A 57,671-nucleotide genomic window follows, 5' to 3' on the forward strand; every position below is an offset into this window, starting at 1 on the left:
ACCAATTCTATGATTAATACTGGATCTGCTGCAAGTATTTTATACCAGCAAGGTGTTAAATACGCGAATGGTGAATTTATCCAAATTCATCCAACAGCAATTCCTGGTGATGATAAGCTTCGTTTAATGAGTGAGTCAGCACGTGGAGAAGGTGGGCGTATTTGGACATATAAAGATGGTGAACCATGGTATTTCTTAGAGGAGAAGTATCCTGCCTATGGTAACCTAGTTCCACGTGATATTGCAACGCGTGAAATCTTTGATGTTTGCGTAAACCAAAAATTAGGTATTAATGGTGAGAATATGGTTTACCTTGATTTATCTCATAAAGATCCAAAAGAATTAGATATCAAACTTGGTGGAATTATTGAAATTTATGAGAAATTCGTTGGTGAAGATCCTCGTAAAGTACCGATGAAAATTTTCCCAGCGGTCCACTATTCTATGGGTGGTATGTGGGTCGATATAAATCAAATGACGAATATCCCTGGTATCTTTGCAGCTGGAGAATGTGATTATTCTCAGCACGGTGCAAACCGACTAGGTGCTAACTCTTTATTATCTGCCGTATTTGGTGGTTCAGTTGCAGGTCCTAAAGCAATTGAATATATCGAAGGACTTGAGAAACATTCAGAAGATTTATCCTCAGAATTATTCGATACAAAAGTAAGAGAAGAAGAAGAGAAATTTAAGGAACTATTGAGCATGGATGGGGAAGAAAATGCTTATCAACTTCACCAAGAGCTAGGCGAATGGATGACGGATAATGTTACCGTGGTACGAGAAAATGCTAAACTATTAAAAACTGACGAGAAAATCCAAGAATTAATTCAACGTTTTGAAAATATCAATATCAATGATACGTCAAAATGGAGTAACCAAGGAGTTATGTTTACTCGTCAACTTAAAAACATGCTTCAATTAGCTCGTGTTATTACACTTGGTGCTTATAATCGTAATGAAAGTCGTGGAGCGCATTTCAAACCAGAATTCCCAGAACGTAATGATGAGGAATTCTTAAAAACTACCATTGCTAAATTTGATGAGAAAAATCAAAAACCAATCTTAAGTTATGAAGAGGTTGATATTTCATTAATAGAACCACGTAAACGAGACTATACAACAAAACATTAAAATAGGGGGAGAAATATAATGGCTGAACAAAAGACGGTAAAATTTATCATTACACGGCAAGACGGCCCGGATTCTGCTCCTTACGAGGAAACCTTTGAGGTCCCTTACCGGAAGAATATGAATGTTATTTCAGGGTTAATGGAAATAAGGAAGAACCCAGTTAATTCAAAAGGTGAAAAGACGACACCTGTACAATGGGATATGAACTGTTTAGAGGAAGTGTGTGGTGCCTGTTCTATGGTAATAAATGGCACCCCTAGACAATCATGTGCGGCATTGGTAGACGAATTAGAGCAACCGGTTCGTCTAGCTCCGATGGCTACATTCCCAGTTGTCCGTGATTTAATTGTTGATAGAGAGCGTATGTTTGATGCGTTAAAACAAGTAAAAGCATGGATTCCAATTGATGGTACTCATGACTTAGGTCCTGGACCGCGTATGCCTGAGAAAAAACGTCAATGGGCTTATGAATTATCAAAATGTATGACATGTGGTGTTTGTCTGGAAGCATGTCCTAATGTCAATGATAAAACTAACTTTATTGGTCCAGCAGCACTTTCACAAGCACGACTATTCAATGCACATCCTACTGGTGAAATGAATAAGAGTGAGCGTTTGGGTGGATTGATGGAAGAAGGCGGAATTAGTGGTTGCGGTAATTCCCAAAACTGTGTACAGGTGTGTCCGAAAGGCATTCCTTTAACCACTTCTATTGCTGCTATGAACCGTGCAACTAATATTCAAGCATTTAAAAACTTCTTTGGTAGTGATAACGCACATTAATAAATATTTAAAATGACCCTTTCAGTAATGTTAGGGTCATTTTTTATAAGTAGTAAAGTACTTCACTTATGATGTATGGTAGTTAGCAGTCTATCAAAGGGGATATCACTTTCTTATTTAATCATGACAAAAAGCAAAAACCGACTCGTGTTAGCAAGTCGGTTTTTGTTATTTTACTAGCTATATGCCAGTAAATGTAAAGATTAATAACTTACCACCCGATAGTCTTGCGTTTAGGGGGTGAGTTCCAGAAATCTTTAGAGTTTTAATTCCCCCATACGAAGTAGTTCGACTACGGCTTGAGATCGCCCCTTGACTCCTAACTTCTGCATTGCATTTGAAATGTGGTTTCGGACAGTTTTTTCTGATATAAACAATTCCTGGGCAATTTCTTTTGTTGTTTTGTCTTGAACTAACAATTCGAATACTTCTTTTTCACGTTTGGTTAATAATTGCTTCGGCTTATACTCGTTGTCCTTCAAATGTTAACCCCTCCTTGCTCTCATAGAGCTGCATGCTGAAGGGAAATTATTTAGTCACTATAGCTTATGTTCACATCAAAATTTAGTGAGTATAACTGCAGTGAAAAGCAAATAATCTTTAAATATTTTCGCTGGTTAAGGGGCAGTAATCCCCCCACATCAAAAATGGAGGAAAAACGATTCCTTTAGGTGGTGGATAAACCTGTCCCTTAAAGCCCATCGGACGTTGCGACTTTATCTTTTGTTCCTTTGTTTTAGTGGGGAATGAAAAGACCCCCCCACTAATTGAAAATTCACTTTATAAAAAAGGAATCTTTTTTTATAGACAAGTATTAGACTTGTTGAGTGCTATGTTAATATCAACGCACTAGCCATCTGCAATACGTTAAATAAAAGGAAAGGATATCCATAAAAAAATTAATAGACGAAACACCATGTACAAAAGTGAATATGATAAACTATTAGTTAGGGTTAACCAGGAAGAACCTCATTGGATTCGATAATGGATGTAAATGAAAGAATAGAAATGATTACGTTATTTATCCGGAATGCTTAGCATAATGGACGAGGATTTTAATTAACTAACCGGTTGTTCATTTATTAAAAAAGCTATTCATTTACAAGGTTATAGAAATGCGTTATGTTTTTTAGGGGAAGTGATTGAGCGTTTTTTTGCTAATGAAAAGGAAGATTTAATTAGATAATTAGATAAACTTGTGACAAATTTAAAATAACATCTTAGAAGAGGAGATTTTTTTTGGAAAGGGCTATAGGAGTAATTGACTCAGGTGTAGGTGGATTAACCGTTGCACATGAATTAATGCGACAACTACCGAAGGAAAAATTATTATATTTAGGCGATACAGCTCGATGTCCGTATGGGCATAGAACGCCGAAAGAAATAAAAATGTTTACGTGGGAAATGGTTAAATTCTTATTGGATAAAGATATTAAGATGCTTGTTATCGCATGTAATACCGCAACAGCATTTACGTTAGAGGAATTACAAAGAGAGTTAGATATACCCGTGATTGGTGTCATACAACCAGGTGCTAGAGCAGCCATTAAGTTTACGCAAAGCAATCATGTTGGAGTAATTGGTACACAAGGAACTATTTATAGTGAAGCTTATACGAAGGCTTTGAAAACAATAAAAGCGGAAATTCGGATAAGTCCATTAGCCTGTCCCTCATTTGTTCCTATGGTTGAGCAAGGGATTCTTTCGGGACCGGATGCAAAAGCAGAGGTGAGAAAAACTTTGTTCCCATTACAAAATAAGGAATATATGGATACTTTAATTTTAGGTTGTACTCACTATCCTTTGTTAAAAGATACCATACAGTCTGTGATGGGGGAAAATGTAACGATTATCTCATCCAGTGAAGAAACAGCAAGTGAAACCAGTACAATATTGGAAGTTCATGGACTGTTAAATCATGAGGATACTCATCCTAGTCATCAATTTTACACAACTGGAGAGTTAAAAGTGTTTAACCAAATAGCTAGAACTGTTTTTAAGGAGCCTAGCTATAGTAAGTTAACTATTCAAAAGGCTAGTTTAAATACAAATCAGGATGCTTCTTAACAGCTCCTGATTTTTTTATCGATTTTCCTATGATTGGTCTATTTTTAATGATAGCTCGTATACATAATAGTACAAACCATCGTAGGAGGTATGGGCATGAATAAGAAAGGGATTCTTGTTACTGGTGCGATAACACTAACGTTTATTTTATCAGGTTGTTTTCAAGGAGAACAATCAATGGAACAGGAAATTGATCCACCACAGAATGCAGAAGCTGTCGATAATTTGGAAACAGATACTTCCAAGGAAGATTCCGAGCCAGTTAATGATGTAAGCGAAGATAAGCAAGAGGTAGTAACGGAATATGTACCCCGGGAATTATATTTACTTGATAAAAATGGAATGGTTGCTGCTCAAACTATTGAATTACCTCAACTAGAATCGAATGAAATAGCCGAACAAGTTCTGAAACATCTAGTTAAAGGTGGGCCTGTCACTTCTTTACTACCAAATGGATTTCAGGCTGTATTGCCAGAAGGTACAGAGATTTTAGGGCTTGATTTAAAAGAGGACGGAACAATGGTGGTAGATGTTTCTGAAGAATTTACAAACTATGAACCTAATGAAGAAATAAAAATCTTAGAATCTATGACATTTACGTTGACACAATTTGAAAATGTAGAGAAGGTTCAATTATGGATTAATGGACATCCACAACAGACTATGCCTGTGAATGGAACACCTATTGGAGATGGCTATTCTAGAGAAAATGGAATCAATGTTGTTCAGTCGGATACGGTGGACCTTCTAACTAGTAAAGCAGTAACTATGTATTATCCAGCAGAGCATAATGAGAATCGTTATTATGTGCCTGTGACTCAATATGTTGAGAATAATGAAGGGGACATGTTCCAATCTATTATTCAATCCTTAATTAATGGTCCTGGTTATAACACGAATGTTCTTCATGTTTTTAATACGAACACAATGTTGACGAGTGAACCAACTATGGAGGACGGGGTACTGAACTTGACATTTAATGAAGAAATCTTAAAAGATACTGAACAATCCGTTATTGCAGATGAGGTAATGGAGACTTTAGTAAGAACTTTAACAGAACAAGAAGGTGTTGAAGCTGTAGATATTAAAGTAGAAAACGTTGAACAATTAGTTAGCGAAAGTGGCCAAACTTATGATGAACCAGTAACTAAGGAAGCATTCTCACCAACTGAAAAGCTTTAAATGAAAGGGGTTCATACCGAACCTCTTTCTTTGTTTTATTCAATGTTTTACAGTTTCTCATTTAAATGAATTCAAATGATACTTTTGTATAAAATATGTTAAGCTAATGGTTGAATAAGGAGGAGTATACATATGCGAAATGACCAACGAGAAAATAATCAACTAAGGCCAATAAAAATTGTTCCTAATTACATAACCCATCCGGAGGGATCCGTATTAATTGAATTTGGGGACACGAAAGTGATTTGTAATGCAAGTATAGAGGATCGTGTTCCCCCATTTATGAGAGGTCAAGGTAAGGGGTGGATTACAGCTGAATATGCTATGTTGCCTCGTGCAACAGCACAGCGGAATATTAGAGAATCTTCCAAAGGGAAGGTAAGTGGTAGAACGATGGAAATTCAACGATTGATTGGTAGGGCGCTTCGATCCGTTGTTGATTTAGAAAAAATTGGAGAACGCACAGTATGGGTGGATTGCGATGTTATTCAAGCTGACGGAGGTACCAGAACAGCTTCCATCACAGGTGCATTTGTAGCGGTTGTACTTGCTTTTGGTAACCTATTAAAAAATAAAGGGATTAAAGTAATGCCAGTTACAGATTATTTGTCTGCAGTATCTGTTGGGGTATTATCAGATGGCAGGGAAATATTAGATTTGAATTACGAGGAAGATTCACAGGCTGATGTTGATATGAATATTGTCATGACAGGGGCTGGAGAATTTGTAGAGATTCAAGGTACAGGTGAAGAGGCAACATTTTCTATAGGCCAGCTACAGACAATGTTAAAGCTAGCTAGTGAGGGGTTGGAAGAGATTATATCTATTCAAAAGGATACGATAGGTGAATTAGCAGATCGAATTGGTGAAACGAAAAATAATCAATAATTTTAAGGGGATTATTATGAAACAAATAGTAATTGCGACAAGGAATAATGGAAAAGCAAAAGAATTTAAATCCTTCTTTTTAAAGTATGAGGTGGAAGCAATATCCCTTTTAGATATAAATGATGATTTGCCAGATGTCGAGGAAACCGGGGATTCTTTTGAAGAAAATGCAGCGCTTAAGGCAGAAGAAATAAGCCGAATTTTAGATTTGCCTGTTGTTGCAGATGATTCGGGTCTAGAAATTGATGCCTTGGATGGTAGACCAGGAATCTATTCAGCAAGATATGCTGGGGAAAAGAAAGATGACAAAGCAAATATGTATAAAGTATTAGAAGAAATGAGAATTGTATCTGAAACTAAACGTACAGCTAGATTTGTATGTGTTTTGGCAATTGCTATACCTAGAAATAAAACGGTTTTTAAGAGAGGTATATGTGAAGGGACGATAGCTTTTTCTGAGGCAGGAAAGAATGGTTTTGGTTATGATCCAATTTTTATTCCGAATGGATATGAAAAGACAATGGCAGAAATAGATCCAGAAGAAAAGAATAAAATCAGTCATCGAAAAAAGGCGATGGATCAGTTAGAGAAATGGCTGGGTAATTTGTGATTGGTGAAGGTGGTAAATAGTGAAGAAAATATTGTTAATAAGCGATAGTCATGGACTCCAACAAGAGATCTTAGATATTAAAAAGAGACACCAGGTGGATAGGATAATCCATTGTGGTGATTCAGAATTGGACTTTGATGCTAACGAACTTACTGGTATGGATAAGGTAGCTGGAAATTGTGATACTGATGCACGTTTTCCTAATGAAACGGTGATTACAATCGGTGAATTGACTTTCTTTGTAACGCATGGTCATCTTTATAACGTGAAGTCAAACTTATTGCCGCTTTCTTATCGAGCGGAAGAATTGAAAGCTAATGTTATCTGTTTTGGACATACCCATATTGCAGGTGCAGAGAAGATGGATAAGCTGTTATTTATTAACCCTGGAAGCATTCGAATGCCTAGAAATAGAATAGAAAAGACTTATGCCATCTTAGAATGGGAGACGACTAAAAATATTAGAGTGCGTTTTTATACGGTAGATGGAGAACTAGTTTCTAAAATGTCATATGAGACTACATTAGAGGATTAATGAACGTCTGTATTCATTTAGTGGAGGTTTACCCTCCTCTGAATGAAATTTAATAAAAGTATTGACAAAAATATATATCAATTTTATAATGTAAATTGTTCGCAAAAAGTCCATTACCATTTAATGGTAGTAATGCGGGTGTAGTTTAGTGGTAAAACCTCAGCCTTCCAAGCTGATGTCGAGGGTTCGATTCCCTTCACCCGCTCCATTATGTCCCAGTAGCTCAGCTGGATAGAGCAACAGCCTTCTAAGCTGTGGGTCGCAGGTTCGAATCCTGCCTGGGACGTATTTATTTTATTTCAGTTAACTCCAATAATTACATCAAAAGAGACCTAACTTACATAGGTTTCTTTTTTTATGTTTAAAAATATTTTTATAGGGTATGTATAGCTATTATCTAAAATAATATACTATACTTAAGAGAAAGGGTGAATATATGCAGACGCACCATGAAAAGGTGATTCTCTTTCCTAAGTGGAAGAAATCGCTAGAAGAAGAAAGCTTGATTGCTTTAAAGGAAAAACAATACGAGAAAGCATTAGTAAAATTAAATAAACTATTAATGCATCACGTTGATAGTTACGAAATTATAACAGGAAAACTGATTTGCTTAATGGAATTAGGGAGATTTAATGAAGCACAGGACTTATGTGAGGATTTACTTAAAAGTCGTGATGAAAACTATTATCATTATTTACATATTTATTTAACTATTTTATTTCAAACAAACCAGTATGAGCTCTTGATGGAGCAAGTAGAAGAGATTCTTTTAGATAAAGAGATTCCGAAACCACAAAAGGACCAATTTATACAGCTCTACGAAATAAGTGAAAAAATGCAACTGGATGTCATAACAGAGAGAAAAAAACAAGTATTTGATGAATTGTTTCAGGCAGTGAAGGAGAAAAAATTCGAGGAGCAATGGCGACAAGTAGATAGCTTGAGAAGTTTAAAGACAGATCCAACAGAAGAGATAATAGAATTGTTGGTTCATGAAAATGTTCACCCATTAACCAAATCAGCAATAGTACTGTGGTTAAAAGAAAAAGAAGTATCACAGCAAGTAGAAATATCTAAATTTGGTATTTGCTTTTCTTTTAATCCAATTACAATTGAAGGATTAGAGCAAAGTGAGTTTATAATAGAAACGAAAAAATTGCTTCGACCTATAGAAGAGAAAAATCCTACACTGTATTATTTGTTAGCAAAATTACTTTCAAACTATGCATATGTAATCTATCCAATATTACCGCAAAAAGAAGATTACTTACATATAGCAAAAGCACTGGAAATAATAGGGGATGAATATTTTAATTTAGGAACTACGCAGGAGGACCTATCAGATAAAGTAGAAAATTATATAGAGAATATTAAAATGAGTGAATCACTTTATTTAAGTATAATGGAATGATTGTGTTATAAGAGAAATGCTTGAAAGCCATATGAATTATGTTATAATAAGGTGGTTGCAAAATTACTTAGTAGATAATAATTATCGTAATTTACATAATTATGAGATGGTATAATAGATTTTGGAGGGAAAAAATTATGTCAGCTAAATGGGAAAAACAAGAAGGAAATAAAGGGGTACTTACTTTTGAAGTGCCTTCAGATGAATTTGATCAAGCGTTAGATCAAGCATTTAAAAAAGTAGTAAAAGATGTTCAAATTCCTGGATTCCGTAAAGGGAAAATTCCTCGTGGACTCTTTGAAAAACGTTTTGGTGTAGAAGCGTTATACCAGGATGCAGTGGATATTGTTCTTCCAGAGGCTTATCGTAAAGCAATTGATGAAACAGATATCTTTCCTATTGCACAGCCAGAGGTGGACATTGAACAAATTGAAAAAGGTAAAGATTTAATTTTTACTGCTAATGTTGAAGTGAAACCAGAAGTTACACTAGGTGAATATAAAGGCTTAGAAGTAGAAGAGCAATCTGTTGAAGTAACAGATGAAGATGTGGAAGAGGAAATCAACCGTATTCGTGATCGCCATGCAGAATTAGTTGTAAAAGAAGAAGGCGAAATCGAAGAAGGGGATACTGCAGTAATTGACTTTGAAGGTTTCTTGGATGGTGAAGCTTTTGAAGGCGGAAAAGGTGAAAATCATTCATTAGAAATTGGTTCAGGTCAATTTATTCCTGGATTTGAGGAACAGTTAATTGGTAAAAAAGCTGGAGATGATACAGAAGTGAAAGTAACATTCCCAGAAGATTATCATGCGGAAGAATTAGCTGGAAAAGAAGCAACATTTAAAGTGAAAATTCATGAAGTGAAATATAAAGAATTACCAGAACTTGACGATGAATTTGCAAAAGATGTCGATGATGAAGCCGAAACACTTGACGAATTAAAGAATAAGAAGAGAGAACAGCTTGAAGAAGAAAGAAAACAACAAGCTGATAACGAAAAACGTCAACAACTAGTTGAGAAAGCATCTGAGAACGCTCAAATTGATGTTCCTGAAGCAATGATTGAGACTGAATTAGAACAAATGGTTAGAGAATTTGAACAAAACCTTCAAATGCAAGGTATGACATTAGAAATGTACACTCAATTCTCTGGGCAAGATGAGACTGCATTAAAAGAGCAAATGAAAGAAGATGCAGAAAAACGCGTAAGAACGAACTTAACTCTTGAAGCTATTGCAAAAGAAGAGAACATCGAAGCGACAGAAGAAGACATCAACGAAGAATTAGAGAAAATGGCATCTATGTATGGCATTGAAGCAGATCAGCTACTACCTTTACTAGGTGGTAATACTGATACTATTAAAAATGATGTACAACTTAGAAAAGCTATTGAATACCTAGTTGATCAAAGTAAAGCAGTATAAACAAGAAAAAGATAAGTTTCATTCTAGCTAGAAAAGTGTAAAAACAACAAGGTGCGAAACATATCGCACCTTGTTTTATATTATTTAAAAGAAAGAACGACTTAATTTTAAAATCTGTCATATAGTATAAGTAATATATAGTTGATTATTCTAATGAATAGCGTAATTTTGCTTTTGAAGGTGGATGGGAAGAAGCAAAGGCTTACTTACTTTATCTTACTAAAAAAGAATTTTAAGAAATTATTAAGTCATCTAGTTGTTTTTATTTTGTTTTTTGATATTCTTCTGATATGATGACTATAAATTGAAACCTAGATTCTAGGATATTTAGGGGTGAAAATGAATGTTTAAGTTTAATGAAGAAAAAGGACAATTAAAATGCTCGTTCTGTGGAAAAAGTCAAGATCAAGTACGTAAATTAGTAGCCGGACCAGGCGTTTATATATGTGATGAATGTATTGAATTATGTACTGAAATTGTGGAAGAAGAACTTGGTACGGAAGAGGAGATGGAATTAAAGGAAATTCCAAAGCCAAAGGAAATTTGTGAAATTCTGGATGATTATGTTATTGGGCAAGATAAGGCAAAGAAAAATTTGTCTGTCGCCGTTTATAATCATTATAAACGTATTAACACACCTAAGAATAATGATGATGTTGAAATAGCGAAGAGTAATATCGCAATGATTGGGCCAACGGGAAGTGGTAAGACATTATTAGCACAGACATTAGCACGTATTATTAATGTTCCGTTTGCAATGGCAGATGCAACATCTTTAACAGAGGCAGGTTATGTTGGGGAAGATGTTGAAAACATTCTTCTAAAACTTATACAGGCAGCAGATTACGATGTTGAAAAAGCAGAAAAAGGAATTATTTATATTGATGAGATTGATAAAGTAGCAAGAAAATCAGAGAATCCTTCGATTACACGGGATGTATCTGGTGAGGGAGTACAGCAGGCCTTGCTTAAAATATTAGAAGGTACGGTAGCAAGTGTTCCTCCACAAGGCGGAAGAAAGCACCCGCATCAAGAATTCATTCAAATTGATACAACAAATATTTTGTTTATTGTAGGTGGAGCTTTCGATGGAATAGACCAAGTCATCAAGCGACGTCTAGGTAAAAAAGTAATTGGTTTTGGTGCAAATTCTAAGCAGGAAGATATGGATATGGGTCAATTGCTACAAAAAGTATTACCGGAAGACCTATTACGTTATGGATTAATCCCAGAATTCATTGGGAGAATTCCGGTAATTGGTGCATTAGAACCATTAGATGAAGGAGCACTAGTGGAAATATTAACAAAACCTAAAAATGCTTTAGTTAAACAATATCAGAAACTATTTGAGATGGATGATGTAGAGTTGGAAATAAAAGAAGAGGCACTTGTTGAAATTGCTAAAAAGGCAATTGAAAGAAAAACGGGTGCTCGTGGCTTACGCTCCATCATTGAAGGGCTTATGCTAGATGTTATGTTTGAATTACCATCAAGAGATGATATCGATCAATGCGTCATCACAAAAGAGACAGTGAAGAATGAAGATGGAAGTCCAACCCTTGTCTTTAGTGATGGAACAGTACAAGAAGGGATTAAAAAGCATCCGAAAGAAAGTGCATAATCACATATAGGTCTAAAATAAATTATAAATGTGAGACTAACTTGGCTAAATAGTTCTTATAATAAAGAGCTGCTGCTTTTAGTTAGTCTCTTTTTAACCCTTGTTAAAATATCAGATACATAGTTGTAAAAAATTATTAGGTTTAGGAATAGAAGTTTTGCAAATACTAAAATGGAAAATGCTTTAGTTTACAAATGTAAAATTTTTCTATAAACTTTAAGAATGTGTAAGTATAATTAATTCATATTTTATGGAGGTTACATATTAATGTCTAAAGAACTTATTAAAATCCCCCTCCTACCATTACGAGGACTACTCGTATATCCATCCATGGTATTACATCTAGATGTAGGTAGAGATAAATCTGTCTCTGCTTTAGAAAAGGCCATGATGGATGATCAGACGATATTCTTAGCTGCACAAAAAAAGGTTAGCTTAGATGAACCTGAAACGAAAGACATATACGAAATTGGTACATTGGCTAAAGTTAATCAAATGCTAAAATTACCAAATGGTACCATTCGTGTGTTGGTTGAGGGGTTATATCGCGGGGAAATAGTACGTTATGTTGAATCCGACGATGAGTTTATCGTAGAAATTGAAAAGTTGGAAGACATACATGGTGATAAGCATGAGGAAGAAGCATTAATGCGTTCTCTTCTAGACCAATTTGAACAATACATAAAAGTATCAAGAAAAATTACGGAAGAAACTTATGCGACCGTATCGGATATCGATGAACCAGGACGATTAGCTGATATAATCGCATCTCATTTGTCATTAAAAATAAAAGAAAAGCAAGAAATTCTGGAGATACAAAATGTTAAAGAGAGAATTAAAAAGCTAATTCATCTTATTTCCAATGAGAAAAAAGTTCTTGACTTGGAAAAGAAAATTGGACAGCGTGTCAAATCTTCCATGGAAAAGACTCAAAAGGAATATTATTTACGCGAGCAATTAAAAGCTATTCAAAAAGAACTTGGGGATAAAGATGGGAAAACAGGGGAGGTCAGTCAGCTACGAGAAAAAATAGAGAGTTCAGATATGCCCGAGCACGTTATGAAAGTAGCATTAAAAGAACTGGACAGATATGAAAAGGTTCCACAAAGCTCAGCTGAAAGCTCTGTTATTCGAAATTATTTAGAATGGCTAACCGCTCTCCCATGGACAAATAAGACACAAGATACAATAGAAATAGATAAAGCGGAAAAGGTCTTAAATGAGGAGCATTATGGTCTTGAAAAAGTAAAAGAACGAATCATAGAATATCTTGCTGTGCAAAAGCTTACAAATTCTATAAAGGGTCCCATTCTTTGTTTAGTAGGACCGCCGGGTGTAGGGAAAACATCATTAGCAAAATCTATTGCAACGGCAGTAAATCGGAATTTTGTTAGGATTTCCTTAGGGGGTGTCCGAGACGAAGCAGAAATCAGGGGACATCGGAGAACATATATTGGTGCAATGCCAGGAAGAATCATTCAAGGAATGAAAAAGGCGGGAACAATAAATCCTGTTTTCCTTCTAGATGAGGTTGATAAAATGTCTAATGATTTCCGTGGCGATCCATCTTCTGCCATGCTAGAGGTTCTTGACCCAGAGCAAAACTCTAGTTTTAGTGATCATTTTATTGAGGAAACGTATGATTTATCTAATGTACTATTTATTGCAACAGCCAATAGTGTAAGTACTATACCAGGACCATTGTTAGATAGGATGGAGCTTATTTCACTTGCAGGTTATACCGAAGTTGAAAAGGTCCATATTGCAAGGGAACATCTCATTCCTAAGCAATTAAAGGAAAATGGTTTGAAAAAAGGAATTATGCAAATACGTGATGATGCTCTATTAAAATTAATTCGAACATATACACGTGAGGCGGGTGTACGAGGATTAGAAAGACAACTTGCTAAGTTATGTAGGAAGACCGCTAAAATTATTTTATCTGAAGAGAAAAAGCGAGTTATTATTACCGAAAAAAGCTTAGAAGATTTATTAGGCAAACCAATATTTCGCTATGGTTTAATGGAAACAGAAAATCAGGTTGGTGCTGCAACTGGATTGGCATATACCACAGTAGGTGGAGATATATTATCTATAGAAGTAAGTCATTATCCTGGTAAAGGAAAATTAACATTAACTGGTAAACTAGGGGATGTTATGCAAGAATCGGCACAGGCAGCATTTAGTTATATTCGCTCTCGTGCAGAAGAACTGAATATAGATCCGGATTTTTATGAAAAATATGATATTCATATCCATGTTCCTGAAGGTGCGACACCGAAAGATGGACCTTCTGCTGGTATAACCATGGCTACAGCATTAGTATCTGCTTTTTCAGGTAAAGCTGTTAAAAAAGAAGTAGGTATGACTGGTGAAATTACACTAAGAGGAAGGGTTTTACCAATTGGTGGACTGAAAGAAAAATCCTTAGGTGCTCATCGTGCAGGACTCACAACCATTATTATTCCTGAAGATAATAAGAAAGATATTGAAGATATTCCTGAAAGTGTACGTGAAGGGTTAACATTTATTCCTGTTGCACATCTAGATGAAGTACTGAAATATGCACTAGTGGAGGAATAATGATGAAAGTGACAGAGGCAGAGATAGTAATTAGCGCAGTCAGTAAAAAACAATACCCTAATGATGGTTTACCTGAAATTGCATTAGCTGGTCGATCTAATGTTGGAAAATCATCCTTTATTAATAAATTAATTAATAGAAAGAACCTTGCAAGGACGTCCTCTAAACCTGGAAAAACGCAGACATTAAATTTTTATAAAATAAACGAGGCTTTTTATTTTGTTGACGTTCCCGGGTATGGTTATGCGAAGGTATCTAAGAAGGAACGAGAAAAATGGGGAGTCATGATGGAGGAGTATTTCGAACTACGGGAAACATTGAAGGCTGTGCTGTTAATTACAGACGTTCGTCATGAACCAACAAGAGATGATATTCAGATGTATGATTTTCTTAAATACTTTGAACTTCCAGTAATTGTTGTAGCAACTAAACTAGATAAAGTCCCGAAAAGTAAAAGAGCCAAGCATATCATGCGGACAAAGGAAACGTTAAATATAGATTCAGAAGACATCCTTTTGCCATTCTCTTCAGAAACTGGAGAAGGGAAAGATGAAGCATGGAGATATCTGAGGCAGTTTCTATAAGAGGCTCATTGCAAAAATAACAAAATAAATGGATGAGTTATTTGAATTTAAAAAGGGAATAAAAAGAAAAAGAAATAATCCTCCGATTATAGGGATTATTTCTTTTTTATTAATAGAACAACTCCTATGATAATTAGTATGATTGGCCAGAACAGTTCTATATAATTTTTTACATCATGAACCCAATAAAAATAGTGGGAAAGCTGATTTGAAAAGATCATAAAAATACTAACAGCAGTTAATGCGGTTCCTAATAAAAAGCCTCTCTTGGTTTTAGAGGCACGGACAAGAAAAGCAATACCCACTATTAAGACATAAACTGCCCAATGACTTATCCAAAACTGATAGTGGTTCATCCCATGGAAATGTATCCCCAACCCTAAAACTATGGAACCGTTGAATAACTGATCATAATTTTTCGAAGTATAACTATAAAATAATAGGATAATACCTATAATAATAAGGATTGTTTGCCAAGAATAGAAGTTTGTTATAATTGGAATCTTTAAATGTCTTAAAAGAAAGAATAAACCAAGCCCTATAAAGATATATGCGATGAGTGAATTTTGTTTTTTCAACTATATTCCGTTCCCTTCAACTATAGCGATTTCTTGCTTCTATACATATTGTATGATAAAGTACATTCGAGTTAAACTAATTACGTTTATTATTATATTACTGTTTCAAACTCTGTTCACAATTTAAAAAATAGAAAGTCTCGTTATGTGTTATAATAAAGAATAAATATGTTTTTATTGTTTCTTTATATTTATATTTATATTTATTTTTAATAAGCCATTCAATTACGTACTGTATTAGTTGGGGGTAGACAAAGTGCATATTATTAAAGTTGGTTTAAATTATCGAACAGCCCCTGTAGAAATTAGGGAGAAACTCACCTTCTCAGATATTAATATAGAAGAAGCAAGTAGTGAGTTAAAGAAACAAAAGAGTATCTTAGAAAATGTAATAATATCAACATGCAATCGAACGGAAATATATGCAGTGGTTGATCAAGTACACACAGGCCGTTATTATATTAAAAATTTCTTATCCAAATGGTTTAATATTGAAAAAGAACTGTTCACTCCATATTTGCAAATTATGGAAAATGATGGAGCATTGGAGCATTTATTTCGAGTTTCTACGGGTTTAGATTCCATGGTATTAGGAGAAACACAGATACTTGGTCAGGTGAAGGGCGCCTTTTTAACATCACAAAAAATAAATACTACGGGTACTATTTTTAATGAGTTATTTAAACAAGCCATTACTTTTGGGAAACGAGCTCATAAAGAAACAACAATCGGTGAACATGCTGTTTCCATTAGTTATGCTGCAGTAGAATTAGCCAAAAAAATATTGGGAGACCTTCAAAATAAGCATATTGCTATATTAGGTGCTGGAAAAATGGGTGAATTAGCTGCTAAGAATCTACAAGGTTCGGGTGCTACAGAAATAACAGTTGTGAACCGTTCAGTGGAAAAGGCCCAAGAGTTAGCAGATAACTTCCAGGCTAAAGCTAAATCTCTTGACCATTTAGAGTCCGTAATAGAAGAAGCAGATATTCTAATAAGTTCGACTGGTTCAAAATCTGTTATCGTAACGAAAGAAATGGTGGAACAAGCTCAAAAAAATCGAAAGAAAAGTCCACTTATTTTAGTTGATATTGCAGTTCCAAGGGATATCGATCCAGAAATTAATGAGTTGAATCAAGTATTCCTGTACGATATAGATGATTTGCAAGGTATTGTCGATAATAATTTGGAAGCAAGAAAAATGGCAGCGGAACAAATTGAAATCATGATTGAACAAGAGATTGTCTCATTTAAGGAATGGTTAAAAACCCTAGGAGTTGTACCAGTAATTTCGGCTTTACGAAAAAAAGCCCAATCCATACAGCAGGAGACCATGAGAAGTATTGAAAGAAAAATGCCTGATTTAACAGAAAGAGAGAAAAAAGTTTTAAACAAACATACGAAGAGTATCATCAATCAGCTATTGAAAGAGCCCATCACACAGGCAAAAGAGATGGCAGGTGGAGAGCATGCTGAACATGCATTAGAATTATTTGTGGATATTTTTGGCATAGAAGATGAGGTAAGGGCAGAATTTAAAAAACAAGCCAAAAAAGATGACACATTAATGTCATTACAAAAAAATGAATATATAACTTTTCCACATTTAGAACAAATTTCATCTGTTCAGTAATCTATTTAAGATTAAACAAATAACCAGAAGGCATTTTAGCTTTCTGGTTTTTAACTTGTAACCCTTTTTCTTTTCTTATCTATTTAAAAAAGGTTAAAATAAAGGTGATAAAATTTTAATATATTTTGTTCAATGAATTATAGCAATGATGATTTAGGAGGATAATTAGATGCGTAAAATAGTGGTCGGTTCCCGTCGAAGTAATTTAGCTATGACTCAAACGAAATGGGTTATTAACGAGTTAAAAGAAGCTGGCGTCGCAAATGATTTTGAAATAAAAGAAATCATGACAAAGGGTGACCGTATATTAGACGTTACCTTATCAAAGGTTGGTGGGAAAGGTTTGTTTGTCAAAGAGATTGAACAGGCCATGTATAATAAAGAAATCGATATAGCTGTACATAGCATGAAAGATATGCCGTCTGTAATGCCGGAGGGGTTAGTTATTTCATCTATCCCTGTAAGAGAAGATCCACGTGATGCATTCCTTTCTAAAAATAATGTACCACTTATGGATCTTCCGGAGGGATCTATTGTAGGAACTAGTAGTTTACGTCGTGCTGCACAAATCCTAGCAGCAAGACCAGATGTGTCGATTAAGTGGATTCGTGGAAATATTGAGACTAGAATTCGTAAATTAAAAGAAGAAGACTATGATGCAATTGTACTAGCAGCTTCCGGTTTAAAACGCGCAGGACTAAATGATGATATAGTTACAGAATATTTAGGGGCTGATATAGTAGTACCAGCTGTTGGACAAGGTGCACTTGCTATTGAATGTAGAGAAGATGACAAAGAGGTTCGTGACATGTTAGCGAAAATAAACGATGATTACACAACCAAAACAGTTACAGCAGAGAGAACGTTCTTGCATCTTTTAGAAGGTGGCTGTCAAGTGCCAATTGGTGGTTTTGCTTATCTAGAGAAAGAAGATATTGTGTTATCTGCCTTAGTCGGGACACCAGATGGTAAGACTATACTAAAAGAGATGGTTCGAGGTACTGATCCAGTAGAAGTTGGAAAAGAAGCAGCAAATAAATTAATTAGTCAAGGTGCAAAAGATATAGTTGAAGGAGTTAAAGAGGAGCTTGACAAATAATGTCTGGTCCTTTAGAAGCAAAAAAGATTATAGTTACAAGGGAAGAAATAAACAATAGATATTTTGCTAAAAAAATACTGCAATATGGTGGAACTCCAATTGAAGTACCACTTTTATCGATAACTTGCGAGGATCGTAAAGAAAATAAAACCATCTTAAATGATTTAGATCAATATGAATGGATATTTTTCACCAGTGCAAATGGTGTAGAATGTTTTTTTCAGCTTGTGGAAATGTATCATATTCCGTTTAGTAATATTAATAACAAAAAAATAGCTGCGGTTGGTCGAAAAACGAAAGATAAATTGAATAATTTTGGGATTAAAGTAGATTTTATTCCAACAACATTTAATGCAGAAACAATGGCAAAGGAGTTTTTGTCATCCTATTCGGTAACTAAACAAGTATTATTTGTACGAGGTAACCTTTCTAGACCAGTCTTAATCGAGGAATTTGAAAAGGCCGGTGTATCATATCGAACAATTGAGGTTTATAAAACAACGATTAAAGAAGAAAATAAGCAATTATTGAATAAAGCAGTTGAAGGACCATATGATTTTATTACCTTTACGAGCCCGTCTGCTATTGATGCTTTTAATAAATTAACGGAGTATGTAATTACCAAACCATGTGTATGTATTGGTACCACTACCAAACAACGAGCATTGGAAAGAGGGATCACCAATATATTAATGCCAATGGAAGAGTTCACAATCGATGCAATGATTGAATGTATGGTAAATTACATAAAAGAAAGGCAGGAAGAACAATGGAATTTAAACGACATAGAAGATTAAGAACTTCAAGCTCTATGCGTGCTTTAGTTCGAGAAAATCATCTACGTGTAGAGGACTTTATTTATCCTATGTTTGTTATTGAAGGGGAACATACTAAAAATGAAGTACCTTCTATGCCAGGTGTATACCAGGTTTCCATGGATTTACTGTTGGATGAAGTAAGAGAAGTGTATAATTTAGGAATTAAATCTATTATGTTCTTTGGTGTTATTTCAGCTAAAGATGAAATTGGCACAGGAGCATTTGTTGATGATGGAATCGTTCAGACAGCTATTCGTTTAGTAAAGAATGAGTTTCCTGATCTATTGATTATAGCGGATACATGTCTTTGTGAATATACCGATCATGGGCATTGTGGTGTTATTCATGACCATGACGTAGACAATGATGAGTCACTAAAATTATTAGCGAAAACAGCAGTATCACAGGCAAAAGCTGGGGCAGATATTATTGCACCTTCCAATATGATGGATGGATTTGTTGCAGTCATTCGCCAAGCATTAGATGAGGAGGGGTTCAAAAATATCCCTATTATGTCCTATGCTGTGAAATATGCTTCATCCTTTTATGGTCCATTCCGTGACGCAGCTGATAGTACTCCACAATTCGGGGACCGTAAAACATACCAAATGGATCCTGCTAATCGTATAGAGGCTCTAAGAGAAGCAGAGTCCGATATTCAAGAAGGCGCGGATTTTATAATGGTTAAACCAGCGCTATCTTTTCTAGATATAGTTAGAGATGTTAGAAACCGCTTTGATGTTCCGGTTGTTGCTTATAATGTTAGTGGAGAGTATGCAATGATTAAAGCTGCTGCACAAAATGGCTGGATAAATGAAAAAGAATTAGTCTTGGAAATGTTGACATCCATGAAACGTGCAGGTGCAGATATTATTTTGACATATTTTGCTAAAGATGTAGCAAATTGGTTAAATGAAAATAAATAGCTTGAGGTGATGTTTGATGAAGAACCAAAAATCTAGAGGAATTTTTAATGAAGCGGTTGAATTAATGCCAGGTGGTGTCAACTCTCCTGTTCGAGCATTTAAATCTGTTGACATGGAACCTATTGTAATGGAATCAGGTAAAGGTTCAAAAATCCATGATGTAGATGGTAATGAATATATTGACTATGTCCTAAGCTGGGGGCCACTTATTCTAGGTCATGCTGACGAGAGAGTCGTTGGCAAATTAAATGAAATGGTAGTAAAAGGTACTAGCTTTGGTGCAAACACTGAAATGGAAAATAAATTAGCTAAACAAGTCATTGATCGAGTACCATCCATCGAAATGGTGCGGATGGTTAACTCTGGAACAGAAGCAACTATGAGTGCCATTCGTCTTGCAAGAGGATATACAGGGAAAGATATTATTATGAAATTTGAAGGTAGTTACCATGGACACGGAGATTCCTTACTGATTAAGGCGGGTTCGGGGGTGGCTACATTAGGTTTACCTGATAGCCCTGGAGTTCCAAAGTCTGTTGCTAGCAATACAATAACAGTACCATTTAATGATTTAGAGAGTGTCAAAGTAGCATTTGAAAAATATGGAGATAATATAGCAGCAGTTATTATGGAACCTGTATGTGGAAACATGGGTGTTATTCCACCGAAAGAGGGTTTCTTAAAAGAGATGAGAAAAATAACGGAGCAAAATCAGTCTTTATTAATTTTTGATGAAGTAATGACAGGTTTTCGTGTTGGTTATCATTCCGCACAAGGTTATTTTGATATTAATCCAGATTTGACTTGCTTAGGTAAAGTAATAGGTGGAGGATTACCAGTGGGTGCGTTCGGTGGAAAACGGGAAATTATGGAGCAAATTGCACCAGCTGGACCGATTTATCAAGCAGGTACACTTTCAGGGAATCCACTTGCGATGACTGCTGGCTATGAAACTGTTTCTGCACTAAATAAGGCATCATACGAAGAAATTAACAAAAAAGTGGATCGATTAATGGAAGGATATAGACAAGCAGCGGAAGAATATAATATACCACTTCACATCAATCGTGCTGGGTCTATGTTTGGCGTATTCTTCACGAACGAAGAAGTGATTAATTTTGAAACAGCAAAAACTTCAAATTTAGATTATTTCTCTCAATATTATCGTGTCATGATTGAGGAAGGAATCTTCTTACCACCTTCACAGTTTGAAGGGTTATTCGTATCCACAGCACATACAGAGGAAGATATTGATAAAACCATTCAAGCAGTACGTGTTGCCTTTTCTAAAATTAAATAAATTCAAAGCTATTTCCTCATAGTAGGAAGTAGCTTTTTTCATTTGGCTTTTTTCGTGTGTTCTGTTGTTTTTTTACCTCGCATTTGAAGGATTATGTGACGTAACTAGGTAAAGTTTGCCGGTGCGCGCTGATTTCCACTGCGGGCAGTCGCGGACCTTAGGGCACGGCTTCAGCCTACGTAGCGGAAGACCACCGCTTCGTAGTCTTTAGATACCTGCTATTCCCACAGGACAAGGAAGGCTTCGTCAGCGTTACATCTTCGTTAGAAAATTGAAATTCACATTCAAGGAGTCGACTGTTCTCTCTTCCAATCAACCATGATTATGGCTGAAATAATAATAGGAGATTATGCTCAAAATAGCGGAGGAAATACACGGAGACTCCTCGAAAATAAAGTTCAATTTTCTTCGTGCGATGCGTTGCTGCCGTAGCGTTCCTTGTCCTGCGGGATGAAAAGCCTAGGTGAGACCACGTAGTGCGACAGCACGGAGGGGGCTCAGCAGCTCCCTAAGGTCCGCGTAGTGTATTTCCGTAGCGATATTTACGCACCTTTTTTCGTATTAGGTTACTGCGCATTATATCTATTTTGTGCAAAAAACAACAATCTTTTAGAAAATATAAGTTTTATTGGATTGAACTACAACAAGATATTGAATTTCTCTATTTTGGGTAAAATTCATGTTTTTCGCATGCATAACCTAAATATCCTCCTCATATAGATAATTTAGACGTATAAAGCAAATGGGTTAGCGCTAGAAGGGAGGAAGTCAATTGTCTGGTGAACAATCGGTATTTACTTTTGAATTGAATGAGTCCCTCCATTTTGAAAAGGGACAGGAAGTAGCCGAAATGCGTGGAATATCATTAGATCCTGAAATTTCTATTCAAACATTTAATGACTATATTTCTATAAGAGGAGTTATAGAATTACAAGGTGATTATGAAAAAATTGTAAGTTCGAGCGAACAAGTAGATGAAAATCTTACTGATATTGGGAATATGGAAGCAAAGCGTTTTGTAGAGAAGGTAGAGGAAAAGGAAGATAATTTAGCTGAATTTAGTCATCAATTTCCTGTTGAAATCTCCGTACCTACGTATCGTATCTCAGATATAAACGATGTCCGTGTCAGTGTGGACACCTTTGATTACGAATTGCCAGAAGAAGGACAATTAAAGCTGTTTTCTACCATTGCTATTCACGGTATAGATCAAGAAGTAGAGCAGTCTAGAGAGATAGTGGACATAGAAAAAGAGGAAGAATTAGTAGATGAAAAACCAGAAAAGTTGGAAATGCCATCAGATTCAAATGAAACAGAACCAGCTAATTTGGAGAGGGAAGAGGAGTCCTTTGAATTTGAAATCAAACAAAAACAAGAGGAAAAATATAGTGAAGATGAAGACCTTTTAACTCTTTCCGAGGCGCCAAAATTGGTGGAGGAAGAGTCTACTAAGGAGGATGAAAAAGAAGATCGATGGCCCTTTAAGAAACACTCCCAATCCTTATCAGACTTTTTTGCAAAAGACGAAGTATCAGAGGAAGAATATGTAGAAGAGGATAATAGTGACGATTTTTATGAAGACGATGTTGATGATGATTTTGAATACGATGATAACAATCATCACACACACCGTACAGAAATTACCTATGAAAACACATCTCGCTCATCTGAAAATGAGGATATAAGCTATCTAGCTGATATTTTTAGAGAATCAGAGGCAGAGGAGTATACAAAGATGAGAATTTGTATCGTTCAAAAAGAAGATACGATAGAAACAATTTCTGAACGGTTTGAAGTCAGTCCTCTTCAGCTTATTAAACAGAATCAATTAGAAGATGACTTTGATGTAACGGAAGGACAATTATTATATATACCTAAAAAATAAGATTACCGAACTCATTATCGGATGCAACATAATTACCCCTTGAAAAATTTCAAGGGGTATCTAACTTTTAGGTGGTGAAAAAATGGAAAGAATCCCCCACGTGTTGCAGGCATACGGTGTTCGAGCTGAAAAGGTGGAAGAGATAACTCCGAGGCTCTATAAAGTGTTTGGACAACAACAAGTGTTTGCTTTAAAGCGTAGTTCCTTAGTGGAGACCACAAAGAGAAATTGGGAAAATGCACTTCGGTTAGCTGATTCCATGAATTTATCCTTTATAACACCAGTATTTTTAACGAAGGATGGTCAGCTCTATTACGAGTACAATAAATCCATTTATTATATGTGTCCATGGATTGAAGAAAATGGACGAAAGGATCAAGAATCATGGATTGTAAATTTCTATGAGACGATAGCTGAAATTCATAGGAAAACAAGAAAGGTGCAGAGGATACCCTTTGATAATATATCCAAATCATTTATAACTTTTCGCTCCTACTGTAGTGATTTAAGACAACATTTGCTAACCTTCGTGCAACAATTTGAGAAAAATAGATACATGTCTCCATTTGAATTACTTGTTTGTACACAATACCGGGACATAGACTTTACACTTAACGAGGTTGAAAAACGCGTTACATCTTTTTTACACGAAATGGATGACAATAATGTCGAATGGAGCTATACATTATGTCATGGTAACCTAAATACGAGACATGTAAAAAATGGATATTTTATTAATTGGGAGAAGACAAATTTAAATAATCCGGTTTTAGATTTGGTTACTTTTTTCAAAGAGGAAATTGGAAGCTATAATCCCAATAATCGTCAATATATTGATTTATTCTCAACATATATGAAAATAAATGAATTAACACTACCGGAGTTACATCTGTTTTTGATCTATCTATTATCACCTGGAGAGTATATACAGACGATTTCTGAATATGTGAATGCCGATAGAAACAAGTCCATGGTTCAATTTATAGAGAAGTTGCAACACGAGTATCGTAAGGTTTTGTTTGGTATAGAGTGGTCTGAATATATCGAAAAGGAATACGAACAAGTTGATTTAGATGATTGGGATAGTTAAATCCATTTGAGGTAAAAAGCGATTAATAAGCCGACTAGGATTCCTAATAAAATTAAATCAAAAGTTGTAGGGAAAAAGATAGTTCGTATTAATTGGAATAATAAAATTGGTAATGTTACCTTTTCTAAAATAAAAATACATTTTCGTGCCCATGGTGGTAGTTTGTACCGATAATATCTACCCATTATCATCACCTCATTTCATTTAAATTTTTATCCCCTTCATCTTCGTTCTTATCATCTTGATGAAAATAAATAGTATATAAAAATGACTTCCTTAACGGGCACTACCATCATGCTTTATGAAATATAATATGTATACATACCCTTGTTTTGTGAAAGAATAATCATAAATATTGACGTTTTTGAATCTTAACTATAAAATATTGATAGTTAAGAGGTTTTAAATTAAATTATTTTAAATGTAAATGCAGGGATTGGGAAGAGTACAATTCGGAAACCTTTAGAGAGGGAAATCTAGCGCTGAAAATTTCCTAGGATTTTTGATTTGGAAGGTCGCCCATGAAGCAGCTTCTTTGAAAATAATAGTAGAAGAAGCCGGTAACAGCCGTTATTGGAATAAGTGTACAGGTTCATGTAATACATATAATCTGTAAACAAAGGTGGTACCACGGAAGTTAGACCCTTTTCGTCCTTTTATGGATGAAAGGGGCTTTTTTGATTTCCAGAATCTACACCATCTATCAAGATATTTTTTTAAGGAGGTTTTCATCAGATGAGTGAGAAGGAGTTTACGGCACTTCCACCAAAGTACAATCCTCAGGAGGTGGAAAAAGGCCGTTATCAATTTTGGTTAGAGGGTAAATTTTTTGAGGCACCAAATGATCCAGAAAGAGAGCCATATTCGATAGTTATTCCACCCCCAAATGTAACAGGAAGATTACATTTAGGCCATGCTTGGGATACAACGATGCAGGATACCATTTCAAGAATGAAGCGTATGCAAGGATATGATGTATTATGGCTTCCTGGAATGGACCATGCGGGAATTGCAACACAAGCTAAAGTAGAAGCAAAATTAAAAGAACAAGGGACCAATCGTTACGATCTAGGGAGAGAAAAGTTTCTAGAGAAGGCTTGGGAATGGAAAGAGGAATATGCTGATTTTATCCGTTCTCAGTGGGAGAAACTTGGACTAGGACTGGATTACTCACGTGAACGCTTCACATTAGATGAAGGATTATCAGATGCTGTAAAAGAAGTATTTATAAAGTTATATGAAAAAGGACTTATCTACCGTGGGGAGTATATTATTAACTGGGACCCATCAACAAAAACAGCTTTATCTGATATAGAGGTTATTTATGAGGAAGTTCAAGGAAAATTTTATCACATGAACTATCCAATTAAAGACAGTGAGGAAACAATCGAAATTGCTACGACTCGTCCAGAAACGATGCTTGGAGATACTGCCGTAGCAGTGCATCCAAAAGACGAGCGCTATCAACATTTAATTGGGAAAACAGTTATCTTGCCAATTGTTGGTCGTGAGATTGAAATTGTTGCTGATGAATATGTAGATATGGAATTAGGTTCTGGGGCAGTAAAGATTACCCCAGCACATGATCCAAATGACTTTGAAATTGGAAATCGTCATAATTTAGAGCGAATACTAGTTATGAATGAAAATGGAAGCATGAATGAAAATGCTGGAAAATATCAAGGAATGGATCGTTTTGAATGTAGAAAACAAATTGTAAAAGATTTACAAGATATGGGTGTACTATTTGAGATTGAAGAACGTGTGCACCAGGTTGGGCATTCGGAACGGAGTGGTGCAGTTGTTGAACCATACCTTTCAACCCAATGGTTTGTAAAAATGCAGCCTCTTGCAGATGCTGTAATAGAAATGCAAGAAGGAGAAGGAAAAGTAAACTTTGTTCCGGATCGTTTCGAACGTACTTATTTAAATTGGATGGAAAATATTCGGGATTGGTGTATTTCACGACAATTATGGTGGGGGCATCGTATTCCAGCATGGTACCATAAAGAGACTGGTGAGATTTATGTTGGAAAAGAAGCTCCAAAGGACGCAGAAAATTGGGAACAGGATGAAGACGTATTAGATACATGGTTCTCTTCAGCGCTATGGCCGTTTTCAACAATGGGCTGGCCTAATACAGATGCAGAAGATTTCAAAAGGTACTTCCCAACAGATGTACTTGTAACAGGATATGATATTATCTTCTTCTGGGTTGCTAGAATGATATTCCAATCGAAGAAATTCACAGGGGAAAGACCATTTAAAGATGTTTTAATACATGGTTTAATTAGAGATTCCGAAGGCCGTAAAATGAGTAAATCATTAGGTAATGGTGTAGATCCAATGGATGTTATTGAAAAATATGGTGCGGATTCCTTAAGATACTTCCTCCTTACCGGTTCTACACCTGGACAAGATTTACGCTTTTATTGGGAAAAAGTTGAATCCACCTGGAATTTTGCAAATAAAGTTTGGAATGCATCAAGATTTTCTATCATGAACATGGAAGGATTTACTTATGATGATATCGACCTTACAGGTGAACTAACACTTGCAGATAAATGGATCTTAACAAGACTTAATGAAACCATTGAACATGTTACGAAGAATAACGATAAATATGAGTTTGGAGAATCAGGTCGCCACTTGTACAATTTTATTTGGGATGAACTATGTGATTGGTATATCGAAATGGCTAAACTCCCACTATATGGGGATGATGAAGACAAGAAAAATACAACACGTTCTGTTCTTGCTTATGTACTCGATCAAACGATGCGTATGTTACATCCATTCATGCCTTTTATTACCGAGGAAATTTGGCAAAAACTTCCTCATAAAGGTGAGTCTATAACAGTTGCTAAATGGCCACAAGTAAGAAAAGAATTTCATGATGAAAAAGCAGCCAGTGAAATGAAACGTTTAGTGTCTATTATTAAATCTGTACGTAATATTCGCGCTGAGGTAGATACACCGTTATCCAAACCAATTAAAATGATTATCGAAGCAGAAAACGAAACGGTAGTTAGTGAATTAGAAGCCAATCGAGTTTACTTAGAAAATTTCTGTAATCCTAGTGAATTATCTATTACTACAAATGTGGACGTCCCAGATAAGGCAATGACAGCAGTAGTAACAGGTGCAGAAATATATTTACCTCTAGAAGGCTTAATCGATTTTGATAAGGAAATCAAACGATTAGAAAAAGAATTAGATAAATGGAATAAGGAAGTAGAACGCGTTCAGAAGAAGCTTTCTAATCAAGGATTTGTTAGTAAAGCACCACAAAAATTAGTTGATGCAGAACGGAAAAAAGAAGAAGACTATCTTGATAAACAAGCAAAAGTGAAAGCAAGACTGGAAGAACTACAGAACCAAAAATAATTTTAGTAAAGCAGAGCATAACGATTGCTCTGCTTTTTCTAATGTACTATTTGTTTAGCAATATAAAAGTTCATTGTTAACTGTATAAAAATCTATAGAATGATCATTAATTTCATTTGGTAATTTCAAATGTGAAAATCAAACAACAAAAATCACAAAATGTCAAGAACCTTGGTATAGAGGATATAAACGATATAAAAGTGGTGATAAATTTTTATATTAGAGTATTGTACTTGAATTTTGCGGTATAGCCAGGAAATTTGTAACTGTATGTCAAACGATTTTTTAATAGAGCGACAGTATTCGTCTTACTTTTCATTTTCACTGTGCTAGAGTATAACAAACGACTCTAGTAAAGGAAGGGGACAAATATGGACGAGAAGAATCAAATTATCGTCAAGGAAAATGGTAAGGTAATCAACAAATATCCGGACCAATCCATCCAATCATCTAATCTTGAGTCAGCGGCAACCCTTCAGGAGTCAGATGAACCGGTGCAGCCATTTGATCGAAAAACTGACTTATCTAATGTTACCTTACAGAATAAAACTAGTAAATTTAAAATGTTTAAACCTGTAATTATTGCTATAGCTTCAGCAATCCTAATAGGATCTATTTTAAGTGTGATTATGTTTCAAATCTTAATTGATGTTGAATCGGACATCACCGGTCAAAGTTTGACGGCTCTTCCAGCTAGTTCCGATGAAGCTGAAAGTGATGAGAATGTAAATCATAATGGAAATGAAATGTCAAAATACTCATTAGAGCCAATTAGCGGATTTGTACTACAAGCCGGTGTTTTCTCAGAAATGGAAAACGCGGAGGCTTGGGCAGCTAATTTTAGTAGTCTCGGACTACCAACAATAGTCTGGCAACGCAATAACCAATATTATCTTTTGTTAGGAATTACTGCTACAAAGGAAAAGGCAACTAACCTGGCAGAGGAACTTAATACAGGAGAATTTGACGTATATGTCAAAGAATGGTCTACAAAAAGTCAAGAATTGCAACTAACAGAAGCAGAGTATAGTTGGTTACAGCAATTTCAGCAATCATGGCAGACGGTACTCGAGTCTCTAATATCATCGAACAGCCTTTCCAAAGATAATTGGAATAGCTTAACTAATAATCAAGTTAGTGAATCTAATACACTTTCTAAATTACTAGGCTTAACACTTAATACAGAAACACTAAGTGGCTTAGAAGCCCATCAGCAAATGCTAGAAATAATGTATGCTTATGAAAATATAAAAGAAGGAACAGATAACTAGAAAAAGTTGTCTGTTTTTTTATTTTAGACAAGAAATATATCTAAAAATAGCAATTTTTTTTAAGCAAATTTACATTTTGACTAGGTATGCCAAAGTAATTTTTTCTATTTCTCCATTTGTCAGTTTATTTAGTAGTCGTTAATATAGTGGTATCTTAATAGGGAGGAGATAGAATGCCAGCAGAATCAATTATGATTAAGGATGTACCTAAAGAAGATAGGCCACGTGAGAGACTATTAAAGTATGGGGCGAATCACTTGTCGAATCAAGAGCTTTTTGCAATTTTGTTAGGTAGTGGTACAAAGGATGAATCAGTAATGTCCCTTTCCAATCGTATTTTAATGCATTTTGAGGGTTTAAAACTATTAAAAGATGCAACAATTGAAGAATTGATAGCAATTAAAGGGATAGGTACTGCGAAAGGGGTGTTACTGTTATCGGCAATAGAAATAGGGAAGAGAATGAATCAGTATCGACCAGATGAAAAATATGTTATACGATCACCTGATGACGGAGCGGAATTTGTTATGGAGGAAATGAGAAGTTTAAAACAGGAGCATTTTGTTGTATTATTTCTCGATACTAAAAATCAAGTTATCCATAGACAAACTATTTTTATTGGTAGTCTCAATGCTTCTATCGTACATCCGCGTGAAGTTTATCGTGAAGCCGTAAAACGGTCTTCAGCTTCAATTATCGTTGTGCATAATCATCCCTCGGGAGTGCGCCTGCAAAGTGCTTAATTTTAGCGATTTCTAAGGAAATCTTGAACTCCTTACAATGTTCTATGGTCAGCATCTTACCTTAAGGGGAAACCCAAAAAGGGAACAGAGCATGATGTGAAAAGGAGAAAAGACGACTAAGCTATCTATTGGTCGAGTCAGTTCTTCAGACCAAGTGATGTATGGTAAAAGCTACACTGCTTGAATTCTAGACGAGTGAGCGATGGGTGCGCCATTGTCTACGGTAGTTAACAGGCAATGAGGGCAAAATGGAGGACGTATCTCCTGAGCGTCCTTGGGAAATGGCTACTTTCCTATCCATAGTAAGGTTTGTCCTTCAATCCTCGGGCCCCGAGGAAACCGTCAAAAGGGATACCTAACCATCACGTATCTAAAATTATATCATAATGCAGGGATTACCTACGTGCAAGTGCCAATTGGCTATTAGACAGCGGTCTAATGATTATGCATATGGTAACGGAGACTCCGTAGTACCCAACGTTTGCTTGTAATGAGTTTAGCAGGGGGAAGGGAGACAGGTTGATGTTAACGTTAACTAGAAAGGAGTCATGAACATGGCAATTAATCCATTTCGACAGTTAGACGTTATAAGGAATGCTTCTCAAAAAGGAAACATGATTATGGATTGTTACCGACTTATGTATAACAAAGAGTTGTGGATTAAAGCATATGTAAAACTATATCCGAATCCAGGAAATTTAATAAAAGGAACTTCGAATGAAACAATCGATGATTTCAGTTTACAAAAAGTAGATGACATCATAGCGCAATTAAAAGCTGGAACATTCCGTTTTGCACCGATGGTTTACATTCCTAAGTTAAATGGTAAAAAGAGACCGCTTGGAGTTCCTTATTTCAAAGATAAGTTAGTACAGGAAGTTATGAGAATGATATTGGAAAATGTTTATGAGCCAAGATTCTCTGAAAACTCACATGGGTTTAGAGAAGGTAGAAGCTGTCATACAGCACTTTCTCAAATTAAAAATACATGGAAAGGTCTCACATGGTGTATTGGAGGAGATATGAGGGGTTTCTTCAACCATATTGATCATACGGCATTACTAAAACTTATATCAAAAAAAATAAAAGATCGTCGTTTCCTACTATTAATTCATAATGCTCTTACTAATGGGGTAATGGAAAATTGGTCATTCCATAAAACCTATAGTGGCACACCACAAGGAGGTGTCATTTCTCCTATTCTAACCAATATCTATCTTCATGAGTTTGACCTGTTTATGGAAAAACAAATTAAGGGATTTAATAAAGGTAAGGTTAGAGTAAGAAATGAGGATTACATCGAGGTTCACTCTAAGATTAGAATACTTTCACGAAAGGTTAAAAGACTAGATGATATAAACCGGCATAGCCATTGGCAAGGAAGGGAGGAGTTAGTCCTAAATATCCAGGAGCTTAAAGCCAAACTAGTAAACGTTTCTTCTATGGACCTAATGGCTAAAAACAATCAAAGAATGAAATACGTCCGTTATGCCGGTGATTTTGTGATTGGAATTGCTGGCTCAAAACAGAGTGCTATAAAAATGAAAGAAACGATTAAATATTTTCTTGAAAAGGAACTTCATCTAGAGCTTAGTGATGAAAAAACATTTATTACTCATCTAGAAAATCCAATACCCTTTCTTGGATACCAATTTCACAGATGGAATGAGGCTAAGGTTAAAAGAGCTACCTATAAAAACCAAAAACATCCATTGAAGAAGAGAAGTTTATCAAGTGCGATAAAGTTAAAGATTCCTGAAAAGAAAATGAAAGAAATGGCAATTAAAAACGGATATGGTAATTTAAACAACTTTAAAATTGTACATAGAGCAAAACTAGTAAACAATTCGGAAGTGGAAATACTTCATACCTATAACACTGAATTGTGTGGAGTCGCTAATTACTACAAGTTAGCTAATAACTATCATTATTTAGATAAACTATTTTATTTAGCCGAAAGTAGTTTCATTAAAACAATCGCTAATAAACGAAGGAGCACATCTATGAAGGTTGCTTCCAGCATGCGAACCCATAAACAAGGGGGTTTATCATTTGTCAGGAAAAATGAACATGGCAATGAAAAATTACATCAGTTTGTAAAGCTGAAAGATATGCCAAGGCATAAAGGTGCAATCAAAGCAGACTCTCCTGATATTGATATCCTTAGTTAATATAATGAAATATTAGAGTAGAACTAAATTTGAACAGCGTTAATTAGCAAACAAATGCGAATCCTGTGGTATAATAGAAGGTCGGATGGAAGTTTATTCTACATCTCCGAAAGTAAAAGGACTTAAAAAAATATCTACTATACTTGAACAAGAGAATGATAGAAGGAAACAAAACAACCATTGCCTTTGTTACAAATTCCAACATGACCATCATGAGAAGCAAATTCTGATTAGTCAACTGGCGAGCCGTATACGCTGAAAGGTGTACGTACGGTTCTGAGGGGGGAATTGTGAAACCTGTTTTGGAAACAAAGTAAGGCGCATGATTCCTACCCTACGACCCAAGTCCTTCTCAAGAAGATATTCATGTTACAAGACGATTAGTTGAATCTGGAAAAATGATAGGGATTGAATTATTGGACCACCTTATCATCGGTGATCGAAAATTTGTATCGTTAAAAGAGAAAGGATACTTGTAACTTATACTATTCATTTTAGTATTTTTTTCGTATAATTATATAGAATAATAAAAGCTAGCGCCATTTTTCGATAATAATTGAATATGGCGCTTATTAAAATGATTGCGTTCGATTTGATTAATTGATTGTTTGCAACATCAAGCATTAACCGATATAGTTAATTTACAAAAGGGATTGAATTGTTGAGTTGGAGAGGGAGATTTTTGTTGGGACGATTAAGTTTTTCGCAAGATTTAGGAATTGACTTAGGAACCGCAAATACATTGGTGTTTGTAAATGGAAAGGACATAGTCGTTAGAGAACCTACAGTAGTAGCAACAAATTCGGATACTGGTGAGATTGAAGCGGTTGGGATGGCTGCGAAAAATATGATTGGGCGTACTCCAGGGAATATTCAGGTGATTCGACCAATGAAAGATGGGGTAATAGCCGACTATGATACAACTTCTGTTATGGTGAAATATTACATACAAAAGGCAATGAAAAAGCGTTCCATTTTTGCTAGGAAACCGAATGTTATGATTTGTGTTCCCTCTGGTATTACAATGGTTGAAGAAAGAGCAGTCATAGATGCAACTAAACAGGCAGGTGCAAAAGATGCGTATCCAATCGCAGAGCCTTTTGCTGCAGCAATTGGGGCTGGCCTCCCAGTTTGGGAGCCGACAGGAAGTATGATAGTTGATATTGGCGGAGGTACAACAGAAGTAGCGGTTGTTTCATTGGGAGGAATTGTAACTAGCCAATCCATTCGTATTGCTGGAGATGATATGGATGAAGCAATCATTAACCATATTCGAAAGCAATATAATTTATTAATTGGGGAAAGGTCTGCGGAGTCCGTTAAAATGGATATTGGAACAGCTGGTGAAGTTACCGAAAATCAAGAATTGGACATCCGTGGTAGGGATTTATTAACCGGCCTCCCTAAAACCGTTACCATTACGTCTAAAGAAATAGCTTCTTCATTAAATGATACGGTAGATCCCATTGTAGAAGCAGTAAAAAATACGTTAGAAAAGACACCTCCAGAACTAGCAGCAGATATCATGGATCGTGGAATTGTATTATCTGGTGGAGGTGCGTTACTAAGAAATCTAGATAAGGTAGTTAGTGAGGAGACGAAGATGCCTGTATTTGTTACAGAAAATCCGTTAGACAGTGTAGCAATTGGAACTGGTAAATCGTTGGAGTATATTCAACATTTCCGTTCCCATCCCAATGTATCTTCGAGTCTTTTCATTGATTAAGAGGGTGTAGTAATGCCATTTTTTCGAAATAAGAAATTATTTGTTTTTTTAATTAGTTTTATTATTCTTGTCGCATTAATAGGTTATTCCTTAAGGGATAGAGAAAATTTAACAGTGGTAGAGCAATTTATTAATGATACCGTTGGCTGGAGTCAAAATATCATACATACTCCTGTTACTTTTATAACGGATATCTTTTCAAATATTCAAGATTTGAAAAACACGTATAATGAAAATAAAATTTTAAGAGAACAGCTTGGACAATATAAGGGGCTAATATACGAAGTTCAAGAAATAAAAGAGGAAAATAAGGAATTAAGAAATGCTTTAGACTTAAAAGAATCTGAGTCATTAAGGGAATATCAAGTTATACAAGCTACAGTTATATCAAGGTCACCTGAGCAATGGTTAGATGTAGTAACGATTAATAAAGGGAAGCAACATGGGGTAAAAGAAAATATGGTTGTAATTACTGCGGAAGGAATGATAGGGAAAATACAAACGACACACCCATTTACCTCCAAGGTACAATTACTAACGGGGTTTGACCAATTCAACCGAATATCAGCAACTATTTCCCGAGAAGGTGAAAGTGATATTTTTGGTGTAATTGAAGGTTTTGATGATGAAACGAATACTTTGATGTTTCGAATTATCGAAGAATCGGATAAAAATATTAAAGAAGATGAGTTAGTTGTATCTTCTGGTATGGGGGGAGTTTTTCCAGCTGGAATGCCAATAGGTACGGTTAAGGAAGTAGTTCCAGACCAATATGGGTTAACACGTACAGCACTAGTAGAGCCCTCTGCAGATATGTACGAAATCAATCATGTTATGGTATTAGATCGAACGCTTACAGAGGTAGAAGAGGAGGAAGAATAGAAATGAAACGTATATATATCCCTTTATTCCTCTTTCTATTTCTTATTTTAGAAGGGATAGCAATTCAATTTTTACCATCAAATTTTCTATTAAGGGATTCTTTAATGGTACCTCATTGGATTCTTATCTTATTAATTTTTATTTCTGTCTTTTTTGATCGAACCCATACCTATTATGCATTATTGTATGCGGTTATATTTGGTTTGTTAGTAGACATTGTTTATACTGGTATACTAGGAGTCTATATGTTTTCTTATGCACTAGTTATTTATATTATTCATGTTTTGAAGAAATTCCTACAGGGAAATTTTTTCGTTACGTTTCTGTTTAGTATATTAGGACTAATTTTAAGTGATTACGTTATTACATTTATATATAATTTAGTAGGTATAATTGAAGTGAATTGGGATAACTATTGGTTAAATCGTTTAGTCCCAACAGTGACACTAAATCTAGCATTCTTTTTAATTTTCTATCCGATTCTCTCAAAAAGACTTTATAAATGGGGAAGAGAAATGAACTGGGATTAATAGGCAGGACTAATCAGTTTTAGCTGATTAGAAATGTTAATGAGGTGAACTTATTGTGCAGGATAAGAAACAGTTAATTACAATAAAAGGTACGAGGGAAGGACTTACTCTTTTTATCGACGAGTTATGTTCTTTTAATGATGCGATTAAAGAATTAGATGATAAAATAAAAAATAATAAGCCAAAAAAAGACGAACCGATTGTTTCGGTAAAAGTAAAACTGGGAAAACGCTATTTACTAGAAGAACAAGAGAACCAGTTAACCGAGATTATTAATGTAGATAATGGGTTCGAAATAGAATCTGTTGAGTCAGAGGTAATACGTAAAGAGGATGCCCTAAAATGGAAAGAAGAAAGCAAGGTAAAAGTAATAAATAAAATTATCAGATCCGGACAAGTTCTTGAAGTAAAAGGGGACTTACTATTAATTGGTGATGTAAATCCAGGTGGTAAAGTTATTTCGACAGGTAATATATATATTATGGGAAATCTATATGGTGTAGCACATGCAGGTTTTGAAGGGGATATGAATACATGCATTGTTGCTTCTTTTATGAAACCTACACAACTTAGAATTGCGGATTATATTAGTCGATCTCCAGACTATGAATCTGATGGTGTGTATATGGAATGTGGTCTTGTAGACGAAAAACAGAACAAGATCATTATTGACAGACTGCAAGTTCTAATACATAAACGGAAAGAACTCGGCAGATTCGAAAGGAGAGTACAAAATGGGTGAGGCAATAGTTATTACCTCTGGTAAAGGCGGTGTTGGTAAAACAACTACATCAGCTAATATTGGTACAGCTTTAGCTTTAATGGAGAATAAGGTTTGTTTAATAGATACAGATATTGGATTACGAAACCTTGATGTTATTATGGGATTAGAAAATAGAATCATATACGATATAGTAGATGTTATCCAAGAACGCTGTAAACTAAAGCAAGCCCTAATTAAGGATAAGCGATTTGATTATTTATCCTTACTTCCTGCAGCACAAACTAGTGATAAATCATCTGTTACATCTGAAGGAATGAGGAGAATCATTTCTGAATTAAAACAAGAATATGATTATATTATTATAGATTGTCCTGCAGGTATAGAACAGGGATTCCAAAATGCTATTGCGGGAGCGGATAGAGCGATTGTTGTTACTACACCAGAAAAGTCTAGTGTTAGAGATGCTGATCGGATTATTGGATTGCTAGAAAAGGAGGATATGAAAGAATCTCCAAGATTAGTTATCAATCGTATCCGTAATCATATGGTTAAGTCAGGTGATATGATTGATATAGATGATATCGTTCAATTGCTGTCCATTGACTTAATAGGTATTGTTGTAGATGATGAAGAGGTAATTCGCGCCTCCAATAAAGGAGAACCAGTAGCCCTCCAACCTAAATCTAAATCCTCCATTGCTTATCGTAATATTGCAAGAAGAATCTTAGGTGAATCCGTACCATTACAATCATTGGAAAATCAAATAGGAATGTTTCAAAAAGTAAAGCGATTCTTCGGAATAAGGTCATAAACTATTAAAGAGAATAATAGACAAAAAGAGATGCATGTAAAGAGGACTTTTCATGCATCTCTTTTTATATAATATAAGCTTATTATTTATGCTTTCTAAGTAGCTTGTTTGAAGATTACTTCGTAGTTGAAGGATGTTGTGCAATAAGCTATCATTTGAGCACAAATACCGCTACGGAGGCTGAGACCGTGCCCACGGAAAGCGACTGTCCGTAGTGGAAATCAACCTGCACCACTATGGAATAGAGTTAATACACATCATATATATTTTGTGACTCAATAACTAATTTTTTAAGAAAACAGCTATTGTAATTGACAATCATAAGTTAATTCATGTGTTCATATACTTGTACAAATGCTGGTGAAGGATAGTGAGGATAATGGATAAGGGAGTTAAAAGAGTACGTAAATCAATTGAGCGTAGGAAGAAATTAAGGGGGGGGGTTTCAAAAGGCAATCAGATAAGGAAGGTATACCCTAGTTTGCCTCAGGAAGAGGAGAAACATGGGTATTATCCATTTTTTGCAGATGATAATGGTGATAATACGGGGGAAAACAGCATGGTTGCTGGACTTGTTCTTAAAGGAATGCTATCAGTGATGCTTTTCCTAGGTATTGCATTAATGGAACAATCTGATTCACAGGTTCTCGAGACTCCAAAAGCTTGGACAAGTCATGCGTTAACAGAAGAATTTCCTTTTGCCCAGGTGAATGAGTGGTACCGTGAAACGTTTGGCAGTCCATTGGGTTTCTCCCCGGAATATCCGCAAACTAATGGATTAAGTGAATCTTTAGTTCTCCCAGTGAGTGGCAGTATTACAGAATCATTCCATACTAATGGAAAAGGAATTATGATAACACCTGGAGAAACTACGGAAGTTTCCGCTCTACGTGAAGGAATTGTTATTTTTGCTGGAAATGACCAAGAAACCAACAAAACTGTAGTTGTTCAGCATTCAAATGGCACAACCAGTAGTTATGGGCACTTAAGTGATATAGATGTTCATTTATATCAATTTGTGGCTAATAATCAACCATTGGGTACGTTTAAGCCATCTGTAGATAATGAAATGGTTTACTTTGCTATTGAAAAAGATAATAAATTTATTGATCCAGTTCAGGTGATTCAAGTCGATGAACAGCCATAGTATTCTTCCAAAAATACAAATTCATCCAGTTTTATTAATTTTTATTATCATTTCTATAGTAACAGGAACATTTATGGAGCTTTTCATTATATTATCCATCGTGCTTATTCATGAACTAGGACATTATATGATGGCCAAATTTTTTAAATGGCGGATTAGAAGAATTATGCTATGGGTATTTGGAGGTGTTTTAGATACAGACGAACATGGGAACCGTCCTATAAATGAGGAAGCATTAGTAACCGTGGCAGGACCATTTCAACATGTGGTTATACACCTGCTTTTATTTTTTTTGTCTTTTCTAGATACAATACCTTCGGGAATCCTAGAAATAGCATTCTATTATAATTCAATCATTCTTTTATTTAATCTTTTACCGATATTTCCGCTAGACGGAGGGAAATTTATATTATTGATATTATCAAAATACTTTCCCTATAAGCAGGCATATCATGGGATGATTATTTTCTCTATCGTTTTTAGCATCATTTTCATTATTTTGCAATTGACAATATTTTCCTTTACACTCAGTGCTATATTCATTTTGCTCTTTTTACTAATGGAAAACTGGACGGAATGGAAGCGAAGATATTACGTATTTATTCGATTTTTATTAAATCGATACGAAGGAGAGTCTCATGTCTCAAAGGTCCATCCGATAACTGTGTCTTCGGAAAGCACCTTCATGGATGTCTTTTCACGCTTTAGACGTGAGAAAAAACACCCTATCTATATTACTTATCCTGAAAAAGAGCGGATAGCAGTAGATGAAAATGATTGCCTACACACCTTCTTTAATCGTCATGAACATACTCAACCGATAGGGGACTTTTTTATAGACAACTAGGCTAAGCATAGAAATAAATTAATTTCCAAAAAGTATTTTTTACGAATGGTATTCTTAAAAGATTGTTGTTTATGAAATTGGTAAGTACTATCCACATTGATTCAGTGGCCATTTTTGGTTACTGCACAATTAATACAATTGCGAGTAGTAATTGTCACAAAGCATAGATAACTCTATTAAAATTAACAAATAAGCTGAACCATTACTTGACAATTATGCAATGTAAATGATAATATCATTATGTTATTCAAAGTAGCACCAGTGCTACAACCGCACAGAGCAGGTTTCTAAACCATGATAGGTACCTGTATGGCGAGTCTGAGTGAATTAAGGAGGTGCAAGTATGTACGCAATTATTGAAACAGGTGGTAAACAACTAAAAGTTGAAGAAGGCCAAGAAATTTACGTTGAAAAAATTGCTGCAGATCAAAATGAATCTGTAACATTTGATAAAGTTCTTTTCGTAAGCGGAGACGATGTTAAAGTTGGTGCTCCTTACGTTGAAGGTGCTACTGTAACTGCTAAGGTTGAAAAACAAGGCCGTCAAAAGAAAGTTACAGTTGTAAAATTCAAACCAAAGAAAAACTATCATCGTAAACAAGGTCATCGTCAGCCTTACACTAAATTAGTAATCGAAAAAATTAATGCATAAGGATATAAGTAAATGATTCAAGTAACTGTATTAAGGAGAAACAATCGAATAACTGCAATTAAGATGTCTGGACATGCGGATAGTGGTCCATACGGATATGATTTAGTATGTGCAGGTGCTTCAGCAGTATCTATTGGAACGGTTAATGCAGTGATGGAATTATGCGACATCGAATTAGATATAGATCAAGGTGCAGATGGTGGCTATTTATACGTTACTATACCTGAAATTCTTGATTCTCAATTGTTGGATAAAGTTCAGCTCTTATTCGAAGGGATGCTTATTTCTTTAAAGTCAATGGAACTGGAATATGGTCAGTTCATTCAAATTAAAGATACTCAAGGTTAAATAGGGGGTGGAAACATGCTACGTTTGGACTTGCAATTTTTCGCACAGAAAAAAGGTGTTGGTAGTTCTAAGAACGGTCGTGACTCAGAAGCAAAACGTCTTGGTGCAAAACGTGCTGATGGACAATTTGTAACTGGTGGATCTATTTTATATCGTCAACGCGGTACAAAGATTTATCCAGGTGAAAATGTTGGTCGCGGTGGAGATGACACACTTTTTGCCAAAGTTGATGGTGTTGTTAAATTTGAACGCTATGGTCGTGAGCGCAAAAAAGTTAGTGTTTACCCTGTTGCACAAGAAGCATAAAAATAAAACTCCAGCCACTTTGTTGGTTGGAGTTTTTTTATTATGGATACCATGGATATGCTGTGAAGGACTCGTTATCAAGTATAATAATTGTAGGAATATATGGACTTTCGGTTAATTTCTGCTATACTTTCATAATAATGGGGGAGGGAGATTATGGTAGAGATAGAAGTTGTACGTCTACTTCAACATTATCGTCATGATCTTATGAATCGTTTGCAATTAGTTCAAGGATATTTAAGTATGGGGAAAACAGAAAAAGCAGCATCAAAAATGAATGAGTTGTTCTCTTATTTAAATGAGGAACGGAAGCTGATTGGTTTAGAAGCACCGAATTTTATTTTATGGCTTATACAGTTTAATCATTCTTACAAAAATTTTCGTATGGCTTATACCATACATATTGAAAATGAATCACTACATGAGTATGATCAGATTTTATTATCGAAAAGTAAATATATTATGAATTATCTAGAGGAAACATGCAATCCGTCAGAATTATATTACATAGATTTTGTTTTGCAAGAAAATAATGAATCGAGTGTGATAGAAGGACACTTTCTTGTGGAAGGATTCCACAATCATACTTTTACGATTAATGAAGAAAATATAGACATCATTCAAAATGAGGAAGGAATCATTGGTAGATTTCAGCTTCAAAGGAATTAGTGAGGTGAAAGAAATGTTTGTAGATCAGGTTAGTGTGTACGTCAAAGCTGGTGATGGCGGGAACGGACTGGTTGCCTACCGGAGAGAGAAATACGTTCCAAAGGGCGGACCAGCAGGTGGCGATGGAGGTAATGGTGCTGACATTGTTTTCGAAGTGGATGAAGGGTTAAATACATTAATGGAATTTCGGTATAATCGCCATTTCAAAGGTAAACGTGGTGAAAATGGAATGAGCAAAAATCAGCATGGTAAAAATGCTGATCCATTGGTTATTCCTGTTCCACCGGGAACGACTGTTATTGATGAGGATACAGGAGAAACCATTGCGGATTTAACTTCACATGGACAGAGGGCTGTAATTGTTCATGGAGGGCGAGGAGGAAGAGGTAACTCTCGTTTTGCTACGCCGAGAAATCCAGCTCCTGAATTTGCTGAAAACGGAGAGCCTGGTGAAGAAAAAAATATTCGAGTAGAATTAAAAGTAATTGCAGATGTTGGTTTAGTTGGCTTTCCAAGTGTTGGTAAATCAACATTTATTTCGGTGGTTAGTGCAGCTAAACCTAAGATTGCTGATTATCATTTTACCACTTTATCACCCAATCTTGGAGTAGTTGACACGGAGGATCATCGAAGCTTTGTTATGGCTGATTTGCCTGGGCTTATTGAGGGGGCTCATGAAGGAGTCGGGCTAGGACATCAATTCCTTCGTCATGTCGAACGCACTCGTTTAATCGTTCATGTTATTGATATGGCTGGTATAGAGGGTAGAGACCCGTATGAGGATTTTGAAAAAATTAATAACGAACTGAAAGAGTATGATCCTAGTTTATTAAAACGCCCACAAATCATTGCAGCTAACAAAATGGACATGCCAGGTGCAGAAGATAATTTGAAAGAGTTTAAAGAAAAGCTCAATGAGGATATACCGACTTATGAAATTTCAGCATTAACAAAGGATGGGGTAAGAGCTATTCTCTTTGCAATTGCTGATAAATTAGAAGAGACACCGAAGATTTCACCAGAAATAGATGAACCGGAAAAAGAAGTTGTGTATCGATATCAAAGAGAAGAAGAACCTTTTGCCATTTCAAGGGATGATGATGGAGCATACGTGCTTTCTGGAACCAAGATTGAGAAACTATTCAAAATGACGGATTTTGCAAGAGATGAAGCAATTCAACGGTTTTCTCGTCAACTACGAGGAATGGGTGTGGATGATGCCTTGAGAGAAAGAGGAGCTAAGGACGGAGATACCATTCGTTTGCTTGACTTTGAATTTGAATTTGTTGATTAATAAAATTACTTAATTTTTAGAGAGAAATTAGGGGGAGATTTCGTGACAACCATAGGATATTTAGGACCAAAGGGAACATTTACTAAAATGGCAGTAGATTCTGTTTTTAATGGGGAAGAAAAAGTGAGTTTTACTACAATTCCAGAATGTATTGATGCTGTTGAGCAAGGAACAATAGATATTGGTGTCGTCCCAGTAGAAAATGCTATTGAAGGGACAGTTCAATTAACGGTTGATTATCTTGTCCATCAAGTTCGGTTACCTATAACAGCAGAAATTGTGGTACCGATAAAACAACATTTGTTAGTACATCCTAATTTTTACGGTGATTTTTCTGATATTAAAGAAATACATTCACATAGTCATGCAATTGCACAATGTCACCAGTTTATTCATAGGGATCTTCCTAATGCAGCGATTCAATACTCTTCTTCTACCGGTAGAGCGGCAGAATTAATAAGTGAGAAATTAGATGAACCTATTGCAGCTATTGGGAATGAGCTAGCAGCAAAAGAATATAATCTTAAAATTTTAAAGGAAGATATTCATGATTATCCAAATAACCATACGAGATTTGTTGTTCTTACTAAAGATGAGGAATTATTAAAGATTAAACATAGTAAGGAAGGCGAAAAAACAAGTCTCCTAATTACATTGCCAGATGACGAATCTGGTGCATTACATCAAATTTTATCTGCCTTTGCTTGGAGAAAGATGAATTTATCCAAAATTGAATCCAGGCCAACAAAAACAGGGTTAGGAAATTACTTTTTTATAGTGGATGTCGATCAGGAATATGATGATGCCCTATTCCCTGGAGTGAAAGCGGAATTAGAAGCATTGGGCTGTAATGTAACAGTATTAGGAACTTATCCAGTTTATAATATGAAATTATAATTCTTTCCGTTGATCTTTAAGAAGGTCAACGGTTTTTCTAAGGGTATTTTTGGAAACTTTTTGCTCTTACATCGTATTTTGTAGAATTATTATATTGGAGTGCTATAGTAAAAAAATCCTTTCTGTAATATGTTTCTACTCATTTGGTAAACATTTATCCATTTCTTGCATATGTTGATATAGTAATTAGCCCAGTTTTATAGAAGAAAATGAAAGGAGTATGGTTCATTTTGAAGATACACATCGTGCAAAAAGGGGATACATTATGGGAATTAGCGAAACAGTATGGTGTGGATTTTGAAGAATTAAAACAAGCGAATTCACAGTTAGCTACTCCGGATATGATTATGCCTGGTATGAAAATTAAGATTCCAAGTACTACCAAAGCTGTAAAAAAAGAGCAGAAAGTGAAGGAAACACCAAAACCTGTAAAAAAAGAAACGAAGAAACCATACAAGGATACTTCACCAAAGCCAATGCCTGTCATTGAAGAAGATGATAAAGAAAAACCAAAAAAAGTAAAACCGGAGATGCCGGTGCAACCGCCACAACTACCAATGCAGCCAATTATGCAGGCACCAACAATCATAGATCAAGACTTTGATTTTTACTTTCCTAAGATGCCGAGTTATCCAGAAAAAGAAAAACCAAAGGAAAAAGCAAAAAAGGAACCTGTAGTTCAACCGAAACCAGAAAAAGAACCAATGCATCATGCTCCAATACAACAACCGATGCATCATCCTATGCCATCTATGCTTCCATGTTGTTTTTATGTTCATCCATGTCATCATCCATGTCATCACCCATGTCATCCACCTGTACCTCATCCAGCGTTTATGCCTGATATGTTCATGCCAGCACAACCAGCTCAAGGGTTTCCAGTAGAATCAGATGATTGTGGCTGTGGTGGTAATTCACCAACGATGACACAAGAAATGCCAATGAATTATTATCCGAATCCAGGATTTCAACCAATGATGCCTTCTGAACAGCACATGCAAGGACAAATGTATCCTCCACAATACCAAGGTCAAGACATCTCTTTTAATTATCCAAGTCCACCAACTTTCCCGAATTTTGCAGGATCACAGCATAGAGAGAATGAAGAAAGTGAAAACGAATAAATCAGCATTTTTGCTATCTTTTTTTATGGCATTCGGACCGCTCAGATAAACTGAGCGGTTTTTTTACTTTGTAAGAACATTGGACTGCATGATTGGCTTAAAAGGAGTACCTTTTGCTAATACGGGTGTTGAGACATTATTTGGTGGAATTTATGTGGTAGTGTTACTCTATTTTCATCATGAAAGGAAAAGGGACGGTTAAACTATAGACGGAAGGACAATAGCAAAACAGCCGTTTTTTTGAATTTTATTGTATTAATGGTAAAATTATCTTATACTTCATATTTAATGTTGTTTTACCTTACATAAGGGGGACTTAAGAATGGAAAAGCATGTGAATGCAATTATAGATTGGCTTAGACAGCAGTTACAGAAGACTGGCGCTAAGGGTTTTGTAGTTGGTGTAAGTGGTGGGATTGATTCTGCGGTAGTTGCTAATCTTATTAAACAGGCTGCACCAGAAAATTCACTAGGTGTTTTATTACCAATTTATACAAAGCCTGAACATATGACAGATGGCCAAAAAGTTATTGATCAGTCTGGTATTTCATCATTAACACTTGATTTGACTGATACGCATGAACTCATGTATGGATATATTAGAAATCAATTGGAAAAAAAGGGAGACTTTAAGGAGGACACAGACCAAATAGTCGGTGCGAATTTACGAGCAAGGTTACGAATGAGTGCATTGTACACCGTTGCAACGAATTACGGTTATTTGGTGGTAGGTACTGACAATGCTGCTGAATGGTACACTGGATATTTTACGAAGTACGGAGATGGTGGTGTAGATATTTTACCGTTAGTTGATTTTACGAAATCAGAAGTTTATGAAATGGCAAAACATCTTCATGTACCAGAAACAGTTATAAATAAAGCGCCAAGTGCAGATTTATGGGAAAATCAAACCGATGAGAATGAAATGGGAACAACCTATGCTCGTATTGATGCTTATCTTAGAGGAGAAGATATCCCTGAAAAAGATAAGGAAATTATTGAAAGACTTCACAAACGATCTGCCCATAAGCGGGAAGGTCTGCCACAATTTAGAAGATCTTAAATTTCCTTTAATTAACTGAGTAAAACAACTTTCCTAAAACAAACTATTTGTAAGGGAGGTTGTTTTATGTTGAAAAAGAAAACGATCTTTATTATAGGTTTTGTACTGACTGTAGCAGTTGGCTGTACAAACCAAGATGAAAATGCTCAAACAAATACAGACACTTTAGATACACAGCCGATTCATTATGATTCGAAAAAAGAACATGAATCAAGAAATGTCAGTCCTAACAATCCCACCGCAGAACAGGGTAGATATCCAAAAGGTAAACAAGATATGATGGATATAGGTAATGTGGATTACCAGGATCCGTTTGTGAATGAAGAAACCCAACGTATTACTAAAGAGTTAACAAAAAATAGGGATATTATCCAAGCTCAGGTAGCATCTATTGACGATCGAATCATCGTTGCAGTTATGTTAAGAAAGCATTTTAATCATGATGCATCTAATGATTCGGAAGCAATCAAAAAAGAAGTAGAGAAAATGGTTCCAGATAAACAAATTATTGTGTATACAGATGATATTCAATGGGATCGGATGAAGAATTTTAATGCTCGATATAATGCAGGGAAAAATGGCGAAAATATAGAAGAATTTTTTGATAATCTTATTAATCAGACCGATTAACCTTTGCTTTGGCAAAGGTTTTACTTTTATATGGGCTAAATTTTTGATATAGTTAAAAAGGAAATTTCAAGAGAGGAGAATGCCCAATGGCTGGTCATTCTAAATGGAAAAATATACAAAAAAGAAAAAATGCTCAGGATGCTAAAAAAGGAAAAGTCTTTATGCGCCATGCTAAGGATATTTATACGGCTGCCAAACAGGGCGGTGGCGATTTAGCTACTAATGCAGCTTTAAGAACTGCCGTAGAAAAAGCTAAGGCAGATAATATGCCAAATGATAATATAGAACGTAATATCAAAAAAGCAACAGGGGATTTAGATGGAGCAAATTATGAAGAACTAACATATGAAGGTTATGGACCAGGTGGAATAGCCGTAATCCTAAACGTGTTAACAGATAATAAAAACCGAACTGCATCAGAAGTTCGTCATGCCTTCAAGAAAAACGGTGGGAATCTAGGTGAAAATGGTAGTGTTTCTTTTATGTTTGATAGAAAAGGTTACATTATTGTTAACAATGAAGATGGGGAAGTTGATGAAGATGAGTTAACACTAGTGGTTTTAGAAGCTGGTGCAGATGATATCGTTCCACAAGATGGTGCGTATGAAATATTTACAACACCAGAAAATTTTCAAGCTGTTGTTAATCAATTAACTGAAGCTGGCTATAACGTTGAGGATAGTGAAGTGACATTAATTCCACAAAATTATAACAGTGTTTCTGATGAAGATGCAGAAAAAATGCAAACCCTTATTGAAACACTAGAAGATAATGAAGATATTCAGGATATTCATCATAATCTTGAGGAAAGTGATTTATAAGAAAATTTTGGGTGGATCGGCATGATTTGCTTAGATTTTACTAAACTTCTATTTCTAACTAGAAATAGAAGTTTTATGTATTATTACAAGTCATGTTAGAATGGGAATAGGAGAGAAGCAGATGATAGCATATATTAGAGGGATTTTAACATCAATTCAAGATGAGTCAATCCTGATTGATGTAAATGGGATTGGTTACGAAATTGTATGCCCGAATCCCTTTGTTTTTCAAGAGTCTATGAATAAGGAAATAAAGGTAACTACATATCACCATGTACGTGAGGATGCTCAAATACTCTATGGGTTTAAGGATGAAGAGGAAAAATATCTATTCACAAAGCTTATTTCAGTGTCTGGAATAGGACCAAAGGGGGCATTGGCAGTATTAGGATCTGTTGATATCAATGGATTTGTTGCAGCGATTGAGCGAGAGGATGATAAATTCCTAACTAGCTTTCCTGGAATAGGCAAAAAAACAGCACGACAGATTATTTTGGACTTAAAAGGCAAGCTAACCCATCAGTTTTCTATCACAACTGATTCTGACAATCAAAAAGAAAATTCTGTACCAATCAAGGAAATCGGAGAAGCTATAGAAGCATTAAAGGCGCTGGGCTATACAGAAAAAGAGCTTAAACATATTCAGCCTGAATTACAAAAACTTTCTGCTAAAGATACAGATGAGATCATTCGAAAAGCTTTAAGTTTATTAATGAAATAATAGAGAGAAGGGAGGAGCAAACAAATGGATGATCGTATGGTGACAGGGGAAATGCAAGATGAGGATATAACCATTGAACAAAGCCTAAGACCTAATAATCTGAATCAATATATAGGACAAGATAAGGTAAAGAAGAATCTAAAGATATTTATCCAGGCGGCAAAGATGCGTGAAGAACCACTTGATCATGTTTTATTATATGGTCCACCTGGATTAGGTAAGACTACTCTCGCTGCTATCATTGCTAATGAAATGGGTGTGAGCTTTCGTTCAACGTCTGGTCCAGCAATAGAAAGAGCGGGGGATTTGGCTGCTATCCTTTCTTCCCTCGAACCGGGTGATGTATTGTTTATTGATGAAATACATCGCTTGCCTCGGACGGTGGAGGAGGTTTTGTACCCTGCTATGGAAGATTTCTTTTTAGATATTGTAATTGGTTCTGGACCAAGTGCAAGATCCGTTCGAATCGATTTACCACCATTTACCTTAGTTGGGGCGACAACTAGAGCCGGACTAATATCAGCCCCTCTTAGAGATCGATTTGGTGTACTTAGTAGGTTAGACTTTTATGAAACGAAGGATCTTTGTTCGATTGTCGAACGTACTGCAGAAATTTTTGAAACATCCATCACAAAAGAAGCCGCCCTCGAAGTCGCTAGGAGATCAAGAGGTACTCCAAGGATTGCCAATCGGTTATTAAAAAGGATTCGAGATATTTCCCAAGTCAAAGGGGAAGAGGAAATAAGCTTTCAATCGACAAAAGAGGCATTAAGTATGTTGCAGGTTGATGATGTTGGCTTAGACCATACGGATCACAAGTTTTTAAAGGGGATTATGGAAGGGTTCCAAGGTGGACCAGTTGGGTTAGATACGATAGCTGCAACAATTGGTGAAGAACCACAGACGATTGAAGACGTGTATGAACCATATCTGTTGCAGATAGGATTTATTCAACGAACCCCAAGAGGAAGAATTGTAACAAATAAAGCGTTTCAACATTTTGGCATGAAAGGGCATGAGGAATAATGGATTTGGGAAAACTTTTTATTGTATTAGGGATTATTTTTCTTGTCATCGGTATAATATGGACATTTATAGGAAAATTACCAGGAGATATACAATTTAAAGTAGGAAATGTGTCTTTTTATTTTCCAATCGTTACTTCCATAATTATTAGTATCCTCTTAACCTTGATTTTTGCCATCATTGGTCGTTTTCGTTAACAGCATGTATTTGGAAGGCTCTACTAGCCTTGATTCAATAGATAGGAGATTTACAATGAATATTGAAGATTTTGATTTCGATTTACCGGAAGAACTTATAGCCCAAACCCCTTTAAAGGATCGAACCTCTTCACGCCTTTTAGTATTAAATAAACATACAAAAGAAATGGAACATCAGCATTTTTCTGATGTTAAAGATTATCTAAAGCCAGGAGATTGCCTTGTATTAAATGATACAAAAGTACTTCCTGCTCGTTTATACGGTGTGAAGGCGGATACTGGTGCAAAAATCGAAGTTCTGTTACTTCATCAGCAAGAGAACGATACATGGGAAGTACTAACTAAACCAGCTAAAAAGGTGAAAGAAGGTACTGAACTTGTATTTGGTGATGGATTATTGCGAGCTACTTGTACAGGGTATAAGGAACATGGTGGGCGTATTTTAGAATTTTCTTATGAGGGTATTTTTTACGAGGTGCTAGACAAATTAGGAGAAATGCCACTTCCCCCTTATATAAAAGAGCAATTGCAGGAAAAAGACAGATATCAAACCGTATATGCACGTGAGGAAGGTTCTGCCGCTGCACCTACAGCTGGTCTTCATTTTACGACAGAGTTATTAGAAGAAATTAAAGAGATGGGGGTTACCATCGCATTTATCACACTTCATGTTGGTTTAGGAACGTTTAGACCGGTAAGTGTTGATAATGTGGAGGAGCATGAGATGCATGCTGAATTTTTCCAAATGACAAAAGAAACAGCGGATATATTGAATAAAATTAATGACAATGGTGGAAGAATTATTTCTGTTGGAACAACTTCAACAAGAACCTTAGAAACTATTGTAAGAGATCATGATGGAAGATTTGTTGAGTCAAGTGGTTGGACCGATATATTTATTTATCCACCATATGATTTTAAAGCAATTGATGGTCTAATTACGAATTTTCATCTACCAAAATCAACACTAATCATGCTTGTAAGTGCATTGGTTGATAAAGAAACAATACTCAATGTGTATAATGAAGCTGTAAAAGAACGATATCGCTTCTTCAGTTTTGGAGACGCTATGATAATTATTTAGAAGAGGACGTATGTAAATGACACCGATAACGTATGAATTAATTAAAACAGATAAACAAACAGGTGCAAGACTTGGGCGTGTCCACACACCACATGGATCATTTGATACTCCTACATTTATGCCTGTTGGAACATTAGCAACTGTAAAAACAATGAGTCCAGAAGAGTTGCGGGAAATGAATGCAAATATTATACTTTCTAATACATATCATTTATGGCTTAGACCTGGGGAAGATATTATTCGAGAAGCAGGTGGACTACATAAATTTATGAACTGGGATGGTGCTATTCTGACAGACTCTGGCGGATTCCAAGTATTTAGTCTAAGTGATATGAGAGAAATAAAAGAAGAAGGTGTTCATTTCCGGAATCATTTGAATGGAGACAAACTCTTTTTATCACCAGAAAAGGCAATGGAAATTCAAAACGCACTTGGATCTGATATTATGATGGCTTTCGATGAATGTCCACCATATCCAGCTTCACACGAGTATATGAAAGCATCTGTAGAAAGAACATCGCGTTGGGCTGAGCGCTGTCTTCGGGCCCATAATCATAAAGATGTACAAGGATTATTTGGCATTGTACAAGGTGGAGAATACGAAGACTTAAGAAAACAAAGTGCCCAGGATTTAATATCTCTAGATTTTCCAGGTTATGCTGTAGGAGGACTATCTGTTGGTGAACCGAAAGATGTCATGAACCGTGTGTTAGAATTTACAACACCATTATTACCTACTAATAAACCCCGTTATCTAATGGGGGTAGGATCACCAGATTCCTTGATTGATGGATCGATTCGTGGGATTGATATGTTTGACTGTGTTTTGCCAACAAGAATTGCCCGTAATGGGACATGTATGACATCTACTGGTCGACTTGTAGTGAGAAACGCGAAATATGCACGTGATTTTCGTCCAATTGATGAAAAATGTGATTGTCATGTTTGTCAGAATTATTCCCGTGCATATATTCGTCACTTGGTAAAATGCAATGAAACATTTGGTTTCAGACTTACAACTTATCATAATCTACATTTTCTGTTAAAATTAATGGAGCAAGTACGAACTGCAATTAAAGAAGATCGACTTGGTGATTTTAGAGAAGAATTTTTTGAGCAATATGGCTTAAATAAGCCAGATGCAAAAAATTTTTAATTAATCAATAATATTTATAGAAGGAGGGGATATAATGTATTCCATAATAATGCTTATTCTTATGTTTGTTATTTTCTATTTCTTACTAATTCGTCCACAACAAAAACGACAAAAGAAAGTTCAAGAAATGCAAACGAGTTTACAAAAAGGGGATGACGTAATTACTATTGGTGGCTTCCATGGTAAGATTCATGCTCTAGATGAAGGTACTGTTGTATTGATTACTGAAAACGGTACTAAGCTTACCTATGATCGTACTGCTGTTCGAGAAGTAAAACAACAACAATAACAAAAAATTACTTCATACATAGGGAAAGGTAAAAAGTTGTCTCACACTTTTGGGTGGGACAACTTTTTTGAAATATACTATCAGATTAAGATTCCCTAGTGTCTCCTAGTATATTTACACCAATGACACCTCCTGCTAGTGCTGCAAAGATGTAACCTAGGTGGTGTAAGGTTTGTTCTAAGGAAAAACCTTGTTGGTACCCAAGATATTGTACAAGGAATGTAAAGACAGTAAAGCCAACCCCGGTTAGACCTCCGATTATCCAGCCTTTTGTCTTTCCTTTTAATCCACTTATTAAACCACCTACAAATAATGATAGGATGCCAATGACTAACGCAATCCATGAAAGTAAGCTTTCTTCTAAGGAAGTTACTCTTAGTAAGAAAGCAATAATGATACTAGAAACAAGAATAAGACTTAGTACGACAATCCAACCAAATAATAGACCATGAAATAACTGTCTTCTCATTTATTTTCCTCCTTTTAGTCTTTGTCCATTTTATATAGACATCTTATTCACAATGTTAAAAAAGTAGAAGAAAAACCTTTGAGATTCTGTATTCTTTTATGAATAATTTTGAACACAATTGTATTATCATTTTTTCAGTACCATTAAATCCACTTCTGAAGGAAAGGTAATTGTTTTAATTCCTCTCTAGTTACAAACCTTAAAAGTATTAAAAATCCAAGGTAGATAATTAATAAAATTAAGAGTGTGAGTAAAAAGAATAAAATATTAGGTTGAAACATATCAAACATTCTTTTCAATAGGGTTCCTGTACCCCACGTTAGTAGTATGAGTAAAATCATTTTACTAATATCTTTAAAAGGAATAGAATATTGAATAGCATTTTGTAATGTTATTAAGTGTAATAAGGTTATTAATACAACTCCGACACTCATGGAAATCGCGACACCCATAATACCGAAGTTTGGGTTTGATGCTAGTATAAATAGAACAATAAATTTAACCATTGCACCAATTAGACTATTCCACATCGCTGGTCTAGCTAAATCAAGAGCCTGCAGAGCGGCTTGAAGCGGTGATTGAATATATAACAAAATGTAAAAAGGTGCCATTAATACGATGAAAGGGCTAGCACTTCCTGTTCCATACATATAGGTAAGAATTTGTACCGAAAATAAAGTTAATACAATGGTTGCTATCGCTCCAGATGCAAAGGAAATTCGGATGGATTGATGAATACGATAATGTATAAGTTTGCGATTATTCTTCGCCTCTGCTTCTGAAATGTTTGGGACTAGTGCAATTGCTAAAGAATGTGTAATAAAAGTAGGGAGGTATAACAAGGGTAATACATAACCGGTTAATTCCCCATATTGCTTGGTAGCTAGAGTGGTTGTAATTCCCGCAATAGCTAAACTCTGTGCAACGAGTATTGGCTCCAGAAAATTGGATACCGAACCTATCATCCTGCTTCCGGTACTAGGCAAAGAAATGGAAAATAACTCTTTTAATGTTCCCTTACTTGATTTAAGATAGGAAAAGAAATTGGTTCGAACTTTTATTCGTTTCTTACGTTTGAAGCTATTTATCATATATAGCATTGAAACAAATTCTCCTAGAATCACACTTACCATTGCACCGGCAGCTGCAAATTCCACACCGTATGGAAGGAGGAACTTAATAAATAAAGCAACACAAGTTATCCGTACGACTTGTTCAATTACCTGTGCAAAACTTTGTGGTTTCATATTTTGCTTTCCTTGAAAGTACCCTCGTAAAACAGCAGAAACGGCTGTAATAGGAACAATAGGACTAATTGCTATTAAAGGGTAAAGCGTTCTTTCATCTGTAAGTAATGTTGTGGCAATAAATGGTGCTCCAATTACCATGATAATGGTAAATAAAATACTCGTAATAGAAGTTATGACTAACGAGACGATTAATATCCTTTTTACTTTCGCCTGGTCACCAATTGCATCTGCTTCAGCTACTCTTTTAGAAATAGCTACCGGAAGTCCAAGCTGAGTTAAGGTCATAACTAAAAATAGGGTAGGTAATGCCATCATATATAAACCTACACCTTCTTCCCCCATTAATCTAGCTACAACAATACGATTAATAAAACCGAGAAATCGCGTTATCATTCCAGCAAATATTAAAATTAGAGCTCCTTTTAAAAATGTTTGTTTGGTCATATTGGTCGCCCTGCCTTCTCAAAAAATAAAAATTCATATACAATGATATATATGCTATTTGTATGGCCAAGCATGACAAGCAAATTTTCCAGATAAATAGGAGGGAAATTATGGAAGTCTTTCAACCTGTAAATGAATGGAAACATGAGGTTAAACCGGTATTAGATAGTAAATCAAGGGAATTTCAGGAATTAGGTTATTCTCAGGCTACAAGTGAAGATATTTGGAAATGTTTAATAGAAAAAGTATGGAAGGGGAATCCTAAAAAACGAATTTACGAAACGGTTCAGGATATATTTCATTTAGGTTCTAGTGTATACTTAAGTTACTTGACCGTTCATTCATATGAAAATGTTGATTTAATGGCTTCTATTTCCGCATTAACGAGCGAAGGAGAAGCAAACGATTAAAGATTGTACATAAGAAGTAGGAGGCAATTCATACATGAAAAAGAGAGGCAGAATCGTTGCCTTTTTTCTAATCGTATTACTATTTGCATTAACGATTGGAACAACGATTACAGGTGTTACGAAAGATATTAATCTAGGACTCGATCTTCAGGGTGGATTTGAAATTTTGTATGAAGTAGAACCAGTTGATGAGTCTCAGGAGGTTACGAGAAGTCTAATGGAGGGCACGGTGGAAACGTTAAATGACCGTGTCAATCGACTTGGAATAAGTGAGGCAGTAATTAACATTGAAGGGGACGATAGGATTCGTGTTCAATTGGCAGGAGTTGGGGACCAGTCTGAAGCCAGGGAATTAATTGGAACCTCTGCCCAACTATCGTTCCGTGATGTAAATGATAATGTATTATTGAGTGGTACGGATATTGTAGAAGGAAGTGCTTCACAGGATTTTGACCCGACAACAAATGCGCCAATCGTATCACTACAATTAAAGGATGCCAGTAAATTTGGTGAAGTAACAAGTCAAATTAAAAATATGAATGATCCGCAAACACCATATCCTGATAATCTACTAGTCATTTGGATGGATTACAGGGAAGGGGATTCATTTGCAGAAGAATTTGGAAAGGCTGACCCTAAATATATATCTGCCCCAAGTGTAAATGAAACGTTAAATACTACGAATGTCATGATAAGTGGTAATTTCACTGTGGACTCGGCAAAGCAATTGGCAGATATTATTAATTCTGGTTCATTACCAGTCCATATGACCGAAATTTATTCTAATTCTGTTGGAGCACAATTCGGTGATCAGGCATTAAGTGAGACAGTGTTTGCAGGTATTATCGGTGTTGCACTTATAATTTTATTCTTATTAGCTGTTTATCGTTTTGCAGGAATTATTGCATCAATAAACTTAATCATTTATACGTATATTGTCTTATTAGTCTTTGAATTGATGAACGGGGTATTGACACTTTCTGGCATTGCAGCACTTATTTTAGGTATTGGAATGGCAGTAGATGCGAATGTTATTACATTTGAACGTATAAAAGAGGAGTTACGAGTTGGAAAATCTGTAAAAGCAGCGTTTAAAGCTGGTACGAAAAACTCCTTCACAACAATCCTAGATGCTAATTTAACAACCCTTATAGCAGCAGCTGTATTATTTGTTTTTGGTACAAGCTCTGTAAAAGGATTTGCAACTATGTTAATTATTAGTATTTTAGTGAGTTTTCTAACAGCGGTGTTTGGTACAAGGTTATTGCTCAGTTTTTGGGTTCAAAGTGGTTCTTTAAACAAACGTAAAGGCTGGCTTGCAGTAAAAGAGACTGAGATTAAGGATATTGCAGATAACTCAGGTGAGGAACCGAAATTATTTAACCGTGACGTAAATGTTGTACAACATCGGACGAAACTTTTTGTTGGGACTAGTCTCATCTTTATCATAGGGGTAATTTCATTTATTGTATTCCAAATTAATCCCGGAATTGATTTTACTGCCGGATCTCGTATAGAAGTCGTTTCAGATAATAGCTTAACAACGGAGGAAGTTGAACAAGGCTTTGAAGAATTGGGGTATGAAGCAAAATCTATAGTGTTATCAGGTGATAATAACGAGATTGCAGTATCACGATTTGAAGATGTATTAACGGAGGACAACGTTGCAAAAGTACAGGATTATTTTGTCGATAAATATGGACAAACCCCAACTGTCAGTGTTGTTTCTCCAATTGTTGGACAAGAACTAGTAAAAAATGCGATTTATGCAGTTTCTATTGCAGCCATATTCATCATCATTTATGTAACATTACGGTTTGAATTTTTCTTTGCATTAACTGCTTTAATTGCACTGTTTCATGATGTATTTATTATGCTCGCGGTATTTAGCATTACACAAATTGAGTTTGACATAACCATTGTTTCCGCACTCTTAACCATTGTTGGGTATTCGATTAATAATACGATTGTTATTTTTGACCGAATTAGAGAGAACATCCGATTAGAAAAACGAGTCAAATCCTTTAAGCATCTTGCAACGATTGTAAATAGAAGTTTTATCCAATCGTTTACAAGAAGCATGAATACAGCAATTACAACCTTAATAGCTGTTTTCGCTTTCTTAATCCTAGGTGCTTCATCTATTACAACCTTTGCTCTTGCGCTAGCAGTAGGGTTATTAGCAGGTACTTATTCGTCCTTATTCCTTGCTGCGCAGATTTGGCTTGTATGGCGTGGTAAATCTATTAAGGATAAACCACTTGATTTTAGAAAGAAAAAACGCGTTGATGGTCCACAAGTATAGTATATTCAAACTAAACCCTTACAGAAAAAACTGTAAGGGTTTGATTTGTTTTTAAAGAAAAGGGTAATTTAAGTAATGGGTATATTAAACTTTTTAGGAGGTTAACGTGTGAAAGGACAAACGTATGTTATACTAGCAATCATTTTAGTAATAATAATTACTGTCTTCGCAATTATGAATGTGGAGCCAGTAGAGGTTAATTTCTTCTTCTGGAATGGAGAAATACCCCTTATTCTTGTCATATTGTTCTCTGTATTAATGGGTGGTTTAATTACCGCTGCCGTTGGTGCTATAAAGATGTTTCAATTGCAAAGAGAAAATAAGCGATTGAAGAATACAAACAAAGCCTTAGAAGTGAAACGAGAACATTATATGCAAGAAAATCAATTGGAAGAAGTAAAAGAAAACATGGGTAACGTCGAAGGAGAGAAAGAGGAATAGGCCATTTTTATACAGTATGGAAGTTTTATGTTGTAATGGAAGTATTATGTGCCGTAATTGGAGTGTATTTTTATAGTGGTATACGATGACATATTATATCTTCATGCCAAAACAGTAACCTTTAAATAATGCAGTCACCTTACAAAGGAAAATATTCTTATTTGCTACCCCTGATATGCTCTAGTATAATAGATTAGTCAGGGGTGAATCTATGTTACAAAGTAAATCAAAATGGAAGTACACGGAAATAGTAAATAAACCAATGCCGTGGATGGAAGAGTTAAATGAATTATCTCCTATTGTGAAGCAACTGTTATTTCAAAGAGGGATTAATACAATAGAAGAAGCAAAGCAATTTTTATCACCTGATATTCAAAATTTACATAGCCCTAACCGTTTAAGTTCCATTGATAAAGCAACTGAACGGGTACATCAGGCTATTAGGGATAATGAAAGAATACTTGTATTTGGTGATTACGATGCTGATGGGGTTAGCTCAACAACCGTAATGTTAAAAGCATTACTAGAATTAGGTGCGGATTGTGACTATTATATACCAAATCGTTTTACGGAAGGGTATGGTCCGAATGAACAAGCCTTTCGAGCAGCATATAAAAATGGATATTCTTTAATAATAACTGTAGATACAGGTATAGCAGCAATACATGAAGCACAGGTAGCAGTGGAATTAGGTATAGATTTAATTATTACTGATCACCATGAAGTTCAGGATTTACCAGATTCTTTTGCTATTCTCCATCCAAAATGTTCCCCTGAATATCCTTTCAAGGAGCTTGCCGGTGTCGGAGTTGCTTTTAAATTTGCTGAAAAACTTTTAGGATACTTTCCAAAGCATTTACTTGAATTCGTTGCTATAGGAACGATTGCGGACTTGGTACCTTTAATAGATGAGAATAGGATTCTTGCCTTTTATGGACTACATGCATTGACTATATCAAAAAATGCTGGGATAAAGGCATTAAAAAATGTGTGCCAAATTGAAGGTAATGTTACGGAAGAGGATGTTGGTTTTTCAATAGGTCCTAGGTTAAATGCAGTCGGTCGTCTTCAAGATGCGGATCTTGCAGTTCAACTTCTTATGTCAGATAACATAACAGAAGCTACTGAACTAGCCGAAGAGATTCAACTCATAAATGAACGTAGAAAAGAAATAGTAAATGAAATTGTAAAAGAAGCAGAGGAAGTAGTGGAGGCTGATGAAGGGGTTATTGTTGTAGCAAAAAAAGGATGGAATGAAGGAGTGCTAGGAATAGTAGCATCAAGATTAGTGAAAAAATATGATCGTCCTGCCATAGTGTTAACAATTAAACCTGAATCACAGGAAGCTAAGGGTTCCGCAAGAAGTATTCCGGCCTTTGATTTATTCCAGGGTTGTATGGAGGTCAGAGAACTCTTTAACCATTTTGGCGGACATGCACAGGCTGCAGGGATGACACTTCCACTGGAGAATCTGGATAAATTAAAAACTAATTTAAATCAAATTATTTTTTCAGAATTACACGAAGAGGATTTTAAACAAGAAATTGAGATTTGTAGTAAGCTTTCCATTACAGATATTAATATAGAGTTAATACAAGAAATATCTAGGTTAGCTCCATTCGGAATGATGAATCCTAAACCCGTTTTTCAAATTGAAGAAATCCCAAGCGATTTACGGCAAATTG

55 protein-coding genes, 2 tRNA genes, 1 pseudogene and 2 other annotated features (2 of these 60 cut by a window edge) are annotated in these 57,671 nt (G+C 35.5%); of the genes and pseudogenes, 53 read left to right on the top strand and 5 right to left on the bottom strand.

What is annotated here, in order from left to right; all coding sequences use genetic code 11:
• Positions 1-1,134: the 3' portion of a succinate dehydrogenase flavoprotein subunit gene (gene sdhA, locus CAO17_RS04975; RefSeq protein ID WP_085991756.1), read on the top strand. Its footprint begins 618 nt before the window's first position; only the last 1,134 of its 1,752 coding nucleotides appear in the window; its start codon lies off the left edge, out of view; the stop codon is at positions 1,132-1,134.
• An 18-nt stretch (positions 1,135-1,152) separates the two neighbouring features.
• Positions 1,153-1,917 (top strand): succinate dehydrogenase iron-sulfur subunit, encoded by a 765-nt coding sequence (sdhB, locus tag CAO17_RS04980; RefSeq protein ID WP_085991757.1) that lies wholly within the window; start codon positions 1,153-1,155, stop codon positions 1,915-1,917.
• Between the two features lie 257 nt (positions 1,918-2,174).
• Here sdhB and CAO17_RS04985 read toward each other — a convergent pair whose 3' ends face one another.
• Positions 2,175-2,399: a helix-turn-helix domain-containing protein gene (locus CAO17_RS04985; protein WP_010651078.1), complete on the bottom strand. Its 225-nt coding sequence runs from the start codon at positions 2,397-2,399 to the stop codon at positions 2,175-2,177.
• 757 nt (positions 2,400-3,156) lie between these two features.
• Here CAO17_RS04985 and racE point away from each other — a divergent pair.
• From racE to yihA, 12 genes are all read left to right on the top strand, one after another.
• Positions 3,157-3,984, top strand: coding sequence for a glutamate racemase (racE, locus tag CAO17_RS04990; protein WP_085991758.1), 828 nt, complete (start codon positions 3,157-3,159; stop codon positions 3,982-3,984).
• A 96-nt stretch (positions 3,985-4,080) separates the two neighbouring features.
• Positions 4,081-5,166 (top strand): GerMN domain-containing protein, encoded by a 1,086-nt coding sequence (locus tag CAO17_RS04995; protein ID WP_085991759.1) that lies wholly within the window; start codon positions 4,081-4,083, stop codon positions 5,164-5,166.
• Between the two features lie 132 nt (positions 5,167-5,298).
• Positions 5,299-6,054: a ribonuclease PH gene (rph, locus tag CAO17_RS05000; RefSeq protein ID WP_085991760.1), complete on the top strand. Its 756-nt coding sequence runs from the start codon at positions 5,299-5,301 to the stop codon at positions 6,052-6,054.
• Between the two features lie 16 nt (positions 6,055-6,070).
• On the top strand, positions 6,071-6,664 hold the full coding sequence (locus CAO17_RS05005; RefSeq protein WP_085991761.1) for an XTP/dITP diphosphatase: 594 nt from the start codon (positions 6,071-6,073) through the stop codon (positions 6,662-6,664).
• 19 nt (positions 6,665-6,683) lie between these two features.
• Positions 6,684-7,199, top strand: a complete 516-nt coding sequence (locus CAO17_RS05010; RefSeq protein WP_085991762.1) for a metallophosphoesterase — start codon at positions 6,684-6,686, stop codon at positions 7,197-7,199.
• 134 nt (positions 7,200-7,333) lie between these two features.
• Positions 7,334-7,407: transfer RNA gene (locus CAO17_RS05015), tRNA-Gly, on the top strand.
• Positions 7,408-7,411: 4 nt separating this feature from the next.
• Positions 7,412-7,485: transfer RNA gene (locus tag CAO17_RS05020), tRNA-Arg, on the top strand.
• Positions 7,486-7,635: 150 nt separating this feature from the next.
• Positions 7,636-8,610 carry a tetratricopeptide repeat protein gene (locus CAO17_RS05025; RefSeq protein ID WP_085991763.1) on the top strand — a complete coding sequence of 325 codons (975 nt, stop codon included), beginning with the start codon at positions 7,636-7,638 and terminating at the stop codon, positions 8,608-8,610.
• 137 nt (positions 8,611-8,747) lie between these two features.
• Positions 8,748-10,034 (top strand): trigger factor, encoded by a 1,287-nt coding sequence (gene tig / locus CAO17_RS05030; RefSeq protein ID WP_085991764.1) that lies wholly within the window; start codon positions 8,748-8,750, stop codon positions 10,032-10,034.
• Between the two features lie 343 nt (positions 10,035-10,377).
• On the top strand, positions 10,378-11,655 hold the full coding sequence (gene clpX, locus CAO17_RS05035) for an ATP-dependent protease ATP-binding subunit ClpX (RefSeq protein ID WP_085991765.1): 1,278 nt from the start codon (positions 10,378-10,380) through the stop codon (positions 11,653-11,655).
• 267 nt (positions 11,656-11,922) lie between these two features.
• Positions 11,923-14,238: an endopeptidase La gene (gene lon / locus CAO17_RS05040; RefSeq protein ID WP_085991766.1), complete on the top strand. Its 2,316-nt coding sequence runs from the start codon at positions 11,923-11,925 to the stop codon at positions 14,236-14,238.
• A 2-nt stretch (positions 14,239-14,240) separates the two neighbouring features.
• The gene (gene yihA / locus CAO17_RS05045) at positions 14,241-14,822 is read left to right on the top strand and encodes a ribosome biogenesis GTP-binding protein YihA/YsxC (protein WP_085991767.1); all 582 of its coding nucleotides are present in this window, start codon (positions 14,241-14,243) and stop codon (positions 14,820-14,822) included.
• 95 nt (positions 14,823-14,917) lie between these two features.
• Here yihA and CAO17_RS05050 read toward each other — a convergent pair whose 3' ends face one another.
• Complete coding sequence (locus CAO17_RS05050; protein WP_085991768.1) at positions 14,918-15,400, bottom strand: LiaI-LiaF-like domain-containing protein; 483 nt, start codon at positions 15,398-15,400, stop codon at positions 14,918-14,920.
• 256 nt (positions 15,401-15,656) lie between these two features.
• Between CAO17_RS05050 and hemA the strand changes: the two genes are divergently transcribed.
• From hemA to CAO17_RS05085, 7 genes are all read left to right on the top strand, one after another.
• Positions 15,657-17,033, top strand: a complete 1,377-nt coding sequence (hemA, locus tag CAO17_RS05055; RefSeq protein ID WP_085991769.1) for a glutamyl-tRNA reductase — start codon at positions 15,657-15,659, stop codon at positions 17,031-17,033.
• Positions 17,034-17,202: 169 nt separating this feature from the next.
• Positions 17,203-18,132, top strand: a complete 930-nt coding sequence (hemC, locus tag CAO17_RS05060) for a hydroxymethylbilane synthase (RefSeq protein WP_085991770.1) — start codon at positions 17,203-17,205, stop codon at positions 18,130-18,132.
• The gene (locus CAO17_RS05065) at positions 18,132-18,929 is read left to right on the top strand and encodes a uroporphyrinogen-III synthase (RefSeq protein ID WP_085991771.1); all 798 of its coding nucleotides are present in this window, start codon (positions 18,132-18,134) and stop codon (positions 18,927-18,929) included. The genes hemC and CAO17_RS05065 overlap by 1 nt, the downstream gene beginning before the upstream one ends.
• Positions 18,902-19,876: a porphobilinogen synthase gene (hemB, locus tag CAO17_RS05070; RefSeq protein WP_085991772.1), complete on the top strand. Its 975-nt coding sequence runs from the start codon at positions 18,902-18,904 to the stop codon at positions 19,874-19,876. The genes CAO17_RS05065 and hemB overlap by 28 nt, the downstream gene beginning before the upstream one ends.
• A gap of 16 nt (positions 19,877-19,892) precedes the next feature.
• The gene (gene hemL / locus CAO17_RS05075; RefSeq protein WP_085991773.1) at positions 19,893-21,176 is read left to right on the top strand and encodes a glutamate-1-semialdehyde 2,1-aminomutase; all 1,284 of its coding nucleotides are present in this window, start codon (positions 19,893-19,895) and stop codon (positions 21,174-21,176) included.
• 772 nt (positions 21,177-21,948) lie between these two features.
• Positions 21,949-23,061 (top strand): stage VI sporulation protein D, encoded by a 1,113-nt coding sequence (gene spoVID / locus CAO17_RS05080; RefSeq protein ID WP_085991774.1) that lies wholly within the window; start codon positions 21,949-21,951, stop codon positions 23,059-23,061.
• 82 nt (positions 23,062-23,143) lie between these two features.
• On the top strand, positions 23,144-24,151 hold the full coding sequence (locus tag CAO17_RS05085; protein WP_085991775.1) for a protein kinase family protein: 1,008 nt from the start codon (positions 23,144-23,146) through the stop codon (positions 24,149-24,151).
• Here CAO17_RS05085 and CAO17_RS05090 read toward each other — a convergent pair.
• Positions 24,148-24,339 (bottom strand): hypothetical protein, encoded by a 192-nt coding sequence (locus CAO17_RS05090; RefSeq protein WP_245831921.1) that lies wholly within the window; start codon positions 24,337-24,339, stop codon positions 24,148-24,150. The two genes, CAO17_RS05085 and CAO17_RS05090, sit on opposite strands and share 4 nt — an antisense overlap.
• A 235-nt stretch (positions 24,340-24,574) precedes the next feature.
• Positions 24,575-24,810: a binding site (T-box leader), on the top strand.
• A gap of 76 nt (positions 24,811-24,886) precedes the next feature.
• Here CAO17_RS05090 and CAO17_RS05095 point away from each other — a divergent pair.
• The 28 genes and pseudogenes from CAO17_RS05095 (at position 24,887) to yajC (ending at position 50,667) form a co-directional block, all read left to right on the top strand.
• Positions 24,887-27,538 (top strand): valine--tRNA ligase, encoded by a 2,652-nt coding sequence (locus CAO17_RS05095; RefSeq protein WP_085991777.1) that lies wholly within the window; start codon positions 24,887-24,889, stop codon positions 27,536-27,538.
• 371 nt (positions 27,539-27,909) lie between these two features.
• On the top strand, positions 27,910-28,809 hold the full coding sequence (locus CAO17_RS05100) for an SPOR domain-containing protein (RefSeq protein WP_085991778.1): 900 nt from the start codon (positions 27,910-27,912) through the stop codon (positions 28,807-28,809).
• Between the two features lie 173 nt (positions 28,810-28,982).
• Positions 28,983-29,552: a RadC family protein gene (gene radC, locus CAO17_RS05105; protein ID WP_085991779.1), complete on the top strand. Its 570-nt coding sequence runs from the start codon at positions 28,983-28,985 to the stop codon at positions 29,550-29,552.
• A 554-nt stretch (positions 29,553-30,106) separates the two neighbouring features.
• Positions 30,107-31,723 (top strand): reverse transcriptase/maturase family protein, encoded by a 1,617-nt coding sequence (locus CAO17_RS05110; RefSeq protein WP_245831765.1) that lies wholly within the window; start codon positions 30,107-30,109, stop codon positions 31,721-31,723.
• Positions 31,724-32,061: 338 nt separating this feature from the next.
• Positions 32,062-32,202, top strand: a pseudogene (locus CAO17_RS05115) (JAB domain-containing protein); the annotation flags it as partial.
• A gap of 206 nt (positions 32,203-32,408) precedes the next feature.
• On the top strand, positions 32,409-33,449 hold the full coding sequence (locus CAO17_RS05120; RefSeq protein ID WP_085991781.1) for a rod shape-determining protein: 1,041 nt from the start codon (positions 32,409-32,411) through the stop codon (positions 33,447-33,449).
• 12 nt (positions 33,450-33,461) lie between these two features.
• Positions 33,462-34,331, top strand: a complete 870-nt coding sequence (gene mreC / locus CAO17_RS05125; RefSeq protein ID WP_085991782.1) for a rod shape-determining protein MreC — start codon at positions 33,462-33,464, stop codon at positions 34,329-34,331.
• Between the two features lie 2 nt (positions 34,332-34,333).
• On the top strand, positions 34,334-34,861 hold the full coding sequence (gene mreD, locus CAO17_RS05130) for a rod shape-determining protein MreD (RefSeq protein ID WP_085991783.1): 528 nt from the start codon (positions 34,334-34,336) through the stop codon (positions 34,859-34,861).
• A 55-nt stretch (positions 34,862-34,916) separates the two neighbouring features.
• Positions 34,917-35,603: a septum site-determining protein MinC gene (gene minC / locus CAO17_RS05135; RefSeq protein WP_085991784.1), complete on the top strand. Its 687-nt coding sequence runs from the start codon at positions 34,917-34,919 to the stop codon at positions 35,601-35,603.
• Positions 35,596-36,396 (top strand): septum site-determining protein MinD, encoded by an 801-nt coding sequence (gene minD, locus CAO17_RS05140; RefSeq protein WP_085991785.1) that lies wholly within the window; start codon positions 35,596-35,598, stop codon positions 36,394-36,396. Before minC ends, minD begins: the two co-directional genes overlap by 8 nt.
• Positions 36,397-36,775: 379 nt before the next feature.
• A complete protein-coding gene (locus CAO17_RS05145; RefSeq protein WP_085991786.1) occupies positions 36,776-37,543 on the top strand; it encodes a M23 family metallopeptidase in 768 nt (255 codons plus the stop codon).
• Positions 37,530-38,390, top strand: coding sequence for a site-2 protease family protein (locus CAO17_RS05150; protein ID WP_085991787.1), 861 nt, complete (start codon positions 37,530-37,532; stop codon positions 38,388-38,390). The genes CAO17_RS05145 and CAO17_RS05150 overlap by 14 nt, the downstream gene beginning before the upstream one ends.
• Before the next feature lie 258 nt (positions 38,391-38,648).
• Positions 38,649-38,720: a sequence feature (ribosomal protein L21 leader region), on the top strand.
• Positions 38,721-38,733: 13 nt separating this feature from the next.
• The gene (rplU, locus tag CAO17_RS05155; protein ID WP_085991788.1) at positions 38,734-39,042 is read left to right on the top strand and encodes a 50S ribosomal protein L21; all 309 of its coding nucleotides are present in this window, start codon (positions 38,734-38,736) and stop codon (positions 39,040-39,042) included.
• A 12-nt stretch (positions 39,043-39,054) separates the two neighbouring features.
• Positions 39,055-39,390 carry a ribosomal-processing cysteine protease Prp gene (locus CAO17_RS05160; protein ID WP_085991789.1) on the top strand — a complete coding sequence of 112 codons (336 nt, stop codon included), beginning with the start codon at positions 39,055-39,057 and terminating at the stop codon, positions 39,388-39,390.
• Positions 39,391-39,405: 15 nt separating this feature from the next.
• Positions 39,406-39,696 (top strand): 50S ribosomal protein L27, encoded by a 291-nt coding sequence (gene rpmA, locus CAO17_RS05165; RefSeq protein ID WP_085991790.1) that lies wholly within the window; start codon positions 39,406-39,408, stop codon positions 39,694-39,696.
• 156 nt (positions 39,697-39,852) lie between these two features.
• A complete protein-coding gene (locus CAO17_RS05170) occupies positions 39,853-40,365 on the top strand; it encodes a Spo0B domain-containing protein (RefSeq protein WP_085991791.1) in 513 nt (170 codons plus the stop codon).
• A 13-nt stretch (positions 40,366-40,378) separates the two neighbouring features.
• Positions 40,379-41,659, top strand: a complete 1,281-nt coding sequence (gene obgE, locus CAO17_RS05175) for a GTPase ObgE (protein ID WP_085994410.1) — start codon at positions 40,379-40,381, stop codon at positions 41,657-41,659.
• 42 nt (positions 41,660-41,701) lie between these two features.
• Entirely contained in the window at positions 41,702-42,556 is an 855-nt protein-coding gene (pheA, locus tag CAO17_RS05180) for a prephenate dehydratase (RefSeq protein ID WP_085991792.1), read from the top strand.
• A gap of 230 nt (positions 42,557-42,786) precedes the next feature.
• Positions 42,787-43,680, top strand: coding sequence for a SafA/ExsA family spore coat assembly protein (gene safA, locus CAO17_RS05185; RefSeq protein WP_179151892.1), 894 nt, complete (start codon positions 42,787-42,789; stop codon positions 43,678-43,680).
• 322 nt (positions 43,681-44,002) lie between these two features.
• On the top strand, positions 44,003-44,743 hold the full coding sequence (gene nadE, locus CAO17_RS05190; protein ID WP_085991794.1) for an NAD(+) synthase: 741 nt from the start codon (positions 44,003-44,005) through the stop codon (positions 44,741-44,743).
• Between the two features lie 66 nt (positions 44,744-44,809).
• Entirely contained in the window at positions 44,810-45,373 is a 564-nt protein-coding gene (locus CAO17_RS05195; RefSeq protein ID WP_085991795.1) for a YhcN/YlaJ family sporulation lipoprotein, read from the top strand.
• An 86-nt stretch (positions 45,374-45,459) separates the two neighbouring features.
• Entirely contained in the window at positions 45,460-46,194 is a 735-nt protein-coding gene (locus CAO17_RS05200; protein ID WP_085991796.1) for a YebC/PmpR family DNA-binding transcriptional regulator, read from the top strand.
• A gap of 121 nt (positions 46,195-46,315) precedes the next feature.
• On the top strand, positions 46,316-46,915 hold the full coding sequence (gene ruvA, locus CAO17_RS05205; RefSeq protein ID WP_085991797.1) for a Holliday junction branch migration protein RuvA: 600 nt from the start codon (positions 46,316-46,318) through the stop codon (positions 46,913-46,915).
• Between the two features lie 24 nt (positions 46,916-46,939).
• Positions 46,940-47,941, top strand: coding sequence for a Holliday junction branch migration DNA helicase RuvB (ruvB, locus tag CAO17_RS05210; protein ID WP_085991798.1), 1,002 nt, complete (start codon positions 46,940-46,942; stop codon positions 47,939-47,941).
• The gene (locus tag CAO17_RS05215; RefSeq protein ID WP_085991799.1) at positions 47,941-48,138 is read left to right on the top strand and encodes a DUF2905 domain-containing protein; all 198 of its coding nucleotides are present in this window, start codon (positions 47,941-47,943) and stop codon (positions 48,136-48,138) included. The genes ruvB and CAO17_RS05215 overlap by 1 nt, the downstream gene beginning before the upstream one ends.
• A 55-nt stretch (positions 48,139-48,193) precedes the next feature.
• Positions 48,194-49,222, top strand: a complete 1,029-nt coding sequence (gene queA / locus CAO17_RS05220) for a tRNA preQ1(34) S-adenosylmethionine ribosyltransferase-isomerase QueA (RefSeq protein WP_085991800.1) — start codon at positions 48,194-48,196, stop codon at positions 49,220-49,222.
• A gap of 16 nt (positions 49,223-49,238) precedes the next feature.
• Positions 49,239-50,378, top strand: coding sequence for a tRNA guanosine(34) transglycosylase Tgt (gene tgt / locus CAO17_RS05225; protein ID WP_085991801.1), 1,140 nt, complete (start codon positions 49,239-49,241; stop codon positions 50,376-50,378).
• A 34-nt stretch (positions 50,379-50,412) separates the two neighbouring features.
• Positions 50,413-50,667: a preprotein translocase subunit YajC gene (gene yajC / locus CAO17_RS05230; RefSeq protein WP_085991802.1), complete on the top strand. Its 255-nt coding sequence runs from the start codon at positions 50,413-50,415 to the stop codon at positions 50,665-50,667.
• A gap of 85 nt (positions 50,668-50,752) precedes the next feature.
• Here yajC and CAO17_RS05235 read toward each other — a convergent pair whose 3' ends face one another.
• Positions 50,753-51,136: a TIGR04086 family membrane protein gene (locus tag CAO17_RS05235; RefSeq protein ID WP_085991803.1), complete on the bottom strand. Its 384-nt coding sequence runs from the start codon at positions 51,134-51,136 to the stop codon at positions 50,753-50,755.
• Between the two features lie 143 nt (positions 51,137-51,279).
• Positions 51,280-52,830 carry a stage V sporulation protein B gene (gene spoVB, locus CAO17_RS05240; protein WP_085991804.1) on the bottom strand — a complete coding sequence of 517 codons (1,551 nt, stop codon included), beginning with the start codon at positions 52,828-52,830 and terminating at the stop codon, positions 51,280-51,282.
• Between the two features lie 110 nt (positions 52,831-52,940).
• Here spoVB and CAO17_RS05245 point away from each other — a divergent pair, with 110 nt between their 5' ends.
• From CAO17_RS05245 to recJ, 4 genes are all read left to right on the top strand, one after another.
• A complete protein-coding gene (locus CAO17_RS05245) occupies positions 52,941-53,240 on the top strand; it encodes a post-transcriptional regulator (RefSeq protein ID WP_085991805.1) in 300 nt (99 codons plus the stop codon).
• Between the two features lie 34 nt (positions 53,241-53,274).
• Entirely contained in the window at positions 53,275-55,545 is a 2,271-nt protein-coding gene (gene secDF / locus CAO17_RS05250) for a protein translocase subunit SecDF (RefSeq protein WP_085991806.1), read from the top strand.
• 108 nt (positions 55,546-55,653) lie between these two features.
• The gene (locus tag CAO17_RS05255) at positions 55,654-55,986 is read left to right on the top strand and encodes a LapA family protein (RefSeq protein WP_085991807.1); all 333 of its coding nucleotides are present in this window, start codon (positions 55,654-55,656) and stop codon (positions 55,984-55,986) included.
• Between the two features lie 211 nt (positions 55,987-56,197).
• Positions 56,198-57,671: the 5' portion of a single-stranded-DNA-specific exonuclease RecJ gene (gene recJ / locus CAO17_RS05260; protein WP_085991808.1), read on the top strand. The gene runs 839 nt beyond the window's last position; 1,474 of the gene's 2,313 nt are visible here — the first part of the coding sequence; it begins with the start codon at positions 56,198-56,200; its stop codon lies off the right edge, out of view.

This window comes from Oceanobacillus senegalensis (assembly GCF_900176885.1).
GTDB classification, from domain to species: Bacteria; Bacillota; Bacilli; order Bacillales; family Amphibacillaceae; genus Oceanobacillus; species Oceanobacillus senegalensis.

What these genes read in the sequence shown, in the direction of transcription:
- CAO17_RS05025 (WP_085991763.1), top strand. Translation starts at nt 7,636, where the DNA reads ATGCAGACGCACCATGAAAAGGTGATTCTCTTTCCTAAGTGGAAGAAA.
- CAO17_RS05200 (WP_085991796.1), top strand. Translation starts at nt 45,460, where the DNA reads ATGGCTGGTCATTCTAAATGGAAAAATATACAAAAAAGAAAAAATGCT.
- mreC (WP_085991782.1), top strand. Translation starts at nt 33,462, where the DNA reads ATGCCATTTTTTCGAAATAAGAAATTATTTGTTTTTTTAATTAGTTTT.
- CAO17_RS05160 (WP_085991789.1), top strand. Translation starts at nt 39,055, where the DNA reads ATGATTCAAGTAACTGTATTAAGGAGAAACAATCGAATAACTGCAATT.
- tgt (WP_085991801.1), top strand. Translation starts at nt 49,239, where the DNA reads ATGACACCGATAACGTATGAATTAATTAAAACAGATAAACAAACAGGT.
- tig (WP_085991764.1), top strand. Translation starts at nt 8,748, where the DNA reads ATGTCAGCTAAATGGGAAAAACAAGAAGGAAATAAAGGGGTACTTACT.
- rplU (WP_085991788.1), top strand. Translation starts at nt 38,734, where the DNA reads ATGTACGCAATTATTGAAACAGGTGGTAAACAACTAAAAGTTGAAGAA.
- nadE (WP_085991794.1), top strand. Translation starts at nt 44,003, where the DNA reads ATGGAAAAGCATGTGAATGCAATTATAGATTGGCTTAGACAGCAGTTA.
- secDF (WP_085991806.1), top strand. Translation starts at nt 53,275, where the DNA reads ATGAAAAAGAGAGGCAGAATCGTTGCCTTTTTTCTAATCGTATTACTA.
- sdhB (WP_085991757.1), top strand. Translation starts at nt 1,153, where the DNA reads ATGGCTGAACAAAAGACGGTAAAATTTATCATTACACGGCAAGACGGC.
- CAO17_RS05065 (WP_085991771.1), top strand. Translation starts at nt 18,132, where the DNA reads ATGTCTGGTCCTTTAGAAGCAAAAAAGATTATAGTTACAAGGGAAGAA.
- spoVB (WP_085991804.1), bottom strand. Translation starts at nt 52,830, where the DNA reads ATGACCAAACAAACATTTTTAAAAGGAGCTCTAATTTTAATATTTGCT.
- CAO17_RS05005 (WP_085991761.1), top strand. Translation starts at nt 6,071, where the DNA reads ATGAAACAAATAGTAATTGCGACAAGGAATAATGGAAAAGCAAAAGAA.
- CAO17_RS05110 (WP_245831765.1), top strand. Translation starts at nt 30,107, where the DNA reads ATGGCAATTAATCCATTTCGACAGTTAGACGTTATAAGGAATGCTTCT.
- CAO17_RS05245 (WP_085991805.1), top strand. Translation starts at nt 52,941, where the DNA reads ATGGAAGTCTTTCAACCTGTAAATGAATGGAAACATGAGGTTAAACCG.
- hemL (WP_085991773.1), top strand. Translation starts at nt 19,893, where the DNA reads ATGAAGAACCAAAAATCTAGAGGAATTTTTAATGAAGCGGTTGAATTA.
- CAO17_RS04995 (WP_085991759.1), top strand. Translation starts at nt 4,081, where the DNA reads ATGAATAAGAAAGGGATTCTTGTTACTGGTGCGATAACACTAACGTTT.
- lon (WP_085991766.1), top strand. Translation starts at nt 11,923, where the DNA reads ATGTCTAAAGAACTTATTAAAATCCCCCTCCTACCATTACGAGGACTA.
- CAO17_RS05085 (WP_085991775.1), top strand. Translation starts at nt 23,144, where the DNA reads ATGGAAAGAATCCCCCACGTGTTGCAGGCATACGGTGTTCGAGCTGAA.
- ruvA (WP_085991797.1), top strand. Translation starts at nt 46,316, where the DNA reads ATGATAGCATATATTAGAGGGATTTTAACATCAATTCAAGATGAGTCA.
- rph (WP_085991760.1), top strand. Translation starts at nt 5,299, where the DNA reads ATGCGAAATGACCAACGAGAAAATAATCAACTAAGGCCAATAAAAATT.
- queA (WP_085991800.1), top strand. Translation starts at nt 48,194, where the DNA reads ATGAATATTGAAGATTTTGATTTCGATTTACCGGAAGAACTTATAGCC.
- CAO17_RS05095 (WP_085991777.1), top strand. Translation starts at nt 24,887, where the DNA reads ATGAGTGAGAAGGAGTTTACGGCACTTCCACCAAAGTACAATCCTCAG.
- CAO17_RS05170 (WP_085991791.1), top strand. Translation starts at nt 39,853, where the DNA reads ATGGTAGAGATAGAAGTTGTACGTCTACTTCAACATTATCGTCATGAT.
- rpmA (WP_085991790.1), top strand. Translation starts at nt 39,406, where the DNA reads ATGCTACGTTTGGACTTGCAATTTTTCGCACAGAAAAAAGGTGTTGGT.
- obgE (WP_085994410.1), top strand. Translation starts at nt 40,379, where the DNA reads ATGTTTGTAGATCAGGTTAGTGTGTACGTCAAAGCTGGTGATGGCGGG.
- CAO17_RS05235 (WP_085991803.1), bottom strand. Translation starts at nt 51,136, where the DNA reads ATGAGAAGACAGTTATTTCATGGTCTATTATTTGGTTGGATTGTCGTA.
- hemB (WP_085991772.1), top strand. Translation starts at nt 18,902, where the DNA reads ATGGAATTTAAACGACATAGAAGATTAAGAACTTCAAGCTCTATGCGT.
- mreD (WP_085991783.1), top strand. Translation starts at nt 34,334, where the DNA reads ATGAAACGTATATATATCCCTTTATTCCTCTTTCTATTTCTTATTTTA.
- ruvB (WP_085991798.1), top strand. Translation starts at nt 46,940, where the DNA reads ATGGATGATCGTATGGTGACAGGGGAAATGCAAGATGAGGATATAACC.
- hemC (WP_085991770.1), top strand. Translation starts at nt 17,203, where the DNA reads ATGCGTAAAATAGTGGTCGGTTCCCGTCGAAGTAATTTAGCTATGACT.
- CAO17_RS05100 (WP_085991778.1), top strand. Translation starts at nt 27,910, where the DNA reads ATGGACGAGAAGAATCAAATTATCGTCAAGGAAAATGGTAAGGTAATC.
- yajC (WP_085991802.1), top strand. Translation starts at nt 50,413, where the DNA reads ATGTATTCCATAATAATGCTTATTCTTATGTTTGTTATTTTCTATTTC.
- CAO17_RS05215 (WP_085991799.1), top strand. Translation starts at nt 47,941, where the DNA reads ATGGATTTGGGAAAACTTTTTATTGTATTAGGGATTATTTTTCTTGTC.
- CAO17_RS05150 (WP_085991787.1), top strand. Translation starts at nt 37,530, where the DNA reads ATGAACAGCCATAGTATTCTTCCAAAAATACAAATTCATCCAGTTTTA.
- CAO17_RS05145 (WP_085991786.1), top strand. Translation starts at nt 36,776, where the DNA reads ATGGATAAGGGAGTTAAAAGAGTACGTAAATCAATTGAGCGTAGGAAG.
- clpX (WP_085991765.1), top strand. Translation starts at nt 10,378, where the DNA reads ATGTTTAAGTTTAATGAAGAAAAAGGACAATTAAAATGCTCGTTCTGT.
- radC (WP_085991779.1), top strand. Translation starts at nt 28,983, where the DNA reads ATGCCAGCAGAATCAATTATGATTAAGGATGTACCTAAAGAAGATAGG.
- CAO17_RS05195 (WP_085991795.1), top strand. Translation starts at nt 44,810, where the DNA reads ATGTTGAAAAAGAAAACGATCTTTATTATAGGTTTTGTACTGACTGTA.
- minD (WP_085991785.1), top strand. Translation starts at nt 35,596, where the DNA reads ATGGGTGAGGCAATAGTTATTACCTCTGGTAAAGGCGGTGTTGGTAAA.
- yihA (WP_085991767.1), top strand. Translation starts at nt 14,241, where the DNA reads ATGAAAGTGACAGAGGCAGAGATAGTAATTAGCGCAGTCAGTAAAAAA.